The organism is Nocardioides sp. Z13_37, from assembly GCF_058355585.1.
Genome location: NZ_JBZGDV010000013.1, coordinates 1 through 43,781, shown reverse-complemented (window position 1 = coordinate 43,781; position 43,781 = coordinate 1). Strand labels below are relative to the sequence as shown.

Sequence of the window (43,781 nt, the reverse complement as noted above, 5' to 3'; positions counted from 1 at the left end):
ACACTCGACGACGCCACAGCGCACTCGCAGGACTCCCACCCATCAGCCGACTGCTACCAACCTGATGGCCAGGTACAACTAGAGGGTGCTCAACCACGGATGGCCGGGGTGCGCGATGGCCACAGCGCTCCTCAGCCATGCGCGGCGCTCCGGGTCGAGCAGGTCCAGACAGGCATCGAAGTCGGCCTGGTCCTTCGCTCGCAGGCCCGGAGCCTTGTGGAGCAGCTGGATCTCTGGCCTCAGGTACGAGATGCCGTCCCGCGTCCAGAGGATGTCGTCGAGCGGGAGAGTGATGCGGGAGTCTCGCTTGTAGGTCCACGTCGTCGAGCTTGTGCTCATGAGGATGACGTCGTACTCCCACGGCGACGCGCCGTCGGGACGCAGCCACAGGTTCCCGCAGGACTCCATCAACGGATCGGTCGGGCTCAGCATCGGGCTCAGCGTGCCGTCAGCCGCCTGCCAGACATCCAGTCGGCCCGTCAGGTGCCGCTTCAGTGCAGGAACGTCGGCGCGGGGGATGCTGGGGTCCAGGTCGTCGTGCGGCCGCGGCGCGCCCGTGAACGCCTCGACGGCCCAGCCGCCCGCGATCCACCAGCGGCCGGTGTACCCGTCGAGCAGCTCGGCAGCGTCCTGTGGGGACCGGGCTCGCCAGGGGCCGTACAGGCGCACCGCCTCGTCATGGTCCATCACGTCGTGCACGTTAGTCGCCGCGCTCATGGCCCGGGCAGGTCTGCGTCGCACCGTGTCGGCGACGAAGACCGCGAACCCGTCCGTGTCGTACCCGACGCCGAGAACGTCGTGGGGCCACTAGCTCCCGAAGATCCAGGTGCCGAGCCTGTGCGGGAGGCCGCTGACAGCAACTTGGTCCGAGCGCGAGAATCGCCTCGTCATCGTCAGGTCGCAGAGCCGATCGGCCGTGTGTCGGCCCGGCACCACGAGCGCCACACCGTTCCGGCAGCCCGACAGTCAGGCAAACTGGAGCCGTGAGAACGAGCCATCCGCCCTTGGCCTTTCCTGTCTACGGATTGGTCGACGGTCCCGGCGGGCCCAGGTGGCTCGACGCTGTGCTCGGTCCGCTGGGTCATCACGCCGACGGTGTCTGGCTCGGGCACGGCGGCGAGCCGCGCGATGCTGGGCGACCGTGGGTGCACGTAGGCACGTTCTGCCGCAACCGGTACGACGGCAGCGGGGCCGACGCCATCGAGCGGGCAGCGTTTCGCGCTGTTCTGGCGGTGGTGGACGCCACGATGCCGGATCAGGGGCCCAGTCCGGACGACTACGGCCGGCGACTGTTGACCGCCGCCACTGCCCGTGTCGACGGGAGCCCGGGGTGGCGGAGGGTGTCGTGGGAGGTCGACGACCGTCCGGTCTCTGCGTCGATGTTCGAGTGGGCCGGCGCCTGGTCTGCCTTCACCACCGCACTCCCGGACGTCGACATCGTTGCGTTCGGCTTCGGCGTCGAACCTGCCGGGCTCGTCCTCGCAGAGCTCCAGGACGGTTCTCGCTACCACGTCGACCTCACTCGACCGATCGTCTTTCCGGACACCGTCGACGAGGCGCGGGCCGCCGCCGGTGTTCGCTCGGACTCGGGTAGCGCCGTGCGCTGGTGGCCGGCGCACCCCGATCACGACGCAGCCGCTGGCTAGGTTCACCCACTCGCGCCTGCGGTTCGCGGCCGCAGCGGCTCGGCTCAGGCGAGGCCGGTGCTCAGACCTCGTGGGGTCGCAGCGCCAGCGCCTCGGGCGGCACGGTGGTCTCGTCGAGCACCGAGTGCGGCACCGACAGCCGCCACGCACCCGACGCGACGTCCTGCACGCGCGGGGCGGGGCCGTCGAGGCGCGCGACCCACTCCATCAGGGCGGTGACGTCGGCGCGGCGGTCCTGCTCGACGAGCCAGCCGGCCAGCCGGTGCACGGGCGGCAGGCCGCTGTGCACCAGCGACCGGCGTCCCCACAGCTCCAGCACGCCGGAGCGCAGCAGCCGCCACCACTCCGGCGTGCAGCCGGGCACCAGCAGGAAGTAGCGCCACAGGTCGCCGGCGAGCACCCGGTCGAGGAAGACCGCCTCGACCTCCGGTGACCCGTGGGCGCGCACCGAGGCCAGCGACATCCGCTTGGTCTCCCAACGGTCGGCGAGGTCGGTGAGCGACGAGGCCCGCGTCTGGGTGATCGAACCCGCGCGGATCCGCCAGCGGTAGACCACCTCGTCCAGCACGTCGAAGCTGCCGTCGAGGAACGAGCGCGTGGTCGTGGGCTGGTCCTCGTAGCGCAGGCCCTCGGGCCACGACAGGCCCGCCGCGTCCCAGAAGGAGCGGCGCCAGACCTTGTTCCAGGCGAAGACGTCGCCGAGGATCTCGGGCCGGTCCTCGACCCGGGCGCCGCGCAGCGGCCGGTGCAGCCGGCGCATCCACGGCGGCTCGACCAGGGCGTCGCCCTCCCAGCGCACGATCGAGCCGGTCGCGAAGTCGGAGCCCGACCCGGAGAGCGCGCCGAGCAGGTCGGCGTACGCCGTGGGCGGCAGCACGTCGTCGGAGTCGAGGAAGGCGAGGTAGTCGCCGCGCACGTGCTGCACGCCGAGGTTGCGGGCGGCGCCGAGGCCGCCGTTGGCCGAGTGCACCACGGTGATGCGCCGGTCGCGGCGGGCCCACTCGTCGGCGATCTCGCCCGTGCGGTCGGTCGCGCCGTCGTCGACGACCACCGCCTCCCAGCGCGTGTGGGTCTGGGCGAGCAGGGAGCGGACGCAGTCGTCGAGGTAGTCCTCCACGCCCCACGCGGGGATCACCACGCCGAGCAGGGGGGCGCGGGAGAAGAGCCTCATACGGCCGGACCCTAGGACATCGCCCCTCGCCGGTAGGCTGCCCGCCGTGACCGAGCAGCCCAGAGCGATCGACGAGATGAACCCCGACGGTGTGCCGCGCAAGGTCCTCTTCGTCGCGGGCGCGGGCCGCAGCGGCACCAGCACGCTCGCCGGCATCGTGTCCCGGCTGGGCATGCACGTGCCCCTGCCCGAGGTCCCGCCCGACGACTCCAACCCCCGCGGCTTCAGCGAGCCGCAGTGGGTCGTCGACGTGCACGACGAGTGGCTGCGCGAGTCGCTGGTGCAGGTCAGCGACAGCCGGCCGGAGGCGTGGTTCGACACCGGGCGCATCTGCAGCCGCGAGCCGGCGCGCATCCGGGTCACCGAGTGGCTCGAGCCGCACTTCGACCACCACCCCGAGCTGGTCGTCAAGGACCCGCGGCTGAGCTGGTTCCTGGGCCTGTGGCGCGTCGCCGCGATCCGCACCGGCGCCACGCCGGTCTTCGCCACCATGCTGCGCCCGCCCGCCGAGGTGGTCGGCTCCAAGCAGAAGTACTACGCCAACAAGCTCGGCTCGGCGCACCTGGCCGCCAGCTGGGTCAACATGCTGCTGCACACCGAGCGCGCCACCCGACCGGCCGAGGGCGACGGCGGGCGCGTGTTCGTGCGCTACGAGGACCTGCTCAGCGACTGGGTGCGCACCACGACGGCGCTGGGCCACGCCCTCGACCTGCAGACGATCATCCACACCCGCAGCGACCAGATCCGCGAGGTGCACCGCTTCATCGACCCCACCCTGCGCCGGGTCACCGCCACGCTCGACGACCTCGCGCTGCCCCGGCGCCTGCACGAGCTCACCGGGCAGACGTGGGAGGAGCTCAACAAGCTCGCCGACGAGGGCGGTGACACCGCCGAGGCGCACGCCACCTTCGACCAGCTGCGTGCCGCCTACGTCGACCTCTACGAGGAGTCCGCGGCCATCAGCCGCTCGACCGCGGAGCACGCCCGCCTCCAGGCCCGTCGCCGGGCGCTCCACGAGGCGGCCGAGGCGGGAGCGTCGCGCTCGCTCGCCGACCGCGTGCCCCACGACGTACGCGCCGCGATCCCCCCGTCGGTGCGCCGCGGCGTGCGCAAGGCGCTCGGCCGCACCCGGGACGAGCAGTGACCGTCCCGATCGGATCGGGGCACGGCCTGACCAACCTCGAGGGGCACACCGACTTCGACCTCGTCTGGCCCTGGAACCGCCCGGGCGGGCTGCGGCCCGGGGCGACCGCCGTGCTGCGGGTCAAGAACGAGGCGCCCGGCCTCCGCTTCGTCCTGCCACCGCTGCTGCGGGCCTGCGACCACGTGCTGCTGGTGGACAACGGGTCCGACGACGGCACCGGCGAGGAGGCGCTGCGGGTCGCGGCCGAGCACGGGCTCTCCGAGCGCTTCACCCTGGAGCACTACCCCTTCCAGGTGGCGCGGGCCGGAGCCGAGCACCTCGCCGTCAACGAGCGCTCGGTGCACTCGCTGGCCTACTTCTACAACTGGTGCTTCTCCCACGTGCGCACCCGCTACTCGTGGAAGTGGGACGGCGACATGGTGCTCACGACCGAGGGCGAGGTCTCGATGGCCGACCTGTCGTGGCAGGTGGGCATGGCCGAGGCGGTGATCCGCGTCCCGCGCCACGGGCTCTACATCGAGTCCGACCAGGTGGCCTACCTCGACCTCGGCCTGCGCAACATCGAGGAGTGGGGCTTCCCGATGAGCCCCGACTACGTCTACACCAAGGCCCCGGAGTGGGAGATCCGCACCACGCCCGACCGCATCGAGTCGTTCGCACTGCCGCAGGGGCTGTGCGTGGAGCTCAAGTGGCTCGACGGCGACGAGTTCGCCCACTGGACCGATCCCGAGTCGTTCGCCACCTCGATCCGCAACCGCCGCAAGCGCCGCGAGTGGCTGGTCTGGAACGCCCTGCACGAGGGTCGCGTGCCCGAGGGCGTCGTGCGGATCGAGTCGCCGGCCGGGGTCCACGTGGTCGACCACGTCACCCACGAGTGGCTCCCGCGTGCGCCGCGCCCGTTCGTCGTCGACGACCCCGACCACGCCAAGCTGCACCTGCGCGCCTGAGACCCCGTCCGAGACCCGGCTGGGACCTACTCACGGGTAGTCTTTTCCGTGGCGCTCGTCACGCCTCCGGGCCGTTCCGCCGCTGAATCCGCGGGCGTACGCTCGCTGGTGATCGCAGTAGATCGGTACCCCTCACGGGACTGAAACGAAGAGGTCGCCACATGACGCACGACCCTGTCCTCCGCCCGACGCATCGGGTCGGGGTGATCGGCGCGGGCCGCGTCGGCGCCGTCCTGGCCGCCGCCCTCCGCTCCGCCGGCCACGAGGTCGTCGCCGCCGCGGGCGAGTCCGACGCCTCGCGCCGTCGCATCCAGGACCTGCTGCCGGGCGTCGCCGTCGCCAAGCCGAGCGACGTCGCCCGGGCCAGCGACCTGCTGCTGCTCACCGTCCCCGACGACATGCTCTCCAACGTGGTGACCATGCTCGTGGCCAGCGGTGCCGTCCGCGAGGGACAGGTCGTCGCCCACACCAGCGGTCGCCACGGCCTCGCCGTGCTCGAGCCCGCCCGGCTCGTCGGTGCCCGCACCGTCGCGCTCCACCCCGCCATGACCTTCACCGGCACCGAGGTCGACCTGCCGCGGCTGGCGGGCTGCGTCTTCGGCGTGACCGCCGGCGAGGACGACCGCGCCCTCACCGAGTCTCTCGTCGCCGACCTCGGCGGACGGGCGATGTGGGTGCCCGAGGAGCGCCGCACGCTCTACCACGCGGGCCTGGCCCATGGGGCCAACCACCTCGTCACGCTCGTGGCCGAGGCGATGGAGATCCTCTCGGCCGCCGGCGCCGACGACCCGGCCGCGACCCTGCGCCCGCTGCTCACCGCCGCGCTCGACAACGCCCTCGAGGACGGCGACGCCGCCCTGACCGGGCCGATCGTGCGCGGCGACGTGGAGACCGTCCGCGCGCACGTCGCCGACCTGCGCGCCACCGCTCCGCAGACCCTCCCGTCCTACCTCGCGATGGCCCGCGCCACCCTCGACCGCGCGGTCACCGACGGCCGGCTGCTGCCCATCCGCGCGGCGAAGATGCTGGGCGTCCTCGACGCCGCAGCCGTCCCGGACGCCGAGGCGCCCCACCGGCAGGCTCGATGAGCACGACCCCCGTCCTCGCGTCCACCCGTGAGGAGCTGGCCGGCCTGCTCGCCGGTGCCCGCCGAGACGGCCGGCGTGTGGCGTTCGTCCCCACCATGGGCGCCCTGCACGACGGACACGCCAGCCTGATGCGCACGGCCCGCGCGGCCACGGACGGCCGCGTGGTGGTCAGCATCTTCGTCAACCCGATGCAGTTCTCCCCGACCGAGGACCTCGAGCACTACCCCCGCACGCTCGCGGCCGACCTCAAGGTCTGCGCCGCGGCGGGCGTCGACGTCGTCTTCGCGCCCAGCGTGGAGGAGATGTACCCCGGCGGCTTCAGCCACGAGTCGGTGCACGACGGCGTCACCGTCGCGCCGGGGACCCTCGCCACGATCCTCGACGGCGCCTCCCGGCCCGGGCACTTCGACGGCGTGCTGACGGTGGTCGCCAAGCTGTTCGGCCTGGTCCGCCCCGACGTCGCGGTGTTCGGCCAGAAGGACTACCAGCAGCTCGTGCTCGTGCGCCGGATGGTGCGCGACCTGGCGATGGGCATCGAGGTGGTCGGTGGCGAGACGGTGCGCGAGCCCGACGGCCTGGCCCTCTCCAGCCGCAACCGCTACCTCGACGCCCGCGAGCGGCAGGTCGCGACCGCCCTCAGCCGGGCGCTCCTCGCCGCTCGCGACCGCGCCCCGTACGGCGTGCCAGCCGCGCGCTGGGCCGCGATGTCGGTGCTCAGGGCCGAGCCGGGGCTCGAGCTCGACTACCTCGCGCTGACCTCCTCCGACCTCGGTGAGCCGCCGGAGACGGGCGAGGGCCGGATCCTGGTCGCCGCCCGCATCGGCACCACCCGGCTGATCGACAACATGGCTGTCACGTTCGACCGGGTCGCCGACGGCGGCCCGCCGGCGGGGACCGCGTCCGCGGCCTCGACCACCACCTGAAGGAGCGCCACGTGCTGCGCACGATGATGAAGTCCAAGATCCACCGCGCCACGGTCACCCAGGCCGACCTCCACTACGTCGGATCGGTGACCGTCGACGAGGACCTGCTCGACGCGGCGGACCTGCTGCCGGGCGAGCTCGTCCACATCGTCGACGTCACCAACGGCGCCCGCCTGGAGACCTACACGATCGCCGGCGAGCGCGGCTCGGGCGTCGTCGGCATCAACGGGGCCGCGGCCCGGCTGGTGCACCCCGGCGACACCGTGATCCTCATCGGCTACGGCCAGATGGACACGGCAGAGGCGAAGGAGCTCGTGCCCCACGTCGTCTTCGTCGACGCCGACAACGCGATCCTGGCCACCGGCCACGACCCGGCCGAGACGTTCGGCGACCCGACGCTGACCCGCGGCGACGCGGTCGTCGCCTGACGAGCCGATAGCCTGCGCCGATGAGCTCCCACCGGCCGGTCCCGGGCCGCCTCCGCGCGCCGGGGCCGGGCTGGACGACCCGCGCCGACGTGGTCGTGGTCGGCTCCGGCATCGCCGGGCTCACCGCCGCGCTCCGCATCCACGCGGCCGACCCGGCGCTGCGCCTGCTCGTGGTGACCAAGGACGTCCTCGCGGCCGGGTCGACCCAGTGGGCCCAGGGCGGCATCGCGGCCGCGCTCGGGCCGGGGGACACCCCCGACCAGCACGAGCGCGACACCCTCGTCGCCGGGGCCGGCGTGTGCGACGTCGACGCGGTGCGCGTGCTGGTCACCGAGGGCCCCGGGGCCGTCCACGAGCTCATCGCCCTCGGCACCCGCTTCGACCACCACCCCGACGGGGAGCTGTCGCTGACCCGCGAGGGCGGCCACCACCGCGACCGGATCGCCCACGCCGGTGGCGACGCCACGGGTGCGGAGATCCAGCGCGCACTGATCGCCGCGGTCGAGCGGGCCCCCGAGATCGAGGTCATCCAGCACGCGCTCGCGGTCGACCTGCTGCGCGCCGCCGACGGCGGCGTGGCCGGGCTGACCCTGCACGTCCTCGGCGAGGGCCAGCACGACGGCGTCGGCGCCGTGCACTGCCGGGCCGTCGTGCTCGCCTCCGGCGGCCTGGGCCAGGTCTTCAGCCAGTCCACCAACCCCAGCGTGGCCACCGGCGACGGGATGGCGCTCGCGATGCGCGCCGGCGCCCGGCTGCGCGACCTCGAGTTCGTCCAGTTCCACCCCACCGTGATGTGGCTCGGCCCCGACTCCCAGGGCCAGCAGCCGCTGATCTCCGAGGCGGTGCGCGGCGAGGGGGCGTTCCTCGTCGACGACGACGGCGCGCGCTTCATGACCGGCGAGCACGAGCTGGCCGACCTCGCCCCCCGCGACGTGGTCGCCAAGGCGATCACCCGCCGGATGATCGAGACGGGCCGCCCGCACATGTGGCTCGACGCCCGCCACCTCGGCGCCGCGTTGTGGCAGAGCCGCTTCCCGACCATCCTCGGTGTCTGCCGTGACCACGGCGTCGACCCGGTGACCGAGCTGATCCCGGTGGCGCCGGCCCAGCACTACGCCTCCGGCGGCGTCGCGACCGACCTGTGGGGGCGTACGTCCGTCCCGGGCCTCTACGCCACCGGCGAGGTCGCCTGCTCCGGCGTGCACGGCGCCAACCGGCTGGCGTCCAACTCCCTGCTCGAGGGCCTGGTGTTCTCCCGCCGCATCGCCGACGTGCTGCCCGGCGAGCTGCGGCAGTGGGCCGACCCGGCGCCCGACGCCCGTCCGGCCGGCCTGGTCTCCGGCGAGCGCCGCCGGACCCTGCAGGAGACGATGACGAGCCGCGTCGGGGTGCTGCGCCACTCGGCCGGCCTGGCCGAGGCGCTGGCGCGGCTCGGCTCGCTCGACCACGGCGAGGCCGAGGTCGGCCCGGCCGCCTGGGAGACCACCAACCTGCTCACCGTCAGCACCGCGCTGGCCGCCGCCGCGGCCGTGCGCACCGAGACCCGCGGCTCGCACTGGCGCGAGGACCACCCCGACCGTGACGACACCCGCGCCGGGCACGTCGACTCGTGGCTCGACGCCGGCGGCCGCGTCGCCGTCGAGTGGACCACCGCGCCCTCGACCGACCCCTCCACCGGCTCGTCCACCGTTCCCCCGACCGTTCCCGACGCCGCGGAGGTGCCGGCATGACCAGCCTCGACGACGTGCCCGCCGAGGTGCTCGACGACCTCACCGCTGCCGGGCTCGATCCGGAGCACGTCTGGGACGTCGTGGCCCGCGCGCTCGAGGAGGACCTCCCCGACAAGCCACGCGTCGATCCGACCAGCGAGTCGACGATCCCCCTCGACGCCCGCGGCGAGGCCGTCTTCGCTGCGCGCGAGCCGGGGGTCGTGGCGGGGCTCGGCGTCGCCGCCGTCGCGTTCGCCGCCGTGGGTGCCGACGCGACGATCACCGACCGGGTCGCGGACGGCACGCGGGTCGCGAGGGGCGACGTCGTGATGCGCGTGGAGGGCCTGACCCAGCGGATGCTCGTCGCCGAGCGCACGGCGCTCAACCTCGCCTGCCATCTCTCGGGCATCGCCACCGCGACCGCCCGTTGGGTCGAGGCGCTCGAGGGGTCGCCGACCCGCGTGCTCGACACCCGCAAGACGCTGCCCGGCCTGCGCACGCTGCAGAAGTACGCCGTGCGCTGCGGCGGCGGGGTCAACCACCGCTCGAGCCTGCAGGACATGGCGATGGTCAAGGACAACCACGTCGTCGCGGCCGGGGGAGTGCTGCCCGCGCTCGAGGCCATCCGCGGCCGCCACCCCGGCCTGCCCGTGGAGGTCGAGGTCACCACGCTCGACCAGCTCGAGGAGCTGCTCGCGCTGCCCGAGCCGCCGGAGCGGGTCCTGCTCGACAACATGAGCGACGAGCTGATGGCCGAGGCCGTGCGCCGCACGGCCGGGCGGGTGCCGCTGGAGGCGAGCGGCGGCATCACGCTCGATCGGGCCGCGCGCATCGGTGCGACCGGCGTCGACTTCGTCTCCGTCGGGGCGCTCACCCACTCGGTGGTCGTCTTCGACATCGGCATGGACCTGACCACCCCACGACCTTCTTCTCCTCCGCTTCGCTCCCCCGAACAACGCCGCGGGGACCCCGAACCCCGATGAAGGTGCCCTCATGAGCCTGCTCGCGGTCGACATCGGCAACAGCCACACGTTCGCCGGCCTCCTCGACGGTGAGGAGGTCACCGCGCACTGGCGGGTCAACACCGACGAGCGCCGCACCGCCGACGAGTGGTCGGTGCTGCTGCGCGGGCTGCTCGCCGAGCGCCTCGACGACGTCGACGGCGTCGCCCTGTGCGCCACGGTGCCGGCCGTGCTGCACGAGTGGCGCGAGATGCTCGAGCGCCACTTCGGCGACGTCCCCGCCATCGTCGTGGAGCCCGGCGTGCGCACCGGCATCCCGGTCCTGATGGACAACCCCCGCGAGGTCGGCACCGACCGCATCGTCAACTCGCTGGCCGCCGCGACGCTCTACGGCGGCCCGGCGATCGTGGTCGACTTCGGCACCGCGACGACGTTCGACGTGGTCAACGGCAAGGGCCAGTACGTCGGCGGCGCGATCTCGCCGGGGATCGAGATCTCGCTCGAGGCGCTCGGTCGCCGGGGCGCGCAGCTGCGCAAGGTGGAGCTGGCCCGGCCGCGGTCGGTGATCGCCAAGAACACCGTGGAGGCGCTGCAGAGCGGGATGGTCTTCGGGGTCGCGGCGCAGGTGGAGGGCCTGGTGGCGCGGATGATCGCCGAGCTCGGCGTCGCCCCCGAGGACGTCACCGTGATCTCCACCGGGCACCTGGCCGCGCTGCTCGTCGAGGACTGCGGCTGTTTCACCGTGCATTCCCCGTGGCTCACCCTCCAGGGATTGCGATTGGTCTTCGAACGCAATTCCTGAAATGCGGCGTCAGGAATTGCCTGACTCCTTTTGTGCCCCTTCGCCATTTGCTGCCAGACTGTTCTTTGTCCGAAACTTCCGGAAAAAGAAAAGGAAATGGCCATGGCGCAAAAGGTCAACATCGTGCTCGTCGACGACCTCGACGGCACCGAGGCCACCGAGACCGTGTCCTTCGGCCTCGACGGCACCACCTACGAGATCGACCTCAACGACGCCAACGCCGCCGCCCTCCGCGAGGCCCTGAGCGGCTACGTGGGCCACGCCCGCAAGGTGTCCGGCGGCGGCCGACGCACCCGGCGTTCCTCGGGCGGGTCCTCCGCCTCGTCGTCGTCCTCGAACACCAAGGACGTGCGCGAGTGGGCCAAGGCGCAGGGCATGGAGGTCTCCGAGCGCGGCCGGATCTCCGCCGACGTGCAGCAGGCCTACGACGCCGCCCACTGAGGCGGGCCACCCCTTCGGCGACCCCACGAGGACGCGGCGAGGCCCGCGGGCCCGTTCGCTGTGAGCGGACGGGCTGGTCGCCGGGGTGGGAACACGTAGGCTGATGTCGGGCGTTGAGCCCAGTGTCCGCACCCCGGCCCCGTGCCGGACCCGCGGACCACGCAGACGTAGAGGAGCGCACATGTTCGAGCGGTTCACCGACCGAGCCCGGCGAGTTGTCGTGCTGGCCCAGGAAGAGGCCCGCATGCTCTCCCACAACTACATCGGGACCGAGCACATCCTGCTCGGCCTCATCCACGAGGGCGAGGGTGTCGCTGCCAAGGCGCTCGAGTCCCTCGACATCTCCCTGGAGGCCGTGCGCGCCCAGGTCGAGGAGATCATCGGCCAGGGCCAGCAGGCCCCGTCCGGCCACATCCCGTTCACCCCCCGCGCCAAGAAGGTGCTCGAGCTCTCGCTGCGCGAGGCGCTCCAGCTCGGCCACTCCTACATCGGCACCGAGCACATCCTGCTCGGCCTGATCCGCGAGGGCGAGGGCGTGGCCGCCCAGGTGCTGCAGAAGCTCGGCGCCGACCTCAACCGGGTGCGCCAGCAGGTCATCCAGCTGCTCAGCGGGTTCCAGGGCAAGGAGTCGGCCGCGGCCGGCGCCCAGACGTCCGGATCCGGCGGCGAGGCCCCGTCGAGCTCGCTGGTCCTCGACCAGTTCGGCCAGAACCTCACCCAGGCCGCGCGCGAGGGCAAGCTCGACCCCGTCATCGGGCGCGAGCAGGAGATCGAGCGCGTCATGCAGATCCTGTCGCGCCGCACGAAGAACAACCCCGTCCTCATCGGCGAGCCGGGCGTCGGCAAGACCACCATCGTGGCCGGCCTCGCCCAGGACATCGTCAAGGGCAACGTGCCCGAGACGCTCAAGGACAAGCAGATCTACACGCTCGACCTCGGCGCCCTGGTCGCCGGCTCGCGCTACCGGGGTGACTTCGAGGAGCGCCTCAAGAAGGTGCTCAAGGAGATCCGCACCCGCGGCGACATCGTGCTGTTCATCGACGAGATCCACACCCTCGTCGGCGCCGGCGCGGCCGAGGGCGCGATCGACGCCGCCAGCATCCTCAAGCCGATGCTGGCCCGCGGCGAGCTGCAGACCATCGGTGCCACGACGCTCGACGAGTACCGCAAGTACCTCGAGAAGGACGCCGCGCTCGAGCGCCGCTTCCAGCCGATCCAGGTGCAGGAGCCCTCGATCGCGCACACCATCGAGATGCTCAAGGGCCTGCGCGACCGCTACGAGGCCCACCACCGCGTCACCATCACCGACGAGGCGCTGGTCTCCGCGGCGACGCTGGCCGACCGCTACATCTCCGACCGGTTCCTGCCGGACAAGGCGATCGACCTCATCGACGAGGCCGGCTCGCGCCTGCGCATCCGCCGGATGACCGCGCCGCCGGACCTGCGCGAGTACGACGAGAAGATCGGCGACGTGCGCCAGCGCAAGGAGGCCGCCATCGACGGGCAGGACTTCGAGGCCGCGGCCCGCCTGCGCGACGAGGAGAAGCAGCTCTCCGCCCGCCGTGCCGAGCGCGAGAAGCAGTGGCGTGCCGGCGACCTCGACGAGATCGCCGAGGTCGACGAGGAGCTGATCGCCGAGGTCCTGGCCGTGGCCACGGGCATCCCGATCGTCAAGCTCTCCGAGGAGGAGTCCACCCGCCTGCTCAAGATGGAGGACGAGCTCCACAAGCGCGTCATCGGGCAGGAGGAGGCCGTCAGGGCCCTCTCCCGCGCGATCCGTCGTACGCGCGCCGGGCTCAAGGACCCCAAGCGCCCCGGTGGCTCGTTCATCTTCGCCGGCCCCTCGGGCGTCGGCAAGACGTGGCTGTCGAAGACGCTGGCGGAGTTCCTCTTCGGCGACGAGGACGCGCTCATCCAGCTCGACATGAGCGAGTTCTCCGAGAAGCACACGGTGTCGCGACTGTTCGGCTCGCCTCCCGGCTACGTCGGCTACGAGGAGGGCGGCCAGCTCACCGAGAAGGTGCGTCGCAAGCCGTTCTCCGTGGTGCTGTTCGACGAGGTCGAGAAGGCCCACCCCGACATCTTCAACAGCCTGTTGCAGATCCTCGAGGAGGGTCGCCTGACGGACTCGCAGGGTCGCGTCGTCGACTTCAAGAACACCGTCATCATCATGACGACCAACCTCGGCTCGCGCGACATCGCCAAGAGCGTCAACCTCGGCTTCGGAGCCGTCGGCGCCGACGCTGCCGGCTCCTACGAGCGGATGAAGAGCAAGGTGTCGGAGGAGCTCAAGCAGCACTTCCGCCCCGAGTTCCTCAACCGCGTCGACGAGATCGTCGTCTTCCCGCCGCTGTCGCAGGAGCAGATCGTGGCGATGGTCGACAACATGATCGCCGCCGTGGAGCTGCGCATGAAGGACCGCGACATGTCCCTCGAGCTCACCGACCCCGCGAAGGCGCTGCTGGCCCAGCGCGGCTTCGACCCGGTGCTCGGCGCGCGTCCGCTGCGCCGCACGGTGCAGCGCGAGATCGAGGACGTGCTCGCCGAGAAGATGCTCTTCGGCGAGGTCGGCCCCGGCCAGATCGTGCTGGTCGACGTGGAGGGCGAGGGCGTGGAGGCGAAGTTCACCTTCCGCGGCCAGAAGAACTCCACCGTCCCCGACATGCCTCCGCTGGAGACGGTCGTGGAGGGCGCGGGCGGTGACGGACCGGACGACTCGGCCGGCCCGACCGACGTGCCGAAGGCCAACGAGGCCTGACCTCGGGCCCCAGCACCACCCACCAGCACCACGTCACACCAGGTCACCCCGGGAGCGCCCAGCGCCCCGGGGTGAGCTGCGTCAGGAGCCCGTCGGCGACCAGCCCCGCCAGGCACCGCTCGCGTTGCTCGGCCCGCGGCCACACGGCCTCGAGCTGGGCCGCGCCGACGGAGTCGGCCTCGCGGGCGAGGGCCAGGATCCGGCCGCGGCACTGTCGGTCGGTGCCCGCCCAGGCCTGTCCGCGCCGGGGCGGGCCGTCGTACGCCGGAAAGCCGGCCGCGCGCCACGCACAGCTCGCCGTGACCGGGCACGCCTCGCACCGCGGCTGCCGCGCCGTGCACACGAGCGCGCCGAGCTCCATGGTCGCCACCGCCCAGGTGGCGGCCGTCGCGTCGTCGTCGGGCAGCAGGGCCGCGGCCATGTCCCGCTCGCGGCGGGTGGGCGCCGGTGCCGGCAGCTCCGTGCCGTCGACCACCCGGGCCAGCACCCGGCGCACGTTGGTGTCGAGCACGACGTGGCGCCGGCCGAAGGCGAAGCTGGCGATGGCGGCGGCGGTGTAGTCGCCCACGCCGGGCAGTCCGAGCAGGTCGTCGTAGCCGGGCGGCACCTCGCCGTCGTGGCGCTCGACGATCGCCGTGGCGGCGGCGTGCAGGCGCAGGGCGCGGCGCGGGTAGCCCAGCCGGCCCCACATCCGCACCGCCTCGCCCGTGGAGTCGGCGGCCAGCGCGGCCGGGGTCGGCCACCGCTCGAGCCAGGCCGCGTGCACGGGCAGGACGCGGGCCACCGGCGTCTGCTGCAGCATGAACTCGCTGACCATCACCGACCAGGGCGTGGCGGCCGCCCCGCGCCACGTCAGGTCACGCGCATGGTCGTCGTACCAGTCGAGCACGGCGTCGTGCAGCGCGCTGGCGGAGTGCTCGCTCATCGTCGCGATCGTAGGTCAGCCGGTGCGCCTCCCCCGCGACGGGGCCGCGGCTCCATAGCCTGTGGCCATGCCGCCGACCGTACGACCGCGTGGGCCGCTCCCGGCCCGGGTCTACTGGACCCGCCGCCTCGTCGTGCTCGGCATCCCGCTGGTCCTCGTCGTCGTGCTCGCGCGCATGCTCGGCGGCTCCTCCGACGCCAAGGACGACGCCACGGGGCAGGCCACGCAGGCCAGTGCGACCGCGTCGACGACGCCCGCCCCCACCGCTGGCCCGACCGTGGCGGTCGGCCCCGACGCGAAGGGGCGCACGGGCAAGAAGGGAAAGAAGGGCGGCAAGGGCAGGAAGGGCGGCCAGGCGACCGAGGAGGTCGCGCCCCCGGAGCCGGTCCTGGCCGAGCCCACCGGTCCGTGCACCGAGTCCGACATCGTCGCGACCCCGGCGATCACCTCGGCCCCCGGCGGCTCGGACATCGCGATCACCGTCAACCTGCGCACCGTCGTGACCGAGGCCTGCACCTGGCAGGCGTCGCCGGAGACGATGGTCGTCACCATCACCTCGGGCAGCGACTACATCTGGAGCAGCCGCGAGTGCCCCGTGTCGATCCCTCCGCAGGACGTCGTCGTGCGCCAGGCCGTCGACGCCCCGGTCGTGGTCACCTGGTCGGCGCGGCGCTCCGACGAGGGGTGCACCAAGTTCACCGACTGGGCCGTCCCCGGCTTCTACCACGTGCAGGCCGCGGCGCTCGGTGGTGACGCGACCGACGTGCAGTTCGAGCTCGTCGCCCCCCAGCCCGGCGTGATCACCAAGACCGCCGACCCGCAGAAGCAGGGCGGCAAGGGCCGGAAGAAGAACGGCGACACCGCCCACACCCCCGGCGAGGACGGCGCGGGCAACTCCGCCGGCTGACCGGGGTCGCGGCTTCCGCTTCCGCTGCCGTCGCCCTCGCCGTCGTCGAAGTCCCCGCTCGAGCGGGGACTCCGACACCTGGAGGGGGTTGCAACGGCCTCCAGGTGTCGGACTGGGCCTACAAAGTCGAGCGCGGGGCATACGCCGGACAGGCGCCACCCAGATGTGGCGCTCCGCTCGACTCGGCGAGCGGTGCGCGCCAGGACGCGCCGACTCGACCCCCTCCACGCGCCAGGACGCGCCGACTCGACCCCCTCCGCGCGCGAGGACGCGCCGACTCGACCCCCTCCGCGCGCGAGGACGCGCCGACTCGGCGAGCGTACGGCGGGTGGGCGGGGGTCAGATGTAGCGCTCGGTGATGCTCGACTCGGCGAGGCGGGACAGGCCCTCGCGGACGCTGCGGGCACGCAGCTCGCCCACGCCCTCGACGGCCTGGAGGTCGTCGATGCCGGCCGAGAGCAGCTGCTGGAGGCCGCCGAAGTGGTCGACGAGGCGGTCGACCACGGCCGAGGGGAGCCGCGGCACCTTGGCGAGGAGCCGGTAGCCGCGGGGCGCGACGGCGGCGTCGAGGTGCTCGGCGCCGCTGAGGCCGATGGCGCGGGCGACGGCCGCCGGGTCGACCAGCTCGGTGGGGGAGAGCGCTGCGAGCTCCGCGACGTGGGAGGTGGGGCTGCCCGGGCGGCGCCGGCCGCCGGGCAGGTAGTCGCGCACGACCAGCTCGCGCTCGGCGTCGACGCCGGTCACCAGCTCCTCGAGCTGGAGCGACAGCAGGCGTCCATCGGTGCCGAGCTCGAGGACGTAGTCCTCGATCTCGCTCGCGATCCGGATGACCATCTCGAGGCGCTGGGCGACCACCGCCACGTCGCGCACCGTCACCAGGTCCTCGATCTCGAGCGCCGACAGCGTCGCGGAGACCTCGTCGAGGCGCAGCTTGTAGCGCTCGAGGGTGGCGAGCGCCTGGTTGGCGCGGGAGAGGATCTTGCCGGAGTCCTCCAGCACGTGGCGGATGTCGCCGACGTAGGCGGCGATGATCTGCATCGACTGCGACACCGAGATGACCGGGTGGCCGGTCTGCTTGGCGACGCGCTCGGCGGTGCGGTGCCGGGTGCCGGTCTCCTCGGACGGGATGGTGTGGTCGGGCATCAGGTGGACCGCGGCCCGGTGGACCTTGGTGATGTCCTTGTCGAGGATGATCGCGCCGTCCATCTTGGCGAGCTCGCGCAGGCCGGTGGCGGTGAAGGGCACGTCGAGCGTGAAGCCACCGGTGGAGATGGAGTCGACGGTCTTGTCCTGGCCGAGCACGATCAGGGCACCTGTGCGACCGCGCAGGATCCGCTCGAGGCCGTCGCGCAGCGGGGTGCCCGGTGCGATCGATGCCAGGGTCGCGCGCAGCCTCAGCTGCTCGTCCATGCGCTCTGCCACCGGTGCCTCCGTGCTCTCTCCTCGGACGCCCCCGTGCGCCGTGGGGTGAAGTCTAGGGGTGGGCACCGGATGACCAGCGATCGTTGCCGGCGGGTGGGCCTCAGAGCGGCGGCGTGAGGTCGAGGGTGAGCAGCGCGCCGACCACGTCGTCGACCTCGACCACCTGCAGGCCGTCGATCGTGCGGCGCGACGGGATGCCCCGCTCGCTCGGGAGCGCCCGCCCGCGCGGGACGACGGCGACCCGGAAGCCCAGGCGCGCGGCCTCGGCGACGCGCTGCGGCAGGTCGCGCACCCGGCGCAGCTCGCCGGCCAGGCCGATCTCGCCGATCGCGACGGCGCCGCGCGGCGGCGGCACGCCGAGGTGCGAGCTGGCCACGGCGACGGCCAGGGCGAGGTCGGCGGCGGGGTCGTGGATCTTGGCCCCGCCGACGGTCGCCACGAACGTGTCGCTGCCGGCGATGCGCAGCCGCGCGTGACGCTGGAGGACGGCGAGCACCATGTCGACCCGCGAGGACTCCACGCCCGACACGGTGCGCCGCGGGCGCTCCAGCGGGGACGGGGTGAGCAGCGCCTGCACCTCCGCGAGCAGCGGGCGGCGGCCCTCCATCGTGACCGCCACGCAGGTGCCGGAGACGTCCTGGGTGTGGTGCTCGACGAAGAGGCCGGTCGGGTCGGTGACGGCCGAGATGCCCTCCGAGGACAGGTCGAAGCAGCCCACCTCGTCGACCGGGCCGTAGCGGTTCTTCATGGCGCGGAGCATGCGGAAGCGGGAGTTGCGCTCGCCCTCGAAGTGGAGCACCACGTCGACGAGGTGCTCGAGCACCCGGGGCCCGGCGATCGAGCCGTCCTTGGTGACGTGGCCGACGAGCACCGTGGTGATGTTGCGGGTCTTGGCCACCCGGATCAGCGCGGCCGCCACCTCCTTGACCTGGGTCACCCCCCCGGGCACGCCGTCGATGCCCGAGGCGCCGATCGTCTGGACGGAGTCGACCACGATCAGCGTGGGGCGGACCTCCTCGATGTGGGTGAGCACCGCCCCGAGGTCGGTCTCGGCGGCGAGGAACAGCTCGTCGTGCACGCCGCCGGTGCGATCGGCACGCAGGCGCACCTGCGCGGCCGACTCCTCGCCGGTGACGTAGAGGGTGCGCTGGCGGGCGCTGGCGGTCTGCGCCGCGACCTCGAGCAGGAGCGTGCTCTTGCCGACGCCGGGCTCGCCGGCGAGCAGGATCGCCGCGCCCGGCACCAGGCCGCCGCCGAGGACGCGGTCGAGCTCGGGGACGCCGCTGGCCCGCGCGACGGACTCGGTGACCGGCACCTGGCCGATCGGCACCGCCGGGGTGGACACGGGCCCGGCGCTGGCGCGCATCGTGGGCGCGCCGGCCTCGGCGACCGATCCCCACGCCTGGCACTCCCCGCACCGGCCGACCCACTTGGCCGTCTCCCACCCGCACTCGGAGCAGCGGTAGGAGGAGCGCACCCGTGCGGTCTTGGTCGACATGCGCCCCACGCTAGGCGAGCCCACCGACACCGCGCGGTCGCCGCGCGAGAGGTGCCCCGGTCGGCCGTCCGGGCGGGGCTTATGCTCACCTGCATTGGATCGATCTAGCGCGGTCGTGAGGGGCAGCATGGGGCGACGCAGCGAACACCGGACCGGGGGCACGTTGCCGGTCACGCCGCCGACCCTCGCCGACGTCGCGGAGCGCGCCGGGGTCTCGCGCCAGACGGTCTCCAACGCGGTCAACAACCCCGACCTGCTGCGCCCCGACACCCTCGAGCGGGTGCGCCAGACGATCGCCGAGCTCGGCTACTCGCCCAACCGCGCGGCCCGCAACCTGCGCACCCGGACGTCGTCGCTGATCGGGCTGCGCTTCGCGCCGGCCCAGGAGGGCACCGCCAACGCGGCGATGGACCGCTTCGTGCACTCCCTCGTCGAGGCCAGCGAGGAGGTCGGCTACCACGTCCTGCTCTTCCCCGGCGACGACAAGGATCCCATCGGCGGCTACGACAACCTGCTCCGCTCCACCGCCGTCGACGCGTTCGTCGTCACCGACACCTACCTCGGCAACCCGCAGGCCGCCTGGCTGAGCCAGCAGCGGGCGCCCTTCGTCGCGTTCGGACGACCGTGGCACGACGACGCGGCCCGCCACGTGTGGGTCGACGTCGACGGCGCGGCCGGCATCGCGCTGGCCACCCAGCACCTCATCGACCGCGGCCACACCCGCATCGCCTGGATCGGCTGGCGCAAGGACTCCCCGATCGGCGAGGACCGCCGCTCTGGCTGGCTCCGCACGATGCATGCCAACGGCCTGCCCACCACCGGGCTCGCCTCGCGGGTGGAGGACGTCGTGCACAGCGGGGCGGAGGCCGCCGCCGTGCTGCTCGACGAGTCGCGGCCGACCGCGTTCGTCTGCGCCTCCGACACCCTCGCGATGGGCGTGCTGCACACGCTCTGGATCCGCCAGCTCGCCCCGGGGCGTGACATCGGCGTGGTCGGCTTCGACGACTCGCAGGTGGCACAGGTCTACCCGGTCGGCCTCACGTCGGTGCGCCAGCCGCTGGAGGACGTGGCCGTCGAGATCGTCCGCACGCTGCGGGCCCTGCTGACCCACCAGCCGGTCGAGACGCGGGGGGTCCTCCTCGAGCCGACGCTGGCGATCCGCCAGTCGAGCTGAGCCCGGCAGGCCCTGGACGGCCCCTAGTAGTGCCGCCACCAGAGGTTGACGGCGTAGTCGACCTCGGTGCCGGCGTGCGAGGCGAGGGCCTCCTCGGCCGCCTCGGGCGGCAGCTCGATGCGCACGACCGCCTCGAGGTCCTCGCGCGAGGCGAAGGACCAGCCCATGTCGATCGGGCGCCGCCGCCAGCCGTGCATCGACCAGAACCGCTCGACCGCGGTGGGGTCGACGTCGGGGAAGCCGCGCCGGAACCACCCGCCGAACGTCGAGCGGGTGGGGTCGTTGTCGATCACGAACGCGGTGCCGCCGCGGCGCACGACCCGGTCGAGCTCACGCAGGCCCGGCTCCGAGCCGGGGCCGAAGAAGTAGGCCCAGCGGGCGTGCACCACGTCGACGGACGCGTCGGGCAGGGGCAGCGCCTGGGCCCCACCGTCGAGCACGGTGACGTTGACGAGGGAGCGCGTACGCCGACGGGCGAGCGCCACGAGCGGCGGGTGTGGCTCGACACCCACCACGCGCGCGGCCGCGCCGGCCCACAGTGGCAGGTGGAAGCCGGTGCCGCAGCCCACGTCGAGCATCGTGCGCCCGGCCCAGTCGCCGATCTCGCGCATGGCCGTGGCGATCCGGTCGTGCGGGTCGGCGGCGCGGTTCTCGAGCTCGTAGACCTCGGGGGTGTTCCAGATGTTGGGAGAGGGCCGAACCCTCAAATGCGCACCAGGCCCTGCGGCGTCTGGAGCTGGACGGCGACGATGCCGGGAGTGCCGTTGGGGGCGACCCACTCGACCTTGACGTCTTCCAGGGGCGCCTCGACGGTCTCGCCGAGCCACTCGCTGACCCGCTGCGGGTCGCCGGCGATCTCGAGGCAGTCGAGGGAGAAGTCGCCGGTGGCGCCGTTGCTGGGGTGCAGCTCGGGGGCGGACTGCCACTGGATGAAGAAGGGCAGCTGCGGGTCCGCGATCAGGCTGTTGACGCCGATCTGCTGCCAGAGCAGCTCCGTGCCGTCGGGGCGGCGACGGTTGCCCTTGACGGCCTCGCGGCCCAGGCGGCTCTCGATCGGCGCGATGTCGGCCACGGAGACGACCCAGCCCATCCAGCCGCCGCCGAGGGCGGAGCGGGCGCGGACGGCCTGGCCGAAGGGAGCCTTGTCGCTGGCGGGATGGTCGAGGACCTCGACGATCTCCATGTAGATGTCGCCGGCGAGCGGCAGGATCATGTTGCGGGTGCCGAAACGGGGGTGGATGCCACCGTCGATGAAGTCCGTGCCGAGCAGCCCCCCGATGCGCTGGGCGGTGCTGGCGAGTCCATCAGGTCCGGCGGCGAAGCTGACGTGGTCCAGGCGCATGACGAGATTCTCATCCGGGCGCATGGCGGCCTTGACACCGGGGTCCGGGTTTCTTGATGTCAAGAGGTGCGGGAGAGCTCGAGCAGCAGGTCGCGCACGTCCGTCGCCGCCACCGACCCGGCGACGGCACCCGGTGTGCTGCACACCAGCATCGGCCCGCCGGCGGGGTCCTTGGGCAGCCGTCCGTGGGTGCCGCGCACCGGCGACGGGTCGAGCGGCACGACCTTCATCGCGTAGCGAAGCCCCGCCATCTTCCGGGCGAGCGTCAGCCCGGCCTTGAGCTTCACCGCGCGGTCCTCGGGGTCAAAGAACAGCTCGGCCGGGTCGTAGCCGGGCTTGCGGTGGATCTCCACGCCCCGGGCGAAGTCGGGGGCGCGCGCGTCGTCGAGCCAGTAGTAGTAGGTGAACCACGCCGTCTCGTCGGCCACGAGCACCAGGTCGCCGGAGCGCTCGTGGTCGAGGGCGTACGCCGCCTGCGCGGAGCGGTCGAGCACCTGGTCGACGCCGGGCAGGTCGGCGCAGAGCGCGCGCACCGTCTCCAGGTCGGCGGGGTCGTCGACGTAGACGTGGGCGACCTGGTGGTCGGAGACCGCGAAGGCCCGCGAGGCCCAGGGGTCGAGGTACTCCATGCCGTCCTGGGTGTAGACCTCGAGCATCCCGGCGCGGCGCAGCATCCGGTTGACGTCGACCGGCTGGTCGGCCCGCGTGATGCCGTACTCGGAGAGCACCAGCGTGGTGACGCCGGTCCGCTCGGCGTCGTCGAGCAGCGGGGCCAGCGCCGCGTCGACCTCCTGCGCGGCCAGGGCGGCCTCGGGGGAGTCCGGGCCGAAGCGCTGGAGGTCGTAGTCGAGGTGCGGGACGTAGCAGAGGGTGAGGTCGCTGCGCGGCATCAGCCTGCGGGTGGCGGCGATGATCCACTCGCTCGAGGCGATCGAGGCCGTCGGGCCCCAGTAGGTGAAGAGCGGGAACTCCCCGAGCTCGCCGACGAGCTCGTCGTGCAGCTCGGGCGGGCGGGTGTAGCAGTCGGGCGCCTTCTTGCCGTCGGCGTAGTAGATCGGCCGCGGGGTGACCGTCCAGTCGGTCGTCGCGCCCATGGCGTACCACCAGCACACGTTGGCGACGGTGTAGTCGGGGCGCTCGCGGCGGATCGTCTCCCACACCTTCTCGCCCTCGACGAGCCTGTTGTGCTGGCGCCACAGGAACACCTCGCCGAGCTCGCGGAAGTACCACCCGTTGCCGACCGCGCCGTGCCCCGACGGCGGCAGGCCGGTGAGGAACGTCGACTGCACCGAGCAGGTGACGGCGGGCAGGATCGGCTCGAGGGTCGCCTGCGAGCCCTGGTCGGCGAGCCGCCGCAGCCGTGGCATGTGCTGGAGCAGGTCGGGGGTGAGGCCGACGAGGTCGACGACGAGCAGCTTGGGGTGGGCCACGGTGGTGTCCTGTCCTGGGTCGGTGCGGGGGCGGGTCTCAGTCGAGGGAGGTCAGGCCGAGGCCGACCAGCTCGTCGCGCACCCAGGCGAGCTCCGCGGCGAGGCCCGCCGCGAGCGCGTCGTCGTCGGCGGGGGCGCCGTCTGGCAGGACGGACCAGGTGTAGGTCTCGACCTCGAGGTGGTCGGTGCGGGCGGTCTCGCCGCCGAGGAGGGCGGCCAGGGACGCGCGCAGCTCGTCGCGGCTGTTGCGCAGCGGTGGGGCGGGGTCGGCGTGGACCGGCACGTGGAAGTGCACCCGCCACGGCGACCGGTCGTCGAGCCGGCGCCGCCCGCCGAGGGCGTCGGGGAGGTCGTCGCGGGCGGCGAGGCGCTGGCCGGTGCGCTGGCGCACCTGGTGGAGGAAGCGGTCCTCGGAGTACGACGTCAGCGCGTCGCGGGCGTCCGGGTCGGCCGGGTCGTCGACGACCAGCGCGGCCGCCGGCTGCACCTTGACCACGTCGAGGCCCGCGGCGTCGAGCCGGGCGAGCGCGTCGGTCGCGTCCTCGAAGCCGACGGCGAGGTGGCAGAGGTCGAGGCACACGCCGATCCGCTCGCGGTCGGCGGCGCCGAGCCGGTCGACCGCCTCGGCGATCGTCTCGATCACGCAGCCGGGCTCGGGCTCGAACGCGACGCGCACCGTGCGCCCGGTGTCGGCCTCCACCTCGGCCAGCCCCTCCGCGAGCGCCTTGAGGTGCAGCTCGGCCTGGGCCTGCCGGTCGGTGAGCCAGGGTGCCCGCCAGGCCAGCGGCAGTGTCGAGATGCTGCCCCGGGCGGCGTCCTCGGGCAGCAGTGCGGCGAGGACCCGCGCCACGTCGAGGGTGTAGTCGAGCCGGGCCCGCTCCGCCCAGGTCGGGTGGTAGACGCGCCTCTTGACCACCTCGTCCTGGAAGGCGGCGTAGGGGAAGGCGTTGAGGGTGACGATCTCGACGCCGTGCTCGTCGATCGCGTCGCGGAGCCGGGAGACGGCGTCGAGGTCGGAGGCCAGCCGGCGCGCGGCGGCGGCCGGGAGCCACATGCCCAGGCCGACCCGGTCGGTGCCGAGGTGCTGGCGCAGCCGGTCGCCGTAGGTGCCGACCTGCGCGATGAGGCCGTCGACGTCCTCGGCCGGCAGCACGTTGGTGCCGTAGCCGAGGTGGACGACGGTGCCGTCGGGGTGCTGCAGCCTCATCGTCAGTCCCGCGAGCCGCGCAGGATCGAGTTGCCCTCGAAGGTCGCCGAGGCGTCCGCGCCGGCGGCGTCGTCCGTCGCGTCGGGGTCGATCATCAGCCGGCCGCTCTGGGCGAAGAACTCCACGGGGTTGCGCCACAGCACCCGGTCGACGTCGTCCTCGGAGAAGCCCGCCTCGAGCATCGCCGCACCGGTCTTCGCGGTCTTCAGGGGGTCGCTGCGGCCCCAGTCGGCCGCGGAGTTGACCAGCACCCGGTCGAGCCCGCGGCGCTGGAGGATCGCGACCATGCGGTGCTCGTCCATCTTGGTGTCGGGGTAGACCGAGAACCCCATCCAGCAGCCGGCCTCGTCGACCTGGTCGACCGTGACCTCGTTGAGGTGGTCGACCACGACCATCCCGGGGGCCAGGCCCGACTCGGCGACCAGCTCGAGGGTGCGACGGGTGCCCTGCTCCTTGTCGCGGTGCGGGGTGTGCACCATCGCGGGGAGCGCGAACTCCACCGCCAGCTCCAGCTGCCGCACGAACGCCTTCTCCTCCTCGACCGTCATCGAGTCGAACCCGACCTCGCCCACCGCCACCACGCCGTCCTTGGCGAGGTAGCGCGGGAGCACGTCGAGCACCCCGGCGCAGCGGGGGTCGTTGGCCTCCTTGGGGTTCAGCGCGATCGTGCAGTGGTGGACGATGCCGAACTGCGAGGCGCGGAACCTCTCCCAGCCCACGAGCGCGTCGAAGTAGTCGGTGAAGGAGCCGACGTTGGTGCGCGGCTGGCCCAGCCAGAACGCCGGCTCGACGAGCGCGCGGACGCCGGCGGCGTGCATGGCCTCGTAGTCGTCGGTGGTGCGCGAGGTCATGTGGATGTGGGGGTCGAAGATGCGCATCAGGAGTCCTTCTGCTTCTCAGGCTGCTTCTCGGGCTGCTTCTCGGAGGAGGCGGCACAGGCGTCGAGCACGACCTGCACGTCGAGGGGTACCTCGCGCCCGGCCGCCTCGCGCTCGCGCTGGTAGCGCTGGACCATCTCGGCCAGCCGGTGGTCGGCGCGCCGGGAGAGCCCGGTGACGGCGGAGACGGGGACGCCGGTGAACAGGCACTTGAGCACGCCCTGGCGCCAGGCGTCGTCGTCGAGCCGGTCGCTGTGCGGGCCCATCGCCGCGGCGACGAGCCGGGTGTCGTTGGTGCGCAGCGCGTCGAGCAGCAGGTCGGTGCCGTCGAGCTCCTCGGGTGCGCCGGACAGGGCGTGCAGGACCGCCCGCTTCTCGTCGTTGTCGCCGTAGCGGTAGACCTCGCGGAGCACGGTGAGCAGCTGCTCGGCCGAGGCTTGGCGGGCAGCCTCGTGCACGAGCCAGACGCGCACGGCGTCCTCGACGAGCACGTCGTCGTTGCCGGGGAGCGGACCGCGGGCGGTCAGCCGGGCCGCGGCCGGGAACCACCGGTCGAGCCGCTCGGGCCTCTCCGTGACCTCGGCGCCCATCTGCTCCAGCTTCGCGCGGGCGGGGTCCCCGAGGGCGTCCCAGAGGGTGTCGAACTCGACGAGGGGTCGGATCTCGGTCACGGCAGGGGTCCTTCCCGGTCGAGGGTGCTGATGCGCTCGAGCGATGCCCGCAGGGCGGCGATCTGACGTGCGGCGACCGTGGGCGCCGCGTGGGAGTGGCGGGGCAGCTCGACGCTGGCCAGGCCGGTGAAGCCGGTGGCGACCAGCGCACCCAGGACGGCGTCGAGGTCGAGCGTTCCCTGGCCGAGCTCGAGGTGCTCGTGCACGTCGCGGACCATGTCGTCGACCTGCACGTTGCCGATGAGGCTGCCGGCCACGGCGACGGACGCCTGCGGGCTGCGCGGCTCGTTGCACACGAGGTGGCCGAGGTCGAGGGTGAGCCGGAGGTGGTCGGGCTCACCGAGCCGGCGGCGCAGCTCGAGCGCCTCGTCGACGGTGTCGACGTGCATGCCGGGCTCGGGCTCGAAGCAGACGGTGACCCCGAGCTCGTGGGCGAGGTCGAGCACCGGGCCGAGGCCGTCGGTGAGCCGGCGCCAGCCGTCCTCGGCGCTGGCGCCCTCGGGCAGCACGCCCGACCAGCACGACATCGCCTCGGCGCCGAGCTCAGCCGCGATCCGCACGGCGCGGGTCAGCAGCTCGGTCCGGGGGCCGCGGTCGCCGTCGCTGACCAGGGTGGGCTCGTGCTTGCGCCACGGGTCGAGCACGAAGCGCGAGCCGGTCTCGATGACGACGGCCAGCCCGTGCTCGGCCAGCGACCTCGCGGCGCGGGCGGTCTGGGCACCCGCGTCGTCGGCGAACGGGTCGAGGTGCGGCTGGTCGAGGGTCAGGGCGACGCCGTCGTAGCCGAGGCCGGCGATCACCTCGCAGGCGTCGGGGAAGCGGTGGCCGGAGAAGCCGTTGCTGCCGTAGCCCAGGCGCAGGGGGCGCCCCGCCGCGCTCACGTCGGGCTCCAGCGCCGCGACAGCGCCCGGTAGGCGGGTCCGGCGCCGACGACGGTCGCGGCCGCCGTGAGCCGGCCGCGGCGCGCCAGCCACGCCCCCTGGAGCAGCGAGAACCCGCCGATGCCGGTGCGGGTGGCGGCCCGCGCGGCCTGGGCCGTGGGCTGCTGCACCGCCCGGGCCTGGGCACGGCCGACCACGACGGCGTACGTCGCCGACAGGCCGACCCCGGTGAGCCGGGCGAGGCGACCGGCGTGGGGGTCGCGGTACGCGGGCGTGGGCCGTCGCGGCGGCCACCGTCAGCGTGGCGGTGGTCACCACGGCCGCGACCTCCGGCCGGGTGCCGTGCACCTCGCCGCGGCTGAGCCAGGTGAGGCCGGCGGTGTGTGCGGTCATCGCGAGCGCGGGCTGCCACGCCGCCGCGGGCGAGGCGTGGGCGCCGAGCAGGACGTCGAGGCCCCGCGTCGAGGCCATCGCCAGCGGACCGAGCGCCATGTCCTTGGCGGCCGCGTCGTAGACGACGACCATCAGCGCGAGCGGCGCCGCCACGGCCACGGCCGAACGTCCGCCGAGCAGGGCGGCGAGGCCGAGGCCGGCCGCGCCGAGGCCGCCGGCGACGGCGAGGGCCGTTCCCGCGCCGACCCGCCCGGACGGGATCGGCCGCTCCGGGCGCTCGTCGGCGTCGATCCCGCGGTCGCACCAGTCGTTGAGGGCCATGCCGGACCAGTAGAGGCACGTCGAGGCGAGCGGCATCGCCCACCCGCGTCCCGCGACCCCGGCGTGCGCGGCACCGGCCCACGCGTCCCCGGGGATCGAGAGGGCGGCGGGGGCACGGGTGAGCTCGACGAGGTCGGCGAGCCTCACGTCGCCACCCGGTCGGCGCACGCCGTCGACCAGGAGAGCAGGGTCTCCCACTGCTGGGCGAGGCGGTGCTCCTGCGAGCCCAGCGGCTGCTTGAAGAAGAAGCCGAGGGCGGACAGCGGCCCGGTCTCGCCGACCGCGACGGCCCGGCCGGTCAGCCGGGCGAGGTCGAGCACGAGCGGCGCCGCCAGCGCCGAGTCGCAGCCCTCCCAGGTGAACTGCATCGTCATCCGGGTGCCGAGGAAGCCGTCGAAGCGGACGTGGTCCCACGCGGTCTTCCAGTCGCCGAGGTCCTCGACGTAGTCGATGTGCATGGGCCCGGGCACCGGGTGGCCGAGCATCGACTCCAGGCCCGAGCGCTTGGTGCTGGTCTTGCTCTCGCGGGCGGCGGGGTCCGACAGCGTCGAGCCGTCGCCGCCGCCGAGCAGGTTGATCGAGGTCCACGACCGCACGGCCAGCGCGCGGGTCGAGAACATCGGGGCGAGGGCCGACTTGACCAGCGTCTCGCCGGTCTTGCCGTCACTGCCGGCGTAGGCCACCCCGCGCTCGTCGGCGAGCTCGCGCAGCGCCGGGACGTCGATGCCGGGGCTCGGCGTGAAGGCGACGTAGGCCGCTCCGGCCAGGACGGCGGCGCAGGCGTAGACCGAGCTCGTCGACAGGGGTGCGCGGCCCTGGGCCCAGGCGTCCTGCAGGCCGGCCCAGTCGGCGGCGTCCGGTCCGGCGTCGTGGGGCGCCTCGGTGCTGGAGACGTCGATGACCACGACGCGGTCGAGGCCGGCGCCGAAGTCGCGGATGTCGGCCGCGAGCTGCTCGACGTCGGCGCGCTGGTCGCCGGAGTGGCCGCGGACGCCGGGTCGCAGCCGCGCCTCGACGTCGGCGAGCTCGGAGGCGACCTGCCGGGCGAGGACGCCCGGCACGACGCCGCCCGCCACGAGGCGCTCGGCCTGCTTGACGAGCGGGAGGGTGTCGACGTCGTGCCCGCCGACGACGATGTCGGCGTAGGCCGCCAGCCCCCGGGCGTCGAGGTCGGCGTGGGAGCACACGCAGCCGGTCTCGTCGGTCAGGTGGGCGGCGAGGGCGCTCAGCCCGATCGTCGCGGTCGTGGCGAGCGAGCCACGCGCGCCGATGAACCAGATCCCGAGGCTGCCGGCGGGGCCGGATCCCTCGGTCGGGGGAGGAGGGGAAGGGGCCACCCGATGAAGGTAATGCACGTCACAACCGCTTTACGAGGGGGTGTCCGGGACTTTTGCGTGCTGCCGGTCAGAAGTCGGTCAGAACACGCGCGGTGACGCGGGGTGCAGCGCGAGCGCCGAGCGGGAAGCCACGTGCGCGTCGCAGTGGCGCACCAGCTCGGCGTACGCCTCGGCGCCCATCAGTGCGACGAGCTCGGGCTCGTGGGTGAGGTAGACCGGCTCGGGCGCGACGTGGGCCTCGGTGTTGCCCGAGCAGTACCAGTCGAGGTCGTGGCCGCCCGGTCCCCAGCCGCGGCGGTCGTACTCGCCGATGGAGACCTCGGTGTAGCTCGTGCCGTCCTGCCGCTCGACCTCGCGGAACTGGCGGCGGATCGGCAGCTGCCAGCACACGTCGGGCTTGGTCTCGAGCGGGTTGCGCCCCTGGCGCAGCGCGAGGCCGTGGAGGGCGCAGCCGGCGCCGACGTGGCCGCTGGAGGTGGTGAAGTCGGTGCGGTTGTGGAAGACGCAGGCCTGCTGCCCGTCGACCTCGACCACGCGCGTCTTGCGCTCTCCGTCGTCGTCGGTGTCGACCCAGTCGGACGTGCGGACCGTCCGGCCGGGGTGCAGCTGCCAGTCGTCCGGGCCCAGCTCGGCGACGAAGGCCTTCACCCGGCGCTCGTCGTCGCGGTCGGCGAAGTGGGCGCCCAGGGTGCAGCAGCCGACGTCGGGGGCGTCGGCGTAGATGCCCTGGCAGCCGTTGCCGAAGATGCAGGTGTAGGCCGAGGTCAGCCACGTCAGGTCGCAGCGGAAGACCTGGGCGTCGTCGGCCGGGTCGGCGAACTCGACGTACGCGCGGGGGAAGACGAGGTCGACTTCGGGCACGTGGCAAGCCTAGTAGCGTGGCGGGTATGCGCCTGGGCGTCCTCGACATCGGCTCCAACACCGGCCACCTGCTGGTGGTCGACGCGCACGGCGGGGCGGCGCCGCTCCCGGCCTCCTCCCACAAGCAGCCGCTGCGCCTGGCTGAGCACCTCGACGAGGACGGCGCGGTCACCGCCAAGGGGATCGACGCCCTCACCGACTTCTGCGCCTCGGCGACGCGGATCGCCGAGGACAAGGGGTGCGAGGAGATGCTCGCCTTCGCGACCTCCGCGGTGCGCGACTCTGTCAACGCCGACGCGGTGCTCGCCCACGTCGAGGAGCACAGCGGGGTCCGGCTCGGCGTGCTGTCGGGCGAGGACGAGGCGCGGCTGACGTTCCTGGCCGTACGCCGGTGGTTCGGCTGGTCGGCCGGCCGGCTGGCGGTCTTCGACATCGGCGGCGGCTCGCTGGAGATCGCCGGCGGCTCCGACGAGGCTCCCGACGTCGCCTGGTCGCTGCCGCTCGGCGCCGCCCGGGTGGCGCGGGCGTGGTTCGGTGGCGGCCGGCCCTCCGACGAGGAGGTGCGCGAGCTGCGCAAGCTGGTGCGCACCGAGATCGCCCGCGACGCCGGCCACCTGCTGCGCGGGGGCTCGCCCGACCGGGCCGCGGCCACCTCGAAGACGTTCCGCTCGCTCGCGCGCATCTGCGGCGCCGCGCCGAGCGGCAACGGGCCACTCGTGCCCCGCTCGCTCGAGCTGGAGGCGCTGTCGGGCTGGATCCCCAAGCTCATCGACATGTCGCCCGAGGAGCTCGCCGACCTGCCGGGCGTCTCGCCGAGCCGCACCCACCAGATCGTGCCGGGCGCGATCGTCGCCGAGGCCTGCATGGACATCTTCGACCTGACCGCGCTCGAGGTCTGCCCCTGGGCGCTGCGCGAGGGCGTGATCCTCGAGCGGCTCGACCAGATCTCCATCGTCCCGAGGCCGCGGTGACCACGCCTCCCCTGGTCGGACTCTCCACCGCCTCGGTCTACCCCGAGTCGACCGCGCACGCCTTCGGGTGGGCCGCGCAGCTGGGCTACGACGCGGTCGAGGTGATGGTCGGCATCGACACGCTGAGCCAGGAGGTCGACGCGGTCAAGCGGCTCAGCGAGCACCACGAGGTCCCCATCTGCGCCGTGCACGCGCCGTGCCTGCTGTTCACGCAGCGGGTGTGGGGCACCGACCCGTGGCTCAAGCTCGAGCGGTCGGCCGAGATGGCCGAGGCGGTCGGCGCCGACGTCGTCGTGGTGCACCCGCCGTTCCGCTGGCAGAAGGACTACGCCGCCGGCTTCGTCGAGGGCATCGCCTCGCTCGAGGCACGCACCGGCATCGCCTTCGCGGTCGAGAACATGTATCCGTGGCGGGCCTCCTCGCGCCGCGGCATGGAGATGTACCTCCCCGGCTGGGACCCCAGCGCGGAGGACTACGCCCACACCACCATCGACCTCTCCCACGCCGCCATCGCCCACAGCGACGTCATCGCGATGGCCGACCGGATGGGCGCCAGCCTGCGCCACGTCCACCTCACCGACGGCACGGGCTCGGCCAGGGACGAGCACCTCGTGCCGGGCCGCGGCGTGATGGGCGCCGAGGGGTTCCTGCGCCACCTCGCCGGTGCGGGCTTCGCCGGCCACGTGGTGCTCGAGATCAACACCCGACGGGCCGCCGACCGCGCCGAGCGCGAGGCCGACCTGGTGGAGTCGCTGGAGTTCGCCCGCGCCCACCTGGGCGTGTCGACGCCGTGAGCGCGCCGGCCGCCTCCCGCGCCCGGGGCCGGCGCCCCGGTGCCCCCGACACCCGCGCCGAGGTGCTCAGCGCCGCGCGGGCGTCGTTCGCGGAGAAGGGCTTCCGCGGGACGACGATCCGCGCGGTCGCGGCCGTGGCGGGGGTCGACCCCGCGCTGGTGCACCACTACTTCGGCAGCAAGGACGACCTCTTCGTCGCCGCCCTCGAGATCCCGGTCGACCCGCGCGAGGTCCTCGCGCCCGTGGTCGCCGCCGGGCCCGACGGCGCCGGTGAGCGGCTGCTGCGTGCGTTCCTGGGCGTCTGGGACGACCCGGAGGTCCAGCCGGGGCTGCTGGCGATGGTCCGCTCGCTGGTCGCCGACGACGCCGGCGGGCTGGTGCGCGACGCGTTCATCCCCGTCGTGGTCGGGCCGGTGCTCGCCGCGCTCGTGCCCGACCGCCCCGAGGTGCGGGTGCCGCTCGTGGCCAGCCAGGTCGCGGGCCTGATCGTCGCGCGCTACCTCCTGGCCGTCCCGGCGATGGCCCAGATGCCGGCCGACGACGTCGTGGCACGCATCGGCCCCGTGCTCCAGCACTACCTCACCGGCGACCTGCCCTAGCCCGCTCCCGCACCGCGCCCGAAGGGGGTTGACGGGCGGAAACCCCTGCGCGCACAATTCAACACATGATGAAAAACGTCGTGGAGGTACGCGACCTCGTCGTGGTGCGTGGCGATCGTGAGGTGCTGCCGGGCATCTCCCTCGACGTGCCCGCCGGGGTCACCGGGCTGCTGGGCCCGAGCGGGTGCGGCAAGACCACGCTGATGCGGTGCCTGGTCGGGGCGCAGCGGGTCAGGTCGGGCACCGTCGAGGTGCTGGGGGAGCCGGCCGGCAGCCGGCCGCTGCGCACCCGCGTCGGCTACGTGACGCAGGCCGCCAGCGTCTACGACGACCTGACCGTCAGCGAGAACCTCACCTTCTTCGCCCGCGTGCTCGGCGTCGACCGCGACCAGGTGGACCGGGCGGTCGCCGCCGTCGGGCTCGACGACCACCGCGGCCAGGTCGTCGGGCGGCTCTCCGGCGGCCAGCGCAGCCGGGCCAGCCTCGCCGTCGCCCTCCTCGGCACGCCCGACCTGCTGGTGCTCGACGAGCCGACGGTCGGTCTCGACCCCGTGCTGCGCCGCGACCTGTGGGAGCTGTTCCACCGGATCGCCGAGGCAGGCGCCGCCGTGCTGGTGTCGAGCCACGTCATGGACGAGGCCGAGCGGTGCCACCGGCTGCTGCTGATGCGCGAGGGGCGGGTCATCGCCGACGGCTCGCCCGAGGAGGTCCGCACCCGGACCGGCGCCCGGGACGTCGAGGAGGCCTTCCTGCGCCTCGTCGAGCAGCGGGGGGACGCCGCATGAGCCCCCGCGTCACCCTTGCCGTCGCCGGTCGCGTGCTGACCCAGGTGCGTCGCGACCACCGCACGCTGGCCATGCTGATGGTCGTCCCGTGCGTCCTGATCACCCTGCTGTGGTGGATGTTCGAGGACGTCCCGGGCGACGCCTTCGACCGCTTCGGCCCGGGGCTGCTGGCGATGTTCCCCTTCATCGTGATGTTCCTGGTGACGAGCGTGACCACGCTGCGCGAGCGCTCCTCCGGCACTCTCGAGCGGCTCCTGACGATGCCGATGGGCAAGCTCGACCTCCTGCTGGGCTACGCGCTGGCGTTCGGCCTGCTCGCCGCGGTGCAGTCGGTGCTGGCCGTGGCCGTGAGCGTCGGGCTGCTCGGCCTGGACGTCGAGGGCCCGGTGTGGCTGCTCGGCGTGGTCGCGGTCGCCGACGCGGTCCTCGGCACCGCGCTCGGCCTGCTGGTCAGCGCCTTCGCGACCACCGAGTTCCAGGCGGTGCAGTTCATGCCGGCCTTCGTGCTGCCGCAGGTGCTGCTGTGCGGGCTCTTCGTGCCGCGCGAGGCGATGCCGTCGGTGCTCGAGGCGATCAGCGACGTGCTCCCCATGTCGTACGCCGTCGACGCGATGCAGGAGCTCGTCGGCGCCGCCGACGTGGGCGAGGTGTGGCGCTCGGTGGCGGTGGTCGCCGGCTTCGCGATCGCCTCGCTCACGCTGGGCGCGGCCACCCTCAGGCGCCGGACGCCCTGACCCGGCTGAAGAGCCACGCGCCCACGGCGAACAGGGCGGCGTACATCGCGGTCAGCATCACGACGTCGGCGAGCGAGGCCGACGTGTCGTCGATGACGACCAGCACGACGGCCACCGCGCCCGCGACGACGGTGGCCACCGCCGCACTCCCCAGCGCCAGCACCATGCCGCCGGGACGGAAGCGGGTGGCCGCCGCGACGACGAGCAGGACGGCCGGGGCGGCCAGGTAGAGCCAGTCGCGCTCGCCGTCGCCCACGATGCCCAGGGCGCCGATGCCGAGCAGCAGGAACACGACGGTGCCGGCCGACACGGCCAGCGCGAGGGCGTACGCCCCGGTGGCCGACGGGAGGCGGGCGGGGAGGTGGCCGGGGTGGCGCGAGGTCATGCCTCGACGCTAGGAGAGGGGCCGCCCGGACGGGTGGAGGAGCCGTGAAGGTTCGGTGGAGGCTCGGCGTAGCCTTGCCGCCATGTCGTTGCTCCGCCAGCCGATCCTCCTCCTCGCCCGCAGCCAGGGGGTCAAGCGGCTCGTCTCCACGATGCCCGTGTCGAGCTCCGTGGTGAGGAGCTACGTGCCCGGCGAGACGACGGCCGACGCGGTCGCGGCGACGTCCACGCTCGTCGAGGGCGGCCTGCGGGTCTCGCTCGACTACCTCGGCGAGGACACGACCGACGCGGCCCTGGCCGATGCCACCGTCGCCGCCTACAAGGAGCTGCTCGCCGACCTCGCGGCGAAGGGCCTGGCGCCCCAGGCCGAGGTCTCGGTCAAGCTCAGCGCCATCGGCCAGTCGCTGCCCGACAACGGCCACAAGGTCGCGCTCGAGAACGCGCGCGACATCTGCCGGGCCGCCCGCAACGCCGGCACGACCGTGACCCTCGACATGGAGGACCACACCACCACCGACTCGACGCTGGCGATCCTGCGCGAGCTCCGCAAGGACTTCCCCGAGACCGGGGCGGTGCTGCAGGCGATGCTGCACCGCACCGAGGCCGACTGCCGCGCGCTGGCCTACGAGGGCTCGCGGGTGCGGCTCTGCAAGGGCGCCTACATGGAGCCCGAGCAGGTCGCCTTCCAGGAGCGCGCCGACATCGACAAGTCCTACGTGCGGTGCCTCAAGGTGCTGCTCGAGGGCCAGGGCTACCCGATGATCGCCACCCACGACCCGCGGATGGTGAAGATCGCCTCGGCGCTGGCGAGCCGCTTCGGCCGCCGCCCGGGCACCTACGAGTTCCAGATGCTCTACGGCATCCGGCCCGAGGAGCAGAAGCGCCTGGCCGCGGCGGGCGAGACGGTGCGCGTCTACATCCCCTATGGCACCGAGTGGTACGGCTACCTGATGCGCCGCCTCGCCGAGAAGCCGAGCAACCTCGCATTCTTCGCGCGCTCGCTGATCTCGAAGAAGTAGCCGACGCAGTAGATTGCCGCCATGAGCACAGGGATCATCGGCGCCGGCGTGATGGGGGAGACCCTGCTGTCCGGACTGGTACGCGCCGGGCGGCGCGTCGACCAGCTCATGGTCGGCGAGAAGCGGGCCGAGCGGGCCCGCGAGCTCGAGGAGCGCTACGGCGTTGCCGTGGTCTCCAACCGCGAGGCCGCCGCCAAGTCCGACACCGTGGCGCTGGTGGTCAAGCCGCAGGACATGGCCGACGTCCTGGAGGAGATCTCCCCCGAGCTGCGGGCCGGCCAGCTGCTGGTCTCGCTGGCGGCCGGCATCACGACGTCGTTCATCGAGTCGCGCGTGCCCGACGGGGTCGCCGTCGTGCGCGTCATGCCCAACACCCCGGCGCTCGTCGACGAGGGGATGGCCGCGATCGCTCCCGGCTCGCACTGCGACGAGTCGCACCTCGCCGAGGCCGAGTCGCTGATGGCGTCGACCGGCAAGGTGCTGCGCATCCCCGAGAAGCAGATGGACGCCGTCACCGCGATCTCCGGCTCGGGCCCGGCCTACATCTTCTTCGTCGTCGAGTCGATGATCGAGGCGGGCGTGCACCTGGGGCTGCCCCGGGCCACGGCGACCGACCTGGTCGTGCAGACGCTCGTCGGCTCCGCCGCGATGCTGCGCGAGACCGGGAGCCACCCCGTCGTGCTGCGCGAGCAGGTGACCTCCCCCGGCGGCACGACCGCCTCCGCGCTGCGCGAGCTGGAGGTCCACCGCGTCCGCGCCGCCTTCCTGGCCGCCATGGAGGCCGCCCGCAACCGGTCCCGCGAGCTGGCCGAGGGCAGCTGAGCGATCCGCGGCGGACCGACTCCGTCGCCACGCGCGACAACCCGGCCGCCGGGGGCGGAGTTCTGGTGGGTGTGACGAAAGACCGAACCCGATGATCGCCCGCGCCGAGCAGCCCGCCTTCGACGCGTTCGTCCGCCGGTCCTCCGACCGGCTGCTCCGCACGGCGTACCTGCTGTGCGGGGACCGCGGACACGCCGAGGACATCGTGCAGACGGCCCTGCTGCGCACCGCGCGCCGCTGGTCGAGCGCACGGCGCGAGCCCGAGGCGTACGCCAGGCGCGTGGTCGTCAACCTCGCCAAGGACCGCTGGCGCGCGATGGGCCGGCGTCCGGGCGAGGCTCCGCTGGAGGCCGACGTGGCGGTGCCGGTGACCGACGGGGTGGCCGACCGCGACCAGATCCTGCGCGCCGCCCGGCAGCTGCCCGCCGGGCAGCGCGCGGTGCTGGTGCTGCGGTACTTCGACGACCTCAGCGTCGCCGACACCGCCGCGGCGCTCGGGTGCTCGACGGGGACCGTCAAGTCACAGACCGCACGCGCCCTGGAGCGACTCCGGGCCGCACTCACCAGTGACAGGGAGAAGACCGATGCTCACCGACGATGACCTGACCCGCCAGCTCCGCGCCGCGTTCGCCGAGGACGCCGCCGACCTCACCTACGCCGGCCCCGTCCCGCGGGCGCGGACCCGGCCCGCGTGGGTCCGTCCGGGGCTGCTGGCCCTCCCGGTCGCGGGAGCGGTGGCCGCCGCCGCGCTGGTGGCCGGCTCCGCCGGCCCCTCGACGGCGCCCCCCGCCCCGTCGCCGACGGCGGCCGACGCCTCCTCGTCGCCGGCCGGCGTGCGCACGGTGACCGAGGAGATCCGGCTCGCCGGGATGACCTTCACCGTCGAGCGGGACGCCGACGACGTCGCCGTGGGGGACCAGCTCCTACACGTCTACGACCCCGGGCAGCTGCCCGACTGGGCGCGCCCCGTCGAGCTCGAGGCCGGCGCCTCCGCGAAGGTGTGGGTCGGCACCGACCCCGCCACCGGGTCGACCGCCCTGCTGGTGCAGTCGCCCGTGCGGTGGGGCGGACGGCTCATGGGGCTCGCCTCGCCGTCGCTCAGCGTCGAGCAGATGGAGTCGATCGCGCGCACCGGCCGGCCGTCGTGATCGTCCCGGCGCTCGGACAGCCGCCGGGGTGGGAGTAACGTCCGCCGCATGGAGTGCGCCGGGCCTGCGTCAGTGGTCTTCGACCAGACCCTGGCGGAGTACGACTTCGGTCCCACCCACCCGATGTCACCGGTGCGCGTCGACCTGACGATGCGCCTGGCCGACGAGCTCGGCGTGCTGGCCGGCATCAAGCGGGTCGACGCCCCGGTCGCCACCGACGACCAGATCGCCACCGTGCACGAGCGCGGCCTCATCGACGCCGTCACCCGGGCCGGGGCCACGCCCGGCTTCGAGGACGCCGCGCGCGGCCTCGGCACGGACGACGACCCCGTCTTCGCCGACATGCACCGCGCCAGCGCCCACGTGGTGGGGGCGAGCCTGGAGGCGTTCCGCCAGGTGTGGAGCGGGGAGTCGCTGCACTCGGTCAACATCGCCGGCGGCCTGCACCACGCGATGCCCCACAAGGCGAGCGGCTTCTGCATCTACAACGACGTGGCGGTCGGGATCACCCAGCTGCTCGCCGACGGCGCCGAGCGGGTGGCCTACGTCGACATCGACGTCCACCACGGCGACGGCGTCGAGAAGATCTTCTGGGACGACCCGCGCGTGCTGACCGTCTCCCTGCACGAGACCGGGCAGATGCTCTTCCCCGGCACCGGCTTCCCGAGCGACGTCGGGGGCAAGGGCGCCGAGGGCACGGCGGTCAACGTGGCCCTGCCGCCCGGCACCTCCGACGCCGGGTGGCTGCGCGCCTTCCACGCGGTCGTGCCCCCGGTGCTGCGGGAGTTCGCGCCCCAGGTGCTCGTCACCCAGCACGGCTGCGACTCCCACATGAACGATCCGCTCGCGCACATGATGCTGAGCGTGGACGGCCAGCGCGCTGCCTACCTCGCGCTGCACGAGCTGGCGCACGAGGTGGCCGAGGGCCGCTGGGTCGTCACCGGGGGTGGCGGCTACTCCGTCGTCGACGTCGTGCCGCGCGCGTGGACGCACCTGTTGGCGATCGTCGCGGGCTCCCCGCTCGACCCCGCGCTGCCGACGCCGCCCGGGTGGCGTGCGTACGTCGAGGAGGTGCTCGGCGCCACCCCGCCGCACCGGATGACCGACGGCCGGACCCCGGCCTACCGCGACTGGTCGTCGGGCTACGACCCCGAGACCTGGCTGGACCGGGCCATCAACGCCACCCGCAACGAGGTGTTCCCGCTGCACGGCCTCGACCCGATGCCCTGAGCCGCGATGCGTCGGATGCAACCCGACACGCCGACGTCCCACAAGTTTCTCCAGCGTTCCTCTTCCCCACGCGTCACGCGAGCCCTATTGTCAGCGGGAGCGGCACGCCTGTGACGCCGGTGGGGAAGCCGGCGCCGTTCCGCACAGAAGGATCGGTGCACACACCATGGCTGACAACACTCCAGGCGACCTGTCCGAGGCGCATTTCCTGACCATCGCCGAGGTCGCGGCCCGCATGCGGGTCTCGAAGATGACGGTCTACCGGCTCGTGCACGGCGGTGAGCTGCCCGCGGTCCGCGTGGGCCGTTCGTTCCGCGTCCGCGAGGACGACGTCAACGAGTACCTCCGCAAGAGCTTCTACAACGCCGGTTGATCCGCGGGATCCACGGGTCCGACTCGATTCCTCGGTCCCCGTACCCGGCAAGTAGGGTGTGCGGGTCCGACCGACGCACACGTCGGTCGCAAGGAAAGGTCTGAATCACGTGGGTTCTGTCATCAAGAAGCGGCGCAAGCGCATGGCCAAGAAGAAGCACCGCAAGCTTCTCAAGAAGACGCGCGTCCAGCGGCGCAAGCTCGGCAAGTAACACCCCTCGACCATGGGGCGGGTCGTGCTGGTCACCGGGATCTCCCGGGACATCGGGCGACGATTCGCGCGCGCCGCGGCTGCCGACCCGTCCATCGATCGAGTCATCGGCGTGGACGCCGTCCCGCCGCGTGGTGACATCGGCGACGTCTCCTTCGTCCGTGCCGACATCCGCAACCCGGTCATCGCCAAGGTCATCGCCAAGGAGGACGTCGACACCGTCGTCCACATGAGCGTGATCGCCACGCCCGGCTCCGCCGGCGGGCGGGGGATGATGAAGGAGCTCAACGTCATCGGCTCCATGCAGCTGCTCGCTGCGTGCCAGAGGTCGGCGACGCTGGAGCGCCTGGTGGTGAAGTCGACGACCACCGTCTACGGCTCCGGACCCCGCGACCCGGCGATGTTCACCGAGGACATGGGGCCCAAGCGCCTGCCCTCCTCGGGCTACGGCAAGGACGTCTACGAGATCGAGGGCTACGTGCGCGGCTTCGCCCGCCGTCGTCCCGACGTCGACGTCACGATGATCCGGGCTGCCAACGTCGTCGGCCCCCACGTCACCAGCCCGCTCACCGGCTACTTCCGGCTGCCCGTCATCCCCCGGGTGCTGGGCTTCGACCCGCGCCTGCAGCTGCTGCACGAGGACGACCTGATGCGGGTGCTGCGCCACGCGGCCACCCGCGGGGTCCCGGGCACCTTCAACGTCGCCGGCGACGGGGTGATGACCCTGAGCCAGGCCGTACGCCGCCTCGGCAAGCCGTCGGTGGCCCTGCCGGGCTTCGCCGTCGGGCGACTCGGCGCCACCATGCGCCAGGCCCGGGTCTCCGACTTCTCGCCCGAGCAGCTGGGGTTCCTCACCTACGGTCGAGGGGTGGACACCACCCGGATGCGCACCGAGCTCGGCTTCGAGCCGCGCTTCACCACGGCCGAGGCGTTCGCCGACTTCTGCCGCGAGCTGGTGCCCGCGAGGGAAGGAGCCTGACGTGCCCGGAGAAGCGCGACGCCCCGAGGGCGACGACGCCGTCGTCATCCCGATCGGCACCGGCGGCCGCCCCGGCCGCGGCACCGGTCGCGCGCGGCCCTCCTCGGCCGCCCGCGACCTCGCCCCGTCCCCGCGCCGGACCGGCGCGAGCGGGACGAGCGGCAGACCGATGCCCAAGCCGAGGCCCAAGCCGACGTCCAAGTCGACGTCCAAGCCGACGAGGAGTGCGACGGGTGACGCCGCCGGCAACCCCGGGGCGGACCCGGGTGCCGAGCCACGCGGTGGGACGACCGGGGCGACGATCGGTGCGACGACCGGGGCGACCCGCGACGAGCCGGCCCGGGCCGGGGAGGCCCCGACCACCGGGATCCCTCTCGGCGACTGGGTCGCGGCGCTGCAGGGCGCGGCCCACGAGGTCTTCGGGGCCGACTGGGAGCGACGCCTGGCCGAGCTGATGGCGTTCTGCCGCCGTCGCCTCGAGGGCGACTACGAGGTCGACGACTACGGCTTCGACAGCGAGCTCACCGAGCGGTTCTTCATGGCCGCGCTGCGCCCGGTGGCGGAGAAGTGGTTCCGGCTCGAGGTGCGCGGGCTCGACAACCTCCCGGCCGAGGGCGGTGCGCTCGTGGTCTCCAACCACTCCGGCACGGTGCCCCTCGACGGGCTGATGACCATGCTGACCGTGCACGACCGCACCGGGCGGTTCCTGCGCCCGCTCGGGGCGGACCTGGTCTTCCGGCTGCCGTTCGTCAGCTCGCTGGCGCGCAAGGGCGGGGCCACCCTCGCCTGCACCGAGGACGCGGAGCGGATGCTCTCCGGCGGCGAGCTCGTCGGGGTCTGGCCGGAGGGCTTCAAGGGCATCGGCAAGCCGTTCGCCGAGCGCTACCGGCTCCAGCGCTTCGGCCGCGGCGGGTTCGTCTCGGCGGCCCTGCGCACCGGCGTGCCGATCATCCCGTTGTCCGTGGTCGGCGCCGAGGAGATCTACCCCCTCGTCGGCAACGTGCCGACGCTGGCGCGGCTCCTCGGGTTGCCCTACGTCCCGATCACGCCGTTCTTCCCGTGGCTGGGCCCGCTCGGCCTGGTGCCGCTGCCCTCGAAGTGGATCCTGGAGTTCGGCGAGCCGATCCGCACCGACGCCTACGAGCCGGGCGAGGCCGAGGACCCGATGCTGGTCTTCAACGTCACCGACCAGGTGCGCGAGACCATCCAGCACACCCTGTTCAGCCTGCTCCGCGAGCGCGGCAGCGTCTTCGGCTAGGGCAGCAGCCCGCCCGTCGCGTTGCCGAGGGTGCCACCGGTGACCCCGTTGAGCGTGCCGGTGACCTCGCCGATGAGGCCCCCGGTGGCGTCGTCGACGCCGGACGTGAGCCCGCCCAGGGCGCCGCCCGTGGCGTCGTCGATCTGCCCGGTCAGGGCGCCGGTGGTGTCGGTCAGGGCGCCGGTCGTGCCGGTGACCGTGTCGGTGAGGTCGTCGCTGAGGTCCTTGACCGGCCGCGTCGGCTCCGGCTTGGTCGGCTCGGGCTTCGGGGGGTCGGTGCCGGTCGGGACGGGCAGGGTGGGGGTCGGCGTCGGCCGGACGGAGCCCGACGGCCGGGGCGTCGGCACGCCCTGCTGCGGCTCGAGCGCCTCGGGCACCTGGATCCCGGTGAGGTCCTGCCCGGAGATGGGGGCGCCCTCGAGCGTCAGCTGGTCGACGTCGAGGCCGGCGACCAGGTCGGCGGGCGCGCTGGTGAGGAGGAACTCCGGCGTCGTGGTGATGCCGCCCGCGCAGCTGCGGCAGGTGGTGCTGACCTCCAGGTCGAGGTCGGCGAGGGTGCGTCCGGCGGCCAGCAGGGCGTCGCGGGCGCTGGCGGGCAGCTCGCCGTCGAGCCGCTCGAGCCGCTCGAGCCGCTCCATGCTCGTGGCCGTGAAGTCGCGGGCGAGCTGTGCGTCGCGGTCACTGCCGGTGGCCTCGTAGGCCGACAGCAGGCTGCGCACGCCGTCGCTCGACTGGTCGGTGAACGCGTCGAGGGTGTCGGGGACGAGCCGGTCGCGGCCGGCCTCGGTGCCGGCGGCGAGCTCCTCGACCTCCGCGAGCCGGGTCTCGGCCTGTGCGAGCAGGGTGCGCCCGCGGCCGGCGTCGTCGTCGGCGAGGCGCACCTGGGCCGACTCGATCCCGCGCTTGACGCCGTAGAGCGACTCGCCCGGCAGGGCGGACTGGGCCGCGACGGCCATCGTGGCCGCGGAGCCGACGAGGGCCGCGCCACCCAGCAGGGCGCCGATGGTGCGGCGGCGCGTGCGCGAGGGGGCGGGCATCGCCAGCCGCTCGGGTGCCGCGGGCTGCCGGGCCAGGGCGGTGTCGGCCTCGGCCATCAGCCGCTCGCGCAGCGACGCGACGAACTCGGGCCTGGCCTCCACGGGTGGCACGTCGCGGAGGTCGGCGACGACGTCGAGCAGCGGGGCGTACTGCTGGGCCTCGCGCTCGGTGAGCTCGCGGCCGGGGTCCCGGGACAGGAGCGCCTCGAACTCGGCGGCGCGCCGACGGCTCGAGAAGGCGGGGATCATCGCGGTCGTCCTGTCTCACTGCTGGCGGTTCCTCCCCGAGTGGGGAACGAGCCAGACGCGGCAGGGGTTACGGAGCGGGTCATGCGTCCCTCAACCCCTCCGGCATCAGCGTGGCCAGGTTGCGTACGCCGCGCAGCTGCAGCTGCTTGACCGCGCCGTCGGAGCGGCCGAGCGCCAGCGCCGTCTCGGCGATCGAGAAGCCCTGGAGGAACCGCATGATGAGGCACTCGCGCTGCTCGGTGGGCAGCTCGGCGAGCGCCTCGAGGAGCACCTCGTTGGTGAGGCTCGCGATCACCGCGGCCTCGGGCCCCTCGGTGGCGTCGTCGTGCGGGGTCATGTCCTCGGTGGTCACCTCGAGGCGGGTGCGCCCGGCCTTGAAGTGGTCGGTGGTGAGGTTGCGCGCGATGGTCATCAGCCAGGCGCCGAAGTCCTTGCCCTGCCAGCGGAAGCTGTTCATGCTGCGCAGCGCGCGGAAGAACGTCTCCGAGGCGAGGTCCTCGGCGAGGGTCTGGGACCGCGTGCGGTGGTAGAGGAACCGGTAGACCGAGGCCTGGTAGTGGTCGTAGAGGAGGCCGAAGGCGTCCTTGTCGCCCGAGCGCGCGAGCTCCACCAGCGCGATCAGGCGCTCGCGCTCGGCCTCGTCGCCCTCCGACGACGTGGCCCGGTCCTCGTCGCCGACGCGACCCGGTCCGCCGGAGGAGCCGCCGACCGAGGCCCCGGGAGCAGCCGCCTCGGCGAGCAGGACGTGCCCGGTGGGACGGCCGGCGGGCTCGAAGGCCGGGGAGGCGCCGAGGGCAGCGAGGACCGCGCGCCGGAGCGCGTCCATGCCCTCGTCGAAGGCATGCGGTAGGTCCGTCGTCGACCGCATGCGGTGTCCCCTCCCGGTTGCAGCGAGCCCCACGATAGGTCGCTGCGGGGGTCGTGTGAACCCGCGGGCAACTGCCGGTTACAGCCTCACGACGCGCGGCGTCCGCGCAGGCCGACACCGGCGGCGACGGCTCCGGTGACCGCGCCCGCGGCCGCCGCACCCAGCAGGCCGGCGCGGGCGGCCTTGCGGCCGGTGCGGTAGTCGTGGACGCGCCAGCCGTGGGCCTTGGCGTGCGCGCGCAGGCGGGCGTCGGGGTTGATGGCGCACGGGTCGCCGACCAGGGAGAGCATCGGGAGGTCGTTGCTCGAGTCGGAGTAGGCCGAGCAGCGGGAGAGGTCGAGGCCCTCGCGGGCGGCGAGCGCCCGGATCGCCTCGGCCTTGGCGGGGCCGTGCAGCAGGTCGCCGACGAGGCGGCCGGTGTAGACGCCGTCGACGTGCTCGGCGACCGTGCCCATGGCGCCGGTGAGCCCGAGGCGCCGGGCGATGACGCTGGCGATCTCGATCGGCGCGGCCGTCACCAGCCAGACCCGCTGGCCCTCGTCGAGGTGGAGCTGGGCCAGGGCGCGGGTGCCCGGCCAGATGCGGTGCGCCATCCCCTCGTCGAAGATCTCCTCGGTGAGCTCCTCGAGCTCTGCGGTGGTGTGGCCGGCGATGAAGGACAGCGCCGACGCGCGCGCCTCGGCGACGTGCTCGGGGTCCTCGACGCCGGCGACCCGGAAGTAGGCCTGCTTCCACGCGGCCGAGGCGATCTCGCGGGTGGTGAAGAACTGGCGGCGGTAGAGGCCGCGGGCGAGGTGGAAGATGCTCGCGCCCTGCATCACCGTGTTGTCGACGTCGAAGAACGCCGCCGCGGTGGGGTCGACCGGGGTGAGGAGCGCGTTCTCGACGTCCGCGGAGGCCGCCGCTGCCTCCCCCGCGAGGGCCGAGCGCTGCTGGAGGTTGAGGCGCCGGGGTCGCTCGGACGGGGTCACCCGGCCAGCCTAGACGGTATGGATTGACCGGCTCGTCCTGAGTTGGTTGCGGGCCGGGGCCTCACTCACACATGTTCGTGGGTT

General features: G+C 73.5%; 45 protein-coding genes. 27 read left to right on the top strand and 18 right to left on the bottom strand.

The window, feature by feature from the left end:
* Positions 1–78: 78 nt before the first annotated feature.
* Positions 79–717 carry a nucleotidyltransferase domain-containing protein gene (locus AC4H2S_RS20705; RefSeq protein ID WP_491498878.1) on the bottom strand — a complete coding sequence of 213 codons (639 nt, stop codon included), beginning with the start codon at positions 715–717 and terminating at the stop codon, positions 79–81.
* Between the two features lie 347 nt (positions 718–1,064).
* Between AC4H2S_RS20705 and AC4H2S_RS20700 the strand changes: the two genes are divergently transcribed.
* On the top strand, positions 1,065–1,646 hold the full coding sequence (locus AC4H2S_RS20700) for a hypothetical protein (RefSeq protein WP_491498877.1): 582 nt from the start codon (positions 1,065–1,067) through the stop codon (positions 1,644–1,646).
* A 61-nt stretch (positions 1,647–1,707) separates the two neighbouring features.
* On the opposite strand, the gene AC4H2S_RS20695 is transcribed toward AC4H2S_RS20700, so the two are convergent.
* Positions 1,708–2,817, bottom strand: coding sequence for a glycosyltransferase family 2 protein (locus tag AC4H2S_RS20695; RefSeq protein ID WP_491498876.1), 1,110 nt, complete (start codon positions 2,815–2,817; stop codon positions 1,708–1,710).
* 46 nt (positions 2,818–2,863) lie between these two features.
* On the opposite strand from AC4H2S_RS20695, the gene AC4H2S_RS20690 reads away from it, so the two are divergent.
* From AC4H2S_RS20690 to AC4H2S_RS20645, 10 genes are all read left to right on the top strand, one after another.
* Positions 2,864–3,961: a sulfotransferase family protein gene (locus tag AC4H2S_RS20690; protein ID WP_491498875.1), complete on the top strand. Its 1,098-nt coding sequence runs from the start codon at positions 2,864–2,866 to the stop codon at positions 3,959–3,961.
* Positions 3,958–4,908, top strand: coding sequence for a hypothetical protein (locus AC4H2S_RS20685; RefSeq protein WP_491498874.1), 951 nt, complete (start codon positions 3,958–3,960; stop codon positions 4,906–4,908). Before AC4H2S_RS20690 ends, AC4H2S_RS20685 begins: the two co-directional genes overlap by 4 nt.
* 161 nt (positions 4,909–5,069) lie before the next feature.
* Positions 5,070–5,996, top strand: a complete 927-nt coding sequence (locus AC4H2S_RS20680; RefSeq protein WP_491498873.1) for a Rossmann-like and DUF2520 domain-containing protein — start codon at positions 5,070–5,072, stop codon at positions 5,994–5,996.
* Positions 5,993–6,919, top strand: a complete 927-nt coding sequence (gene panC, locus AC4H2S_RS20675) for a pantoate--beta-alanine ligase (RefSeq protein WP_491498872.1) — start codon at positions 5,993–5,995, stop codon at positions 6,917–6,919. Before AC4H2S_RS20680 ends, panC begins: the two co-directional genes overlap by 4 nt.
* Positions 6,920–6,930: 11 nt before the next feature.
* The gene (gene panD / locus AC4H2S_RS20670) at positions 6,931–7,347 is read left to right on the top strand and encodes an aspartate 1-decarboxylase (protein WP_491498871.1); all 417 of its coding nucleotides are present in this window, start codon (positions 6,931–6,933) and stop codon (positions 7,345–7,347) included.
* A 20-nt stretch (positions 7,348–7,367) separates the two neighbouring features.
* The gene (locus tag AC4H2S_RS20665; RefSeq protein ID WP_491498870.1) at positions 7,368–9,077 is read left to right on the top strand and encodes an L-aspartate oxidase; all 1,710 of its coding nucleotides are present in this window, start codon (positions 7,368–7,370) and stop codon (positions 9,075–9,077) included.
* Positions 9,074–10,039 (top strand): carboxylating nicotinate-nucleotide diphosphorylase, encoded by a 966-nt coding sequence (nadC, locus tag AC4H2S_RS20660; RefSeq protein ID WP_491498869.1) that lies wholly within the window; start codon positions 9,074–9,076, stop codon positions 10,037–10,039. Before AC4H2S_RS20665 ends, nadC begins: the two co-directional genes overlap by 4 nt.
* A 10-nt stretch (positions 10,040–10,049) precedes the next feature.
* Positions 10,050–10,820 (top strand): type III pantothenate kinase, encoded by a 771-nt coding sequence (locus tag AC4H2S_RS20655; protein WP_491498868.1) that lies wholly within the window; start codon positions 10,050–10,052, stop codon positions 10,818–10,820.
* 102 nt (positions 10,821–10,922) lie between these two features.
* Entirely contained in the window at positions 10,923–11,261 is a 339-nt protein-coding gene (locus AC4H2S_RS20650) for a histone-like nucleoid-structuring protein Lsr2 (RefSeq protein WP_491498867.1), read from the top strand.
* A 181-nt stretch (positions 11,262–11,442) separates the two neighbouring features.
* Positions 11,443–14,019 (top strand): ATP-dependent Clp protease ATP-binding subunit, encoded by a 2,577-nt coding sequence (locus tag AC4H2S_RS20645; RefSeq protein ID WP_491498866.1) that lies wholly within the window; start codon positions 11,443–11,445, stop codon positions 14,017–14,019.
* 43 nt (positions 14,020–14,062) lie between these two features.
* On the opposite strand, the gene AC4H2S_RS20640 is transcribed toward AC4H2S_RS20645, so the two are convergent.
* The gene (locus AC4H2S_RS20640) at positions 14,063–14,944 is read right to left on the bottom strand and encodes an HhH-GPD family protein (protein ID WP_491498865.1); all 882 of its coding nucleotides are present in this window, start codon (positions 14,942–14,944) and stop codon (positions 14,063–14,065) included.
* A gap of 67 nt (positions 14,945–15,011) precedes the next feature.
* Here AC4H2S_RS20640 and AC4H2S_RS20635 point away from each other — a divergent pair, with 67 nt between their 5' ends.
* A complete protein-coding gene (locus AC4H2S_RS20635) occupies positions 15,012–15,851 on the top strand; it encodes a hypothetical protein (protein ID WP_491498864.1) in 840 nt (279 codons plus the stop codon).
* A gap of 339 nt (positions 15,852–16,190) precedes the next feature.
* On the opposite strand, the gene disA is transcribed toward AC4H2S_RS20635, so the two are convergent.
* On the bottom strand, positions 16,191–17,261 hold the full coding sequence (gene disA / locus AC4H2S_RS20630; RefSeq protein WP_491498879.1) for a DNA integrity scanning diadenylate cyclase DisA: 1,071 nt from the start codon (positions 17,259–17,261) through the stop codon (positions 16,191–16,193).
* A 112-nt stretch (positions 17,262–17,373) separates the two neighbouring features.
* Entirely contained in the window at positions 17,374–18,771 is a 1,398-nt protein-coding gene (gene radA / locus AC4H2S_RS20625) for a DNA repair protein RadA (protein WP_491498863.1), read from the bottom strand.
* Positions 18,772–18,898: 127 nt separating this feature from the next.
* Between radA and AC4H2S_RS20620 the strand changes: the two genes are divergently transcribed.
* The gene (locus AC4H2S_RS20620; RefSeq protein ID WP_491498862.1) at positions 18,899–19,945 is read left to right on the top strand and encodes a LacI family DNA-binding transcriptional regulator; all 1,047 of its coding nucleotides are present in this window, start codon (positions 18,899–18,901) and stop codon (positions 19,943–19,945) included.
* Between the two features lie 23 nt (positions 19,946–19,968).
* Here AC4H2S_RS20620 and AC4H2S_RS20615 read toward each other — a convergent pair whose 3' ends face one another.
* The 9 genes from AC4H2S_RS20615 to AC4H2S_RS20575 all read right to left on the bottom strand — a co-directional run bounded on the left by AC4H2S_RS20615 (position 19,969) and on the right by AC4H2S_RS20575 (position 29,266).
* Entirely contained in the window at positions 19,969–20,652 is a 684-nt protein-coding gene (locus AC4H2S_RS20615) for a class I SAM-dependent methyltransferase (protein WP_491498861.1), read from the bottom strand.
* Positions 20,649–21,287: a VOC family protein gene (locus AC4H2S_RS20610; RefSeq protein ID WP_491498860.1), complete on the bottom strand. Its 639-nt coding sequence runs from the start codon at positions 21,285–21,287 to the stop codon at positions 20,649–20,651. Before AC4H2S_RS20610 ends, AC4H2S_RS20615 begins: the two co-directional genes overlap by 4 nt.
* A gap of 59 nt (positions 21,288–21,346) precedes the next feature.
* Positions 21,347–22,717 carry an alkaline phosphatase family protein gene (locus AC4H2S_RS20605; protein WP_491498859.1) on the bottom strand — a complete coding sequence of 457 codons (1,371 nt, stop codon included), beginning with the start codon at positions 22,715–22,717 and terminating at the stop codon, positions 21,347–21,349.
* Positions 22,718–22,754: 37 nt separating this feature from the next.
* Positions 22,755–23,924, bottom strand: a complete 1,170-nt coding sequence (gene eboE, locus AC4H2S_RS20600; RefSeq protein ID WP_491498858.1) for a metabolite traffic protein EboE — start codon at positions 23,922–23,924, stop codon at positions 22,755–22,757.
* A 2-nt stretch (positions 23,925–23,926) separates the two neighbouring features.
* A complete protein-coding gene (locus tag AC4H2S_RS20595) occupies positions 23,927–24,802 on the bottom strand; it encodes a TatD family hydrolase (RefSeq protein ID WP_491498857.1) in 876 nt (291 codons plus the stop codon).
* Positions 24,802–25,473, bottom strand: coding sequence for an EboA domain-containing protein (locus tag AC4H2S_RS20590; protein ID WP_491498856.1), 672 nt, complete (start codon positions 25,471–25,473; stop codon positions 24,802–24,804). The genes AC4H2S_RS20595 and AC4H2S_RS20590 overlap by 1 nt, the downstream gene beginning before the upstream one ends.
* Positions 25,470–27,215, bottom strand: coding sequence for a TIM barrel protein (locus AC4H2S_RS20585; RefSeq protein ID WP_491498855.1), 1,746 nt, complete (start codon positions 27,213–27,215; stop codon positions 25,470–25,472). Before AC4H2S_RS20585 ends, AC4H2S_RS20590 begins: the two co-directional genes overlap by 4 nt.
* Positions 27,212–28,405 carry an inositol-3-phosphate synthase gene (locus AC4H2S_RS20580; RefSeq protein ID WP_491498854.1) on the bottom strand — a complete coding sequence of 398 codons (1,194 nt, stop codon included), beginning with the start codon at positions 28,403–28,405 and terminating at the stop codon, positions 27,212–27,214. Before AC4H2S_RS20580 ends, AC4H2S_RS20585 begins: the two co-directional genes overlap by 4 nt.
* Positions 28,406–28,483: 78 nt before the next feature.
* Positions 28,484–29,266, bottom strand: coding sequence for a DUF3109 family protein (locus tag AC4H2S_RS20575; RefSeq protein ID WP_491498853.1), 783 nt, complete (start codon positions 29,264–29,266; stop codon positions 28,484–28,486).
* A gap of 26 nt (positions 29,267–29,292) precedes the next feature.
* Here AC4H2S_RS20575 and AC4H2S_RS20570 point away from each other — a divergent pair, with 26 nt between their 5' ends.
* From AC4H2S_RS20570 to AC4H2S_RS20550, 5 genes are all read left to right on the top strand, one after another.
* Complete coding sequence (locus AC4H2S_RS20570) at positions 29,293–30,237, top strand: Ppx/GppA family phosphatase (RefSeq protein ID WP_491498852.1); 945 nt, start codon at positions 29,293–29,295, stop codon at positions 30,235–30,237.
* Positions 30,234–31,031, top strand: coding sequence for a sugar phosphate isomerase/epimerase family protein (locus AC4H2S_RS20565; RefSeq protein ID WP_491498851.1), 798 nt, complete (start codon positions 30,234–30,236; stop codon positions 31,029–31,031). The genes AC4H2S_RS20570 and AC4H2S_RS20565 overlap by 4 nt, the downstream gene beginning before the upstream one ends.
* Positions 31,028–31,630, top strand: a complete 603-nt coding sequence (locus AC4H2S_RS20560) for a TetR/AcrR family transcriptional regulator (protein WP_491498850.1) — start codon at positions 31,028–31,030, stop codon at positions 31,628–31,630. Before AC4H2S_RS20565 ends, AC4H2S_RS20560 begins: the two co-directional genes overlap by 4 nt.
* A 65-nt stretch (positions 31,631–31,695) precedes the next feature.
* A complete protein-coding gene (locus AC4H2S_RS20555; protein ID WP_491498849.1) occupies positions 31,696–32,415 on the top strand; it encodes an ABC transporter ATP-binding protein in 720 nt (239 codons plus the stop codon).
* The gene (locus AC4H2S_RS20550; protein ID WP_491498848.1) at positions 32,412–33,149 is read left to right on the top strand and encodes an ABC transporter permease; all 738 of its coding nucleotides are present in this window, start codon (positions 32,412–32,414) and stop codon (positions 33,147–33,149) included. The genes AC4H2S_RS20555 and AC4H2S_RS20550 overlap by 4 nt, the downstream gene beginning before the upstream one ends.
* On the opposite strand, the gene AC4H2S_RS20545 is transcribed toward AC4H2S_RS20550, so the two are convergent.
* Positions 33,130–33,534: a hypothetical protein gene (locus AC4H2S_RS20545; RefSeq protein ID WP_491498847.1), complete on the bottom strand. Its 405-nt coding sequence runs from the start codon at positions 33,532–33,534 to the stop codon at positions 33,130–33,132. The genes AC4H2S_RS20550 and AC4H2S_RS20545 overlap by 20 nt on opposite strands.
* 82 nt (positions 33,535–33,616) lie before the next feature.
* Here AC4H2S_RS20545 and AC4H2S_RS20540 point away from each other — a divergent pair, with 82 nt between their 5' ends.
* The 9 genes from AC4H2S_RS20540 to AC4H2S_RS20500 all read left to right on the top strand — a co-directional run bounded on the left by AC4H2S_RS20540 (position 33,617) and on the right by AC4H2S_RS20500 (position 40,572).
* Positions 33,617–34,552 carry a proline dehydrogenase family protein gene (locus tag AC4H2S_RS20540; protein WP_491498846.1) on the top strand — a complete coding sequence of 312 codons (936 nt, stop codon included), beginning with the start codon at positions 33,617–33,619 and terminating at the stop codon, positions 34,550–34,552.
* Between the two features lie 21 nt (positions 34,553–34,573).
* The gene (proC, locus tag AC4H2S_RS20535; RefSeq protein ID WP_491498845.1) at positions 34,574–35,374 is read left to right on the top strand and encodes a pyrroline-5-carboxylate reductase; all 801 of its coding nucleotides are present in this window, start codon (positions 34,574–34,576) and stop codon (positions 35,372–35,374) included.
* 91 nt (positions 35,375–35,465) lie between these two features.
* Positions 35,466–35,975, top strand: a complete 510-nt coding sequence (locus AC4H2S_RS20530; RefSeq protein ID WP_491498844.1) for a SigE family RNA polymerase sigma factor — start codon at positions 35,466–35,468, stop codon at positions 35,973–35,975.
* Positions 35,959–36,522 (top strand): hypothetical protein, encoded by a 564-nt coding sequence (locus tag AC4H2S_RS20525; protein WP_491498843.1) that lies wholly within the window; start codon positions 35,959–35,961, stop codon positions 36,520–36,522. Before AC4H2S_RS20530 ends, AC4H2S_RS20525 begins: the two co-directional genes overlap by 17 nt.
* 48 nt (positions 36,523–36,570) lie before the next feature.
* Positions 36,571–37,752: an acetoin utilization protein AcuC gene (locus tag AC4H2S_RS20520; RefSeq protein WP_491498842.1), complete on the top strand. Its 1,182-nt coding sequence runs from the start codon at positions 36,571–36,573 to the stop codon at positions 37,750–37,752.
* Between the two features lie 166 nt (positions 37,753–37,918).
* On the top strand, positions 37,919–38,125 hold the full coding sequence (locus AC4H2S_RS20515; RefSeq protein ID WP_491498841.1) for a helix-turn-helix domain-containing protein: 207 nt from the start codon (positions 37,919–37,921) through the stop codon (positions 38,123–38,125).
* A gap of 109 nt (positions 38,126–38,234) precedes the next feature.
* Positions 38,235–38,336 carry a 30S ribosomal protein bS22 gene (locus tag AC4H2S_RS20510; protein ID WP_008356322.1) on the top strand — a complete coding sequence of 34 codons (102 nt, stop codon included), beginning with the start codon at positions 38,235–38,237 and terminating at the stop codon, positions 38,334–38,336.
* Between the two features lie 12 nt (positions 38,337–38,348).
* Positions 38,349–39,314 carry an NAD-dependent epimerase/dehydratase family protein gene (locus tag AC4H2S_RS20505; RefSeq protein ID WP_491498840.1) on the top strand — a complete coding sequence of 322 codons (966 nt, stop codon included), beginning with the start codon at positions 38,349–38,351 and terminating at the stop codon, positions 39,312–39,314.
* Between the two features lies 1 nt (position 39,315).
* The gene (locus tag AC4H2S_RS20500) at positions 39,316–40,572 is read left to right on the top strand and encodes a lysophospholipid acyltransferase family protein (protein WP_491498839.1); all 1,257 of its coding nucleotides are present in this window, start codon (positions 39,316–39,318) and stop codon (positions 40,570–40,572) included.
* On the opposite strand, the gene AC4H2S_RS20495 is transcribed toward AC4H2S_RS20500, so the two are convergent.
* The 3 genes from AC4H2S_RS20495 to AC4H2S_RS20485 form a co-directional block, all read right to left on the bottom strand.
* Positions 40,569–41,858, bottom strand: a complete 1,290-nt coding sequence (locus tag AC4H2S_RS20495) for a DUF5667 domain-containing protein (protein WP_491498838.1) — start codon at positions 41,856–41,858, stop codon at positions 40,569–40,571. The genes AC4H2S_RS20500 and AC4H2S_RS20495 overlap by 4 nt on opposite strands.
* A 79-nt stretch (positions 41,859–41,937) precedes the next feature.
* Positions 41,938–42,726, bottom strand: a complete 789-nt coding sequence (locus AC4H2S_RS20490; RefSeq protein ID WP_491498837.1) for a sigma-70 family RNA polymerase sigma factor — start codon at positions 42,724–42,726, stop codon at positions 41,938–41,940.
* 86 nt (positions 42,727–42,812) lie between these two features.
* Positions 42,813–43,697, bottom strand: a complete 885-nt coding sequence (locus tag AC4H2S_RS20485) for an HAD family hydrolase (RefSeq protein WP_491498836.1) — start codon at positions 43,695–43,697, stop codon at positions 42,813–42,815.
* Positions 43,698–43,781 lie beyond the last annotated feature (84 nt).

Excerpts from the sequence above, each read along its gene's own strand:
- AC4H2S_RS20705 (WP_491498878.1), bottom strand. The coding sequence starts at position 717 with ATGAGCGCGGCGACTAACGTGCACGACGTGATGGACCATGACGAGGCG.
- AC4H2S_RS20695 (WP_491498876.1), bottom strand. The coding sequence starts at position 2,817 with ATGAGGCTCTTCTCCCGCGCCCCCCTGCTCGGCGTGGTGATCCCCGCG.
- AC4H2S_RS20680 (WP_491498873.1), top strand. The coding sequence starts at position 5,070 with ATGACGCACGACCCTGTCCTCCGCCCGACGCATCGGGTCGGGGTGATC.
- panC (WP_491498872.1), top strand. The coding sequence starts at position 5,993 with ATGAGCACGACCCCCGTCCTCGCGTCCACCCGTGAGGAGCTGGCCGGC.
- AC4H2S_RS20665 (WP_491498870.1), top strand. The coding sequence starts at position 7,368 with ATGAGCTCCCACCGGCCGGTCCCGGGCCGCCTCCGCGCGCCGGGGCCG.
- nadC (WP_491498869.1), top strand. The coding sequence starts at position 9,074 with ATGACCAGCCTCGACGACGTGCCCGCCGAGGTGCTCGACGACCTCACC.
- AC4H2S_RS20655 (WP_491498868.1), top strand. The coding sequence starts at position 10,050 with ATGAGCCTGCTCGCGGTCGACATCGGCAACAGCCACACGTTCGCCGGC.
- AC4H2S_RS20650 (WP_491498867.1), top strand. The coding sequence starts at position 10,923 with ATGGCGCAAAAGGTCAACATCGTGCTCGTCGACGACCTCGACGGCACC.
- AC4H2S_RS20645 (WP_491498866.1), top strand. The coding sequence starts at position 11,443 with ATGTTCGAGCGGTTCACCGACCGAGCCCGGCGAGTTGTCGTGCTGGCC.
- AC4H2S_RS20640 (WP_491498865.1), bottom strand. The coding sequence starts at position 14,944 with ATGAGCGAGCACTCCGCCAGCGCGCTGCACGACGCCGTGCTCGACTGG.
- AC4H2S_RS20635 (WP_491498864.1), top strand. The coding sequence starts at position 15,012 with ATGCCGCCGACCGTACGACCGCGTGGGCCGCTCCCGGCCCGGGTCTAC.
- disA (WP_491498879.1), bottom strand. The coding sequence starts at position 17,261 with ATGGACGAGCAGCTGAGGCTGCGCGCGACCCTGGCATCGATCGCACCG.
- radA (WP_491498863.1), bottom strand. The coding sequence starts at position 18,771 with ATGTCGACCAAGACCGCACGGGTGCGCTCCTCCTACCGCTGCTCCGAG.
- AC4H2S_RS20620 (WP_491498862.1), top strand. The coding sequence starts at position 18,899 with ATGGGGCGACGCAGCGAACACCGGACCGGGGGCACGTTGCCGGTCACG.
- AC4H2S_RS20610 (WP_491498860.1), bottom strand. The coding sequence starts at position 21,287 with ATGCGCCTGGACCACGTCAGCTTCGCCGCCGGACCTGATGGACTCGCC.
- eboE (WP_491498858.1), bottom strand. The coding sequence starts at position 23,924 with ATGAGGCTGCAGCACCCCGACGGCACCGTCGTCCACCTCGGCTACGGC.
- AC4H2S_RS20595 (WP_491498857.1), bottom strand. The coding sequence starts at position 24,802 with ATGCGCATCTTCGACCCCCACATCCACATGACCTCGCGCACCACCGAC.
- AC4H2S_RS20570 (WP_491498852.1), top strand. The coding sequence starts at position 29,293 with ATGCGCCTGGGCGTCCTCGACATCGGCTCCAACACCGGCCACCTGCTG.
- AC4H2S_RS20555 (WP_491498849.1), top strand. The coding sequence starts at position 31,696 with ATGATGAAAAACGTCGTGGAGGTACGCGACCTCGTCGTGGTGCGTGGC.
- AC4H2S_RS20550 (WP_491498848.1), top strand. The coding sequence starts at position 32,412 with ATGAGCCCCCGCGTCACCCTTGCCGTCGCCGGTCGCGTGCTGACCCAG.
- AC4H2S_RS20545 (WP_491498847.1), bottom strand. The coding sequence starts at position 33,534 with ATGACCTCGCGCCACCCCGGCCACCTCCCCGCCCGCCTCCCGTCGGCC.
- AC4H2S_RS20540 (WP_491498846.1), top strand. The coding sequence starts at position 33,617 with ATGTCGTTGCTCCGCCAGCCGATCCTCCTCCTCGCCCGCAGCCAGGGG.
- proC (WP_491498845.1), top strand. The coding sequence starts at position 34,574 with ATGAGCACAGGGATCATCGGCGCCGGCGTGATGGGGGAGACCCTGCTG.
- AC4H2S_RS20530 (WP_491498844.1), top strand. The coding sequence starts at position 35,466 with ATGATCGCCCGCGCCGAGCAGCCCGCCTTCGACGCGTTCGTCCGCCGG.
- AC4H2S_RS20525 (WP_491498843.1), top strand. The coding sequence starts at position 35,959 with ATGCTCACCGACGATGACCTGACCCGCCAGCTCCGCGCCGCGTTCGCC.
- AC4H2S_RS20520 (WP_491498842.1), top strand. The coding sequence starts at position 36,571 with ATGGAGTGCGCCGGGCCTGCGTCAGTGGTCTTCGACCAGACCCTGGCG.
- AC4H2S_RS20515 (WP_491498841.1), top strand. The coding sequence starts at position 37,919 with ATGGCTGACAACACTCCAGGCGACCTGTCCGAGGCGCATTTCCTGACC.
- AC4H2S_RS20505 (WP_491498840.1), top strand. The coding sequence starts at position 38,349 with ATGGGGCGGGTCGTGCTGGTCACCGGGATCTCCCGGGACATCGGGCGA.
- AC4H2S_RS20495 (WP_491498838.1), bottom strand. The coding sequence starts at position 41,858 with ATGATCCCCGCCTTCTCGAGCCGTCGGCGCGCCGCCGAGTTCGAGGCG.
- AC4H2S_RS20490 (WP_491498837.1), bottom strand. The coding sequence starts at position 42,726 with ATGCGGTCGACGACGGACCTACCGCATGCCTTCGACGAGGGCATGGAC.